This window comes from Actinokineospora fastidiosa (assembly GCF_014648415.1).
In the GTDB taxonomy this organism is placed as follows: Bacteria; Actinomycetota; Actinomycetes; order Mycobacteriales; family Pseudonocardiaceae; genus Actinokineospora; species Actinokineospora fastidiosa.
In genome coordinates, this window is sequence record NZ_BMRB01000002.1 from 57,672 (window position 1) to 113,745 (window position 56,074).

A 56,074-nucleotide genomic window follows, 5' to 3' on the forward strand; every position below is an offset into this window, starting at 1 on the left:
ACGTGCGCCCAGCCGGGGAAGCGGCGCCAGTCGGGTTCGACCAGTTCCCGTCGCTCGTACTCGTACGGCTGGTGCCCGGCCCGGTCCAGAGCCTCGGACACGCTGGTGACCGGGGTGTCCGGCCCGCCAGCAACTTCACGCAGCGCAGTCATATGTACTCCTCGCCGTTCGGGTGGCGTAAAGATATGCTGCCAGACGACACGCTGGACGTAAATTTTTCAGGAGGCGGTTGTGACGGTGTCTTCCGGGGTTCCCGCCGGGCCGTCTGCGCGGACAAGCTCGCCGTGGGGCCTGCACCGGGTGCAGGACCCGCCCGGCGTGCTGCCCCAGCAGGCCTGGCGGCTCGACCCCGACCCGACCCCGCACGCCGACGAGGTCGTCGTCGCCGTCGAACGCCTCAACCTCGACGCCGCCTCCTACCGCCAGCTGCGCGAACAGCACGGCGGCGGCGCGGCCGTGCGCGATGCGGTGCTCGGGATCGTCGCCGAGCGCGGCAAGATGCAGAACCCCGTGACCGGCTCCGGCGGCATGCTGCTGGGCACCGTCGCCGCCGTCGGCCCCGACTCCCCGCTCGGGCTGGCCGTCGGCGACCGCGTCGCCACCCTCGTCAGCCTCACCCTCACCCCGCTGCGCATCGACGACGGCCTCGCCGACTGGGACGGGGAGTCCGAGCAGGTCCCCTGCCGGGGCACCGCCGTGCTCTTCGGCCGCTCCATCGCCGCGCGGCTGCCCGCCGACCTGCCCGACACCCTCGCCCTCGCCGTGCTCGACGTGTGCGGCGCGCCCGCCCTCACCGACCGCGTCGTGCGCGACTACCGCGCCCCCTCCGTCGCCGTGCTCGGCGGCGGCGGCAAGTCCGGGTCGCTGTCGCTGGCCGCCGCCCGCCGCGCCGGGGCCCGCCGCCTCGTCGCCCTCGTCCCCACCGAGGCCGAGGCCGCCGCCGTGCGCCGCGCCGGGCTCGCCGACGAGGTCGTGCTCGCCGACGCCCGCGACCCGCTCGCCGTCGCCGCCGCCGTCGGCGAGCAGGTCGACGTCACCGTGGTGTGCGTGGACGTGCCCGGCTGCGAGCACGGCGCGATCCTGGCCACCGCCGACGGCGGCACCGTCGTCTTCTTCTCCATGGCCACCTCCTTCCCCGCCGCCGCCCTCGGCGCCGAGGGCCTGGCCGCCGACGTGCGCATGCTCATCGGCAACGGCTACGTCCCCGGCCACGCCGAGTTCGCCATGGACCTGCTGCGCGCCGCGCCCGGGGTCCGGGCACTGTTCGAGGCCCGCGCCCACTGACCCGCGAGACTGTCTGACCGTGACCACCACCTCCGCGACCGACACCCACGCGACCGGCGCCCCCGCGAGGACCACGCTGCTGACGGGCGGCCGGATCCACTCCCCGGCCGACCCGCACGCCACCGCCATGGCCGTGCAGGACGGCGTCGTCGTCTGGCTCGGCCAGGACTCCGTCGGCGCCACCCTCTACGCGAACGCCGAGGAGACCGTCGACCTCGACGGCGCGTTCGTCGCGCCCGCCTTCGTCGACGCCCACGTCCACGCCACCAGCGCGGGCCTGCTGCGCACCGGCGTCGACCTCACCTCGGCACCCACCATGGCCGCCGCGCTCGACGCCCTCGCCGCGCACGTGCGCCGCCACGGCCGCGCCCCCGTCTGGGGCCACGGCTGGGACGAGACCCGCTGGCCCGAGGGCCGCCCGCCCACCCGCGCCCAGCTCGACGCCGCCGCCGACGGCGCCCCGGTCTACCTCTCCCGCGTCGACGTGCACTCCGCGCTGGTCTCCACCGCCCTGCTCGACCGCGCCCCCGACGCCGCCCGCGCCGACGGCTGGCACCCCGAGGGCCCGCTCACCCGCGACGCCCACCACCACGCCCGCCGCGCCGCCCGCGACGCCCTCACCCCCGGCCAGCGCGACGACGCCCAGCGCGCCTTCCTGCGCCACGCCGCCGCCATGGGCGTGGCCAGCGTCCACGAGTGCGCCGGACCCGACATCTCCGGGGCCGCCGACCTCGCCGCCCTGCTCGCCCAGCCCGGCGACCTGCCCGAGGTCGTCGCCTACTGGGGACAGCCCGTCACCGCCGACGCGGGCGCGGTCGCGGCCACCCACCGCGTGCGCGGCCTGGCCGGGGACCTGTTCGTCGACGGCGCCCTCGGCTCGCGCACCGCCGCCCTGCACGCCCCCTACACCGACGCCCCCGACACCAGCGGCGCCCTCTACCTCGACCCCGCCGCCATCGGCGAGCACCTGCGCGCCTGCACCGAGGCAGGCATCCAGGCCGGGTTCCACGTCATCGGCGACGCCGCCGTCACCGCCGTCATCGAGGGCTTCGCCCGCGCCGAACAGCACCTCGGCCGCGTCGCCATCGCCGCCGCCGGGCACCGTCTCGAACACCTGGAGATGGTCACCCCCGGGCAGGCCCAGCAACTGGCCCACTGGGGCGTGATCGCCTCCGTGCAGCCGCTGTTCGACGCCCATTGGGGCGGCCCGCACGGCATGTACGCCCAGCGCCTCGGCGTCGAGCGCGGCACCGCGCTCAACCCCTTCGCCCAGCTCGCCGCCGCCGGGGTGGTCCTCGCCCTGGGCTCCGACGCCCCCGTCACCGCCGTCGACCCGTGGGCCGCGGTCCGCGCCGCCGTGCACCACCGCACCGACGGGCACGGGCTGTCCCCGCGCGCGGCGTTCACCGCCCACACCCGGGGCGGCTGGCGCGCCGCCGGGGTCGACGACGGCCTCACCGGCACCCTCGTGCCCGGCGCCCCCGCCACCTACGCCGTGTGGGACGTCGAGGACCTGGTGGTGGCGGCCCCCGACGCCCGGGTGCAGCGCTGGTCGACCGACCCGCGCTCGCGCGTGCCCGCCCTGCCCCGCCTCGACCCCGGCGCGGCACCGCCCGTCTGCGCGCGCACCGTCCTGCGCGGGCGCACGCTGTTCGACCGACAGGAGAACCATGCCCCTGCTTGACCTGGACCCCGAGGTCGTGGCCACCGCGCGGGCGCTGGCCGCCGAGGCCGCCGCCCCGGTGATCGACATCGCCCGCGCGCACACCACCGTCGCCGTCGAACGCGCCACGCTGCGCCTGGCCGGGATCACCGGCGCGGACACCACCCACCGCGCGGGCGACGTGCCGTGGGTCAACCGGGTCGTCGACACCGTGCGCGAGCACTGCGGCCTGGAGCACGGCGTCGCCCTGCCGGTCTTCCACGCGCTGCGCGAACACGACCTCGGCTCGCTCACCGAACTGGCCGAGGCCACCGCCGCGGGCCAGATCACCTACCGGCTGCCCGAAGGCCGCGACGCCACCCGCGCCGCCAAGGCCGCCCGCACCGCCGTCGCCCGCGGCCTGCGCACCGTCGACCGCAACCGCGCCCAGCGCGACCGGCTCGTCGCCAAACTCGGCGACCCGCCCCGACGGCCGTGGATCTACCTGATCGTGGCCACCGGCGACATCGACGAGGACGTCGTGCAGGCCGCCAACGCCGCCCGCGCCGGGGCCGACATCATCGCCGTCATCCGCTCCACCGGGCAGTCCCTGCTGGACTACGTGCCCGAGGGCGCCACCCACCACGGCTTCGCGGGCACCTACGCCACGCAGGAGAACTTCCGCATCATGCGCGCGGCGATGGACGAGGTGTCCAAGGAGGTCGGCCGCTACGTGCGCGTCACCAACTACGCCTCCGGGCTGTGCATGCCCGAGATCGCCGTGCTCGCCGGGCTGCAGCGGCTGGACATGATGCTCAACGACTCCATGTACGGCATCCTCTTCCGCGACATCAACCCGATCCGCACCTTCGTCGACCAGCGCTTCTCCCGCCAGGTCCACGCCCGCGCCGGCATCATCATCAACACCGGCGAGGACAACTACCTCACCACCGCCGACGCCGTCGACGCCGCCCACACCGTGACGGTCTCCCAGCTGCTCAACGAGCACTTCGCCCACGAGGCCGGGCTGCCCGACGAGCTGCTGGGCCTCGGCCACGCCTTCGAGATCAACCCGAGGGTGCCCGACTCCTTCCGCATGGAGCTGGCCCACGCGCTGCTGGCGCGCGAGCTGTTCCCGGACGCGCCGCTGAAGTGGATGCCGCCCACCAAGCACATGACCGGCAACGTCTTCGACGGCTACCTGCTCGACGGGTTCTTCAACCTCGCCGGTGTCCTCACCGGACAGTCCATCCTGCTCGTCGGCATGATGACCGAGGCCGTGGTCACCCCGTTCCTGTCCGACCGCGACCTCGCCCTGGCCAACGTGCGCTACGTGCTGGAGGCCGCCGGGAACCTGCGCGAGGACTTCCGCCCCGCCCCCGACGGGTTCATCGCCAAACGCGCCCACCAGGTCCTCGGCGAGGCCGTCGACCTGCTCGCCCGCATCGTCGACGAAGGACTCCTCGAGGCCATCGGCAAGGGCACCTTCGGCCTGATGAAACGCCCCGCCGACGGCGGCAAGGGCGCCGACGGCGTCATCGCCAAGGCCGACGGCTACACCAACCCCGCGAGCGAACTGCTGGAAGAGGGTGCCACCGCGTGAAGCGCCACCTCCGCCCCTACGGCGACACCACCGGCGACGGCATGGTCCAGCTGTCGTTCACCCTGCCCGTCCCGCACGGCCCCCGCGCCGACGGCGCCGCCCAGCAACTGGCCAACCGGATGGGCATCGACCCCGCGCTCGTCGTGCACTCCCACCCCATCGGCGAGGACTTCACCTTCTTCGTCGTCTACGGCTCGGTGTCCCACATCATCGACATGGACGCCGTCACCGTCGTCGAGCGCGAGTACCCGCTGCTGACCCCCGGCGAGATCAACACCGCCGTGAAGAAGGCGCTGCGCCGCAAACTCGTCGTCGTCGGCGCCTGCATCGGCACCGACGCCCACACCGTCGGCATCGACGCCATCCTCAACATCAAGGGCTTCGCCGGGGAGAAGGGCCTGGAGTACTACCGCGAACTGCGCGTGATCAACCTCGGCGCCCAGGTCACCGTCCCCGAACTGGTCAAACGCGCCCGCGCCGAGAAGGCCGACGCCGTGCTGGTCTCCCAGGTCGTCACCCAGCGCGACGCGCACATCCTCAACACCCAGGAGATGTCGGCGGCCTTCCGCGAGGCCATGGGCGAGCGCAAACCCCTCCTCGTCGCGGGCGGGCCCCGCTTCGACCCGCTCATGGCGGGCGAACTCGGCGTCGACCGCGTCTTCGGCCGCGGCACCACCCCCGGCGAGGTCGCCTCCTACCTCGTCCACGCCCTCACCACCCGGAAGGACACCGTCCCAGCATGAGCGCCCAGGTCGGCATGAGCGTCACCCACCGCCGCTACGTCCCCCACTCCCACGCCCACTACGGCGGCGACCTCGTCGACGGCGCCTACGGGCTGGGCATGTTCGGCGACGTCGCCACCGAACTGTGCGTGCGCACCGACGGCGACGAGGGCCTCTTCGCCGGGTACAGCGAGGTCACCTTCGCCGCGGCCGTCCAGGCCGGGGACGTCATCGAGGCCACCGCCACCCTCGTGCGGGTCGGCACCCGCTCCCGGGAGATGGAGTTCGAGGCGCGCGTGGTCTGCCGCGCCGCCCCCGATCGCGGCCCGTCCGCCGCCGACGTGCTCGACCCGCCGCTGGTCGTCACCCGCGCCCGCGGCACCGTCGTCGTCCCCGCCTGATCGGGGCATACCCCCCATCGGTGAGCACTCCTCGTCGAATTCCGCTGCGCCGAGCGAGTGATCTTGGCCCGTACTGGGCCGAACGGCGCAACCTGGCCTTGCCCCGGTCGGCCGTTCGCTGATAACAACCGGACCCACACCAACCGTCCGGGGCCGCCGCGGAGGACCATGCCCACCGAACTCGTCGAGGCCGACCACGTCCTGGACCACCCAGCGGCCCAGGTGTGGGAGCTGCTCGGCGATCCCGTGCTCTACCCCCGGTTCGTCCGCGAGATCGCCGCGTGCGACCCCGCGGGCGAGGGCGGGCCCTCCGGGCGCGGCGCCCGCTACCGCGTCCGCTACGCCCCCCACCGCGGCCAGGACCCCGTCCTGGACGAGCTGACCGTCCTGGTGCACCGGCCCGGCGAACACCTCGTGCTCGTCGGGCCCGCATGGCACGGCGGACACGTCAGCGTCCGGCTCACCGCCGAGACCCGCCGCCGCACCCGCGTGCAGGTCGTGGTCTCCCTGCCCGAGTCCCTCACCACCGGCACCCTGCTCACCGACGCCTGGCTGCGCAAACGCATCCGCCGCGCCCTCGACCTCGTCGACCACCACCTCGCCGGGCGCGCCGCCACCGTCTCGCCCACCCGCATCGACGCCACCGCCCGCGGCGCGGGCGCCGTCACCACCATGCGCGTGCTCGCCAGGGCCGGGGTCATCACCCCGGGGCGGCCCGACCGCATGGCCCGCCAACTGGCCACCGTCGCCAAGTGGGGCGCCACCCTCGTCGGCGGCTACCGCTCCGCGGCCATCGCCGCCCCCGACGCCCTCGCCGTCATCGACGAGAACGGCGAGCACACCTACGCCGACATCGACGCCCGCACCACCCGCCTGGCCAACGCCCTCGCCGACCGCGGCGTGCGCGCCGGGCGCCGCGTCGCGCTGATGTGCCGCAACCACGCCGGACTAGTCCAGGCCGCCGTCGCCTGCGGCAAACTCGGCGCCGACGTCCTCATGCTCAACACCGGCCTGTCCGCCGACCAGGTCGCCGACACCGTCGAGCGCCACCGCCCCGCCGCCCTGCTCGCCGACGACGAGTTCGCCCCGCTGTTCCACCACCTGCCGCCCGCCCTCGGCTACATCTCCACCTGGAGCGCCGCCCCCGCCGACCTCACCGTCGACAACCTCATCGCCACCGGTGCCGACACCCCGCCGCGCGCCCCCCGCACCCCCGGCCGCGTCATCGTCCTGACCTCCGGCACCACCGGCGCCCCCAAGGGCGCCCGCCGCCGCAACCCGACCGGCCTGTCCGCCGCCGCCTCCGTGCTCTCCCGCATCCCGCTGCGCGCAGGCGAACGCGCCCTCGTCGCCGCCCCCCTGTTCCACACCTGGGGCCTGGCCGCCATGCAACTGGCCACACCCCTGCACGCCACCCTCGTGCTGCAGCGCCGCTTCGACCCCGAGGCCACCCTCGCCGCCATCGCCGAACTGCGCTGCACCACCCTGATCGCGGTGCCGATCATGCTGCAGCGCATCCTCGCCCTGCCCGCGCGCGTGCGCGCCCGCTACGACACCGCCAGCCTGCGCGTCGTCGCCTCCAGCGGCGCCCCCCTGCCCGGCGCGCTCGTCACCGCCTTCATGGACACCTTCGGCGACATCCTCTACAACCTCTACGGCTCCACCGAGGTCTCCTGGGCCAGCATCGCCGACCCCACCGACCTGCGCGCCGCCCCCACCACCGCGGGCCGCTGCCCGGTCGGCACCAAGGTCGGCATCCTCGACGCCGACGGCCGCCCCCTGCCCCCCGGCATGGTCGGCCGCATCGCCGTGGGCAACGAGATGCTGTTCGAGGGCTACACCGACGGCGCCGACGTCGAGATGCACGGCGACCTCATGGTCACCGGCGACCGCGGCTACCTCGACGCCGACGGCCGCCTGTTCGTCTCCGGCCGCGACGACGACATGATCGTCTCCGGCGGCGAGAACGTCTTCCCCCGCCCGGTGGAGGAACTGCTGCTGAGCCTGGACCAGGTCGCCGACGCCGCCGTCGTCGGCGTGCCCGACCCCGACTACGGGCAGCGCTTCGCCGCGTTCGTCGCCCTCAAGCCCGGCGCCCGCCTGCACGCCACCGACATCCGCGACTACGTCCACGCCCACCTCGAACGCTATTCCGTCCCCCGCGACGTGGTGTTCGTGCCCAAGGTCCCCCGCAACGCCACCGGCAAGGTCGTCCGAGACCTACTCCTCGAACAGGTCTGACCACCACGCGACCCGGTCCCGCCACACCCCGGAATCCGTCCGCAGCCGCGACTCGGAAGCCTCCGCTGAGCTCCCGCACCGCGCGGCCTCCGCGCACTGCCCGGCGCCTGTGGACCCGCCATCGTCGCCGCCGGGCACGCCCGACCCGACCCGTGACTGCCCCTCTTCCGCACCATTCCCAATCCCCGCTCGCCCGACGTAAGGCCGCCCGGTCAGCCCTGCACAGGCGGCGCCAGCGGTCGGCTCGACGCCGCCCAGCAGCAAGGCCCAGCACGGACACCCCCTTGCCACCGCCGGCACGACCCGCCGCCCACAACCGACACCTCCCTCCCGCGCAGTCCGCCCCAGCCGCGCGCCTGCCCACCCGCCGCGCACCGGCCGTCGTCCCCTCGCTGGCAGCGAGGCTGCCCTGCCCAACCGGCCACTGAACGTCACTAGGTCCAGGCGTCCGCCGCGTGGACGTCCGACCTAGCTGCCGGGATGGCACTGGAGGTGCGGCACCTGCGCACGGTCGCGCTGATCGCCGCGGCGGCGGCCCGGCCGCCCGTGCGGCGTGGCGGGCCGGTGAACACGGCGTCACCGGGTCGGCCGTAGGCTTGCGCGGTGGCCGTCCCGACCGCCGTCCCCGCCGCCGACCAGCCCGCACCCGCGCCGCGCGCGCGGGTGCTCGTGATCGGCCGCACCGTCGCCGCGCTGGCGGGCGGGCTGGCTGTGTTCCTGGCGTTCCCGCCGCGGCCGACCTGGTGGCTGGCGCCGCTGGGGTTCGCCGTCCTCGGGCTGCTGCTGCGCACCGCGCGCGCCCGGGCCGGGTTCGGCTACGGGTTCGCGTTCGGGCTGGGCCTGATGGTGCCGCTGCTGGCCTGGACCGGCGAGTTCGTCGGCCTGATCGCCTGGCTGCCGCTGGCCGCCGTCGAGGCGCTGCTCGTGGCGCTGTCCACCGCGGCCATCGCCGTCGTCGGGCGGCTGCCGGGGTGGCCGCTGTGGGCGGCGCTGCTGTGGACGGCGGGGGAGACGCTGCGCGCGGTGTTCCCCTTCGGCGGGTTCCCGTGGGCCAAGGTCGCCTTCAGCCAGCCCGAGGGCTGGTACCTGCCGCTGGCCGCGCTCGGCGGCACCCCGCTCATCGCCTTCGCCGTCGCCCTCACCGGCTTCGGCCTGGCCGCCCTCGTCCACACGCGCAGGCCCGCGCTCGCGCTCGTCGCCGTCGCCCCGCTGCTGGCCGGGCTCGCCGCCACGCCCCTCGTCGGCACCGACGCGCAGGCGGGCGAGGTCACCGTCGCCGCCATCCAGGGCAACGTGCCGCGCGCCGGGCTGGACTTCAACGCCCAGCGCCGCGCCGTGCTGGACAACCACGTCGCCCGCACCGAGCAGCTCGCCGCCGACATCGCCGCGGGCCGCGCCCCGCGGCCGGACCTGGTGATCTGGCCGGAGAACGCCTCCGACATCGACCCCTACCGCAACCCCGACGCGCGCGCGGCCATCAACCGCGCCGCCGACGCCGTCGGCGTGCCCATCGCGGTCGGCTCGGTCCTGGTCGACCCCGACGGGCGCCCGCGCAACACCGTGATCCTGTGGACGCCGGAGCAGGGCCCGGTGGCCGAGTACACCAAGCGGCAGCTGCAGCCCTTCGGCGAGACGATGCCGATGCGCGACTTCTTCCGCCTGTTCACCGACTACGTCGACCGCGCCAACAACTTCCGCGCAGGCGAGGCGCCTGGCGTCTTCACCGTCGACGGCATCCGCCTGGCCGTGGCCACCTGCTACGAGGTCGCCTTCGACGACATCGTCCGCGAGAACGTCGCCCTGGGCGCCAACCTCATCGCCGTGCCCACCAACAACGCCACCTTCGGCCGCACGGAGATGACCTACCAGCAGCTGGCGATGGACCGCGTGCGCGCCGTCGAGCACGGCCGCGCCGTGGTGGTCGCGGCCACCAGCGGGGTGTCGGCGATCGTCGCCCCGGACGGCTCGATCACCCGATCGACGGGTCTGTTTACCCCGGATGCCCTGGTGGAGCGCGTCCCCCTGCGCACGGAGACTACGATGGCCCACCGACTGGGTGCCTGGCCCGAGTGGGTCATGGTCGTCGCGGGCCTGGCCGCGCTGGCGGCGGCCCTGGTCGCAGGCGGGCGCGCCCGCCGGACCGGCACCACCCCCTGACGCCGCCGAGAGGACATGCCCCTATGGCCGACCAGCTGCCCGACCACGGCCCGACCGACCCGGTGTTGGTGGTGATCCCCACCTACAACGAGCGCGAGAACCTCGGGCCCATCGTGGAGCGGCTGCACGCGGCCCTGCCCGCAACGCACGTGCTCGTCGTCGACGACGGCAGCCCCGACGGCACCGGCGACCTCGCCGACGCCATGGCCGCCGCCGACGAGCGCATCAGCGTGCTGCACCGCACCGAGAAGGCCGGGCTGGGCGCGGCCTACATCGCCGGGTTCACCTGGGCCCTGGAGCGCGACTACAACGTCGTCGTCGAGATGGACGCCGACGGCTCGCACGCCCCGGAGGACCTGCCGAGGCTGCTGGAGGCGCTCAAGTCCGCCGACCTGGCCCTGGGCTCGCGCTACACCCGCGGCGGCAAGACGGTGAACTGGCCGCTGAGCCGCCAGCTGCTCTCCCGGGGCGGCAACGTGTACTGCCAGCTGGCGCTGGGCACCCGGGTGCGCGACATCACCGGCGGCTACCGCGCCTTCCGCCGCCACGTGCTGGAGACGCTGAAGCTGCACAACGTGGCCTCGCAGGGCTACTGCTTCCAGGTGGACCTGGCGTGGCGCACGATCGAGGCCGGGTTCACCGTGGTGGAGGTGCCCATCACCTTCGTCGAGCGCGTGCGCGGCGAGTCGAAGATGAGCGGCAACATCGTGCGCGAGGCGCTGCTGCGGGTCACCAAGTGGGGCCTGCGCAGGCGCGGCACCCAGCTGAGGTCGCTGCTGCGCCGCTAGACCGCCGTACCGGTGCCCCGCTCCAGGTCCCGGACGCGGGGCACCGGTACGGCCCCGCTGTCACACCTTTGTCCGACTGTCACACCTTCCGCCGGTTCCCCGTCGAAGTGTCCGTAGGGAACGCGAGAAGGGAATCAGATGGCGCGAGGGCAGCGAGTGCACCCGTTCGTCGCGGCGGCCGTGGTGCTGCTGGCGTTGACGGCGCTGGTGGCGGGCTGGTGGGCGTGGCTGGACCCGGCGGGGTTCGCCCGGTTCACCAACTGGCCGAACCACGCGCACTTCCTGCACGACGCGGGGGTGTTCCAGATCGGCATCGGGCTGACGATGCTGTTGGCGCTGTGGTGGCGCGACGGGGTGGCGGTGGTGCTGACCGGGTTCGTGTTCACCAACACCTTCCACGCCTACAACCACGCCATGGACCTCGACCACGGCGGCCACGCCTACGACGCGTGGGCGCTGCTGGCGGTGTCGGTGGTCGGCGGGGTGGCGCTCGCGGTGCGGGTGCGCAGGCGCGAGCGGGCCTGAGCCGCGGAAAGGGGACGGCCGCCCGGCGGGGGGAGGTCCGGGCGGCCGTCGGTCCGAGGGGACGCGGGAGGGGCGGTCAGGCGGAGCGGCTGCGGCGGCCGCGCAGTTCGGCCAGCCGCTCGGTCAGCAGTTCCTCCAGCTCCGGGATGGAGCGGCGCTCCAGGAGCATGTCCCAGTGGGTGCGCGGCGGCTTCGCCTTCTTCGGCTCGGGGTCGCTGCCGTCGATCATCTTCGACTCCAGGCCGTGCAGGCGGCACTCCCACACGGGGGGCACCTCGGCGTCGTCGGAGAAGGGGACCTCGAAATCGTGGTCCTTCGGGCAGGCGTACCGGACGGTCCGGCGCGGGGCGAGGTCGTGATTGCGGTCAGTCTCGTAGCTGACCGCTCCCAGCCTGCTACCACGAAGCACACGGTCGGCCATGGCGCGTCCTTTCACTCGGCCCGATGTCAAACGGAGCCCGGGTCTTGCTCACCCTGTGCAACGACCGTAGCGGGTAAATGATTCCCGAGTACCCGTCACCATCGCTCAGGGTGACAAGTTTCACCCGTCAACAACAGCATCCACCCTAGGGATGCCACCGCGCCGGGCCCGTGACGCGTTCTCGGTCGAACAACCACGGGAGATCACCCTCACGGGGGACCTTACCAGCGCGCCCGCGTCGATCACGCGAACGACAATTGCCCCTGCACCCCCGGGTCCACCCCGAGGTCGCCGAGCCGAAAGTGACGCCGGCACAACACTTGATAACGCACCGTAGCTGACGGTGGGGTCTCGGGGAGGTCACGCTGAGTGTGCGTGGGAGCGGTGTCCGCGACGAGGACCGTGTCGCCCGCGCGCACGATGCGCCCGTCGACCACCCGGGCGTTGAACCGGGCCGGGAGCCCGCACCAGCACAGCACGTCCACCTGCACCGGCCGCAGCTCGTCGGCCAGCTCCACCAGCCGCGCCGCGCCCGGGAACAGGCGGCTGCGGAAGTCGGTGGCCAGCCCGAAGCAGTACACGTCGATCTGGGCGTCGTCGGCGAGCTCGGCGAGCTGGTCGACCTGGGCGGGCTCGAGGAACTGGGCCTCGTCGACGATCAGGTAGTCCACCCTGCCGCCCTCGGCCCAGCGGGCGCGCACGAGCGCGCGCAGGTCGGTGCCCGCGTCGAGCTCGACGGCCTGCCGGGCGATGCCGATGCGGCTGCTGATGCGCGGCTTGCCCGAGCGGTCCCGCGACACCAGCCGCAGCCCCTGGCGGCCCTGCCGCGACTGGTTGTGGTCGACCTGCAGCGCCAGCGTCGACTTCCCGCAGTCCATCGGCCCGTAGTAGAAGCGCAGGTGCCCGACGACCGGCAGCTCGCGCGGGGCCGGGGACAGCGCGTCGGTGGGGTCGGGGTCGGGGCTGGTGACGGTCACGGGCCACGACCTTAGATCACAGCCTGTTCGGCACGGGGTTGCCCACGGCCTCGATGGCCCGGCGCACCGGCACGAAGTACAGCAGGACGAACCCGATGGCGAAGAACGCGATCAGCGACAGGATCGCGTAGCGGTAGGAGCCGGTGGCCCCGGCGGTCACGGCGAACACCAGCGGGCCCAGCCACGACGTGGCGCGCTCGCCGACCTCGTAGATGGAGAAGTACTGGGCCTGCTTGCCCGCCGGGATCATCTGGCTGAACAGCGACCGCGACAGCGCGTTGGTGCCGCCCAGCACCAGCCCGATGCCCCCGGCCAGCGCGTAGAACTGCAGCTGCTCCCCGGCCTGGACGAAGTAGGCCAGGCACAGCACCACGACCCACACCGAGAGGCTGCCCATGATGGTCCGCTTGGTGCCGAACACCCGCGCCAGGCGCCCGTGCAGCACGCCGCCGAGGAACGCCACGAACTGCACGATGAGGATCGTGGTGATCAGCACCTGGTCGTCGAAGCGCAGCTCCTCGCTGCCGTACTGGGCCGAGAGGTTGGCCACCGAGGCGATGCCGTCGGTGTAGATCAGGTAGGTGCCCAGGAACGCCAGGGTCAGCGGGAAGCGCCGCGCGTCGCGCAGGGTCGCCCCCAGCTCCTTGAACCCGGCGGTGAGCACCGACCCGGCGCGCGGCTCGGCGATCGGCCGGTGGTCGCGCAGGGTGCGCAGCGGGATGAGGGTGAACAGCGCCCACCAGATGCCGGAGGTGAGGAACGCCAGCCGGGCCGCGGCGCCCTCGTCGACGCCGATGCTCTCGCCGAAGAGGACCAGCACCAGCTGCAGTCCCAGCGCGAGGCCGCCGCCGAGGTAGCCGAAGGCCCACCCGCGCGTGGACAGCGCGTCGCGCTCGTCGGCGGTGGCGATCTCGGGGATGAACGAGTAGTAGATCGCGATCGAGGTGCCGTAGCCGATGTTGCCCAGCACGAACAGGACCACGCCGAGTTCCCAGTTGGTGCCCGCCACCAGCGCGATCGCCATGGTGACCGCGGCGCCGCCGAAGGCGAACCCGGCGAGCATGGCCTTCTTGCGCGCCGAGCGGTCGGCGATCGCGCCGATCAGCGGCACCACCAGCACCTGGATGACGGTGGCGAAGGACAGCAGGTAGCCCCACAGGGACCCGGCGGCGAACTCCAGCCCGAACAGGCCGATGTCGCAGTTGACGAGCTTGTTGGCCGCCCCGTCGGGGCCGACGCACGGGGTGGGGCCGTTGCGGGCGGTGTCGGCCAGGGCGGCGTCCCCGGCGACGGCGGTGAGGTAGAGCGAGCCGAACACCGTGATCACCGAGGTGGGGAAGACGGAGTTGGCGAAGTCGTACCAGACCCAGCCGCGTTGCTCGCGGCGGCGCGTGGCCGGGTCGGCTGTCGGGCTGTCGTCCACCATGCTCACTGCCGCCTCCGCGCGGTCCCGCCTGCGCCGGAGATCACAACCGGCACGCCGGAGACTAGCGGCCGGGTTCGGCGGCCACGCCCGCCGAGTCCCAACCGTTGCGTCCCGGCCGCCCCCCAGTGCGGCCGGGACGCGGCCTCAGCGCACGGCGGCCAGCTCGGCCTCGTCCAGCTCCAGGCCCAGCTGCGCCAGCAGCGCGCCCATCTCCTCCGGGGCCACCGTGCGGGTCTCCACGCCGCCGTCAGCGTGCCGCACGGTCAGCTCGCGGCCGTGCAGCGTGGTCGCCATGCCCGGCTCCAGCCGCTTGACCAGCAGCTTCCTGACGAACGGCGAGTCGGGGTGGGTGGCGGTGTAGTGGTGGGCGACGTCGAGGTCGACCTGGCGCAGCGGCGGCCCCTCGGCGAACTCGTGCTCGGCGGTCCAGCCGTCGTCGCCGCGGCGGGTCAGCACCCAGCGCCCGTCGGGCAGCGCCACCAGCCGGGTGGGCCACCCGGCCTGGTCGACCTCGGCGCCGTCGATGAGCGGCACCGGCGCCCACATGCTCGCGCCGAACCCGACGTCGGCCAGCATCGTGCCCTCGTCGGTGTCGACCAGCAGCATCATGTGGGTGCTGGCGCCGGAGCCCTGCGGGTGCACCCGCGCCAGCCTGCGCCGGACGGGGTAGCCCAGGCGCTCCAGGACGGCGGCGAAGAGGGTGGCGTGCTCGAAGCAGTAGCCGCCGCGGCGGCGGGTGACGAGCTTGTCGGCCACCGCGGGCAGCCGCACGCCCGGATGCCGCCCGGTGATCACGTCGACGGTCTCGAACGGGATCGCGGCCACGTGCGCGGCGTGCAGCCCGCGCAGCGCCTCGGCGGTGGGGGCGGTGACGGCCGGGTGGTCGATCCGCGCCAGGTAGGCGGTCAGGTCCAGCTCCTCGACGCCCCAGTCGGTGGCGGCGTCGGGGTTGTAGTCCAATGCGATGCTCACGGCGGCAAGCCCATCACCTCCAGCGCGCTGGAGGTCAAGCCCGAGCCCACGCCCCGCGTTCGATGAGCACGTCCTTGAGCACCCGTGGCCGGTCGGTCATGAGCCCGTCGACGCCGAGGTCGAGCAGCCGGTGCATCTCCTCGGGCTCGTCGATGGTCCACACGTGCACCTCGCCGCCGCGGCGGCGGGCGGCGGCCACGAGGCGCCGGTCGACGACGGTGAGCGCGCCGTGGCGCACCGGCACCTGGGCCAGCGGCGGGCGGCCGGGGGAGCGGCCCAGCGGCAGCGCGGGCAGCCGCCCGGAGGCCCAGAACAGCGCCATCGCCCGCATGCCCATCGAGGTCAGCACCGACGGCCCGGCCAGCCTGCGCACCCGGGCCAGCCGCGCCTCGGAGAAGGAGGCCACGCACACCCGGTCGGCGGCGTTCGTGCGGCGCAGCACGTCCAGCAGCGGCTCGACGGCGGCGTCGGCCTTGACGTCGATGTTGAACAGCGCCTCGGGCAGCTCCTCCAGCACGTCCTCGAGCCGGGCGACGGGCTCGCGGCCGCCGATGCGCGCCTGTCTGACCGTCGACCAGGGCAGGGCGCCGACCTCGCCGGTGGCGTCGGTGGTGCGGTCCAGGCGCGGGTCGTGCTGCACGACGACGACGCCGTCGCTGGTGGCGTGCACGTCGGTCTCGATGTAGCGGTAGCCCTCGGCGACGGCGCGGCGGAAGGCCGCCAGGGAGTTCTCCATGCCGTGCATGTCGTCGCCGGGCACCGTGGAGTGCCAGCCGCGGTGGACGAAGGCCCTGGGGTGGGGGCCGGTGAGGAAGCCGTGTGTGGGCACGGTCCTGAGTCTGCCTCAGCGGCGTGGCGTTGTGGTGCACGACGGGTGTCGGGCTAGCGTCGCGGCCATGGTGAAGCTCTCCACCCGGCAGGCGCGGCACTGCGGCTGGTGCGGCGCGGGCCTGCCGGACGCGGCGGCGTCGGGCAGGCCGCGCCGCTATTGCGGGCAGGCGTGCAGGCAGCGGGCGTATGAGCGGCGCGGCGTGGTGCAGCGCGGCGGGCTGCCCGAGGACGCGGTGGTGCTGTCGGCCGCGGAGCTGGCCGACCTGCAGGATCGGCTGTTCGCGCTGCGCTGCGCCGCCGAGGACGTGGTGACCGCGGTCCAGGACGGGGCCAGCCCCGCGGAGCTGGCGGCGTTGGCCGCCGAGATCGGTTTCGCGGCGAAAGCGGCCGAGCGTCTACGCTGACGATCACCCGTCCACTACGCTACGTGCCCATGTCCCCACGGAAACGGGTGAGGGTGACCGGGTGACGGACGACTGGGCCGCCGCGGCGGCGATACTCACGGCCACCGACACCGCCTACGCGCTCACCGACCAGCAGGGCCGGGTGCTGTGGGTGAACCCGGCCATGGCCGGGCTGCTCGGGCTCGGCGTCGAGCGCTGCGCGGGCCGGTCGCTGACGGCGCTGCTGGCGGGCGCGCCCGACGAGCCGCACCCGGCGGGCGTCGAGGAGGGCACGGTCGTGCCGCTGCCGGGCCCGCACGGCTACCGGTGGCTGGAGATCCGCTGCACGGCGGTGGACGAGGACCGCCTGCTCTACCGGGCGGTGGACGTGACGCACTGGCGGGCCCGCGAGCTGGAGGCGGGCGGGCTGTCCAAGCGGCAGGACGAGCTGCTGCGGCTGGTGGACGAGGACCCGCTGACCGGGCTGCCCAACCGGCGGGCGCTGACCCGCGAGCTGGAGCGGCAGCTGTCGATGGGCGCGCGCGGGGCGTTCCTGCTGCTGGACCTCGACCACTTCAAGGACGTCAACGACCTGCACGGCCACCCGACCGGCGACAAGGTGATGTGCACGCTGGCCTCGCTGCTGCGCGACCGCATCGGCAGCCGCCAGGTGCTGGGCAGGCTCTCCGGCGACGAGTTCGCCGCGGTGCTGCCCGGCATCGACGAGCGCGCCGCGGTGGCCGTGGCCGACCGGCTGCGCAACGCCATCGCCGCGGTGCCGCTGACCGGGGTGGCCGGGACGGGCCGCATCACCGTCAGCATCGGCATCGCCCCGTTCGACTCGGGCGTGTCCTGGCAGGAGGTGCTGGCCAACGCCGACATGGCGCTGTACGCGTCCAAGGCGGCCGGGCGCAACCGGGCCACCGTCTACGAGCAGGGCCACTACAAGGACACCGCGCTGCGGGTGACGGTGATCGAGCGGGTGCGCGCGGCGCTGCGCGACGGCGGGTTCGTGCTGCACGCGATGCCGATGGTGAAGCTGGCCAGCGGCCGGGTGATCGGCCACGAGCTGCTGCTGCGGCTGGAGGACGGGCGGGAACCGGCGCTGGGGCCGGGGGAGTTCCTGCTGGCCGCCGAGCGCAGCGACCTGGTGTGCGAGATCGACCGGTGGGTCGCGGGCAAGGCCATCGAGACGCTGGTCGAGCACCCGTACCCGGGGCTGCGGTTCAACGTCAACGTCTCCGGCCGCACCCTGGAGGACGAGGACTTCGGCGACTTCGTGCTCGACCGGCTCACCGCGGCCGGGGTGGCGCCGGGCCGGTTGGGCTTCGAGATCACCGAGACCGCTGCGGTGACCAACCTCGACGCCGCCCGCAGCCTGGCCCAGCAGCTGCGCGCCTCGGGCTGCCGGATCACCCTGGACGACTTCGGCTCCGGGTTCGGCTCGTTCGTGCACCTCAAGGAGCTGCCGATCACCGGGCTGAAGATCGACGGGGAGTTCGTGCACGGCATCGACTACGGCAGCCGCGACACGGTGCTGGTGCAGGGGCTGGTGGAGATCGCCCGCGGCCTGGGCCTGTCGGTGGTGGCCGAGTGGGTGGAGCGGGCCAGCCAGGTCGAGGCGCTGTCCCGGCTGGGCGTGCGCGTCGCGCAGGGCTTCCACCTGGGCAAGCCGGAGCCGCTGGCGGCGCTGCTGGCCCGCCCGCACGGCACCTGGATGCGCCGCCCCACCCTGATGCAGGACCTGCAGACCCTGGAGTCCTGACCCCGGACACACGGCGGCCCCCGCCCGGGCGGGCGGGGGCCGATTGCGCGTTGCGGATCAGAGCGCGTTGCGCGCGCTCTCCCACTCGCGGTCGGTACGGACAGCCATGACACCATCCCCCATTCGTGTCTGCGCCGCGACACCCCCCTGGCATCCGGACCCGGCCGAGTGGCCTTTCCGGTGCGGCGCGTGACAATTCTACCGCGAAACGACCATGCGATGCCGCAATTAGAGTGAACCGCTGCGGCTGTTCGGGGGTCCGAGCACCTCGCCCACCAGATCCACCGCGCTGCGCTGCGGATCCCGCGCCGCGCTGTTGTAGACCTGCTCGGTGGTGTCGACGCTGCTGTGCCCCACATCCGCCTGCACGTGCACCAACTGCGCCCCCGCCTCCACCGCCGTGGTGACGTAGAAGTGCCGCAGCGCGTGCGGGTGCATCGCCGAGGCCACGTCCCGCAACACCGGCCCGCCCGCCTCCGCCAGTCGCCGCAGCAACTGCCACACCGCCTGCCGCTGGTACCGCGCCCCCGTGCGCGTGCGCAGCAGCGGACTGTCCACCAACGCCCGATCCCGCCGCGCGGGCAACGACCCCTCCGCGGCGTCCCGCGCGCGCAGGTAGTCGCTGATCGCCGACTCGGCCAGCGCGTGCAGGTACACCACCCGCGTCTTGCCGCCCTTGCCCCGCACCCGCAGCGCCCGCCGCCCCCGCGTGACGTGCAGGTCACCGCGGTCCAACCCGCAGATCTCCCCGACCCGCAGCCCCAGGGTGAACAACGCGACCACCGCCGCGGCCCGCGCGCTGTCCACCGGCCCGGCCCCCCGCCGGGGCGCGGCCGCGGTGTCGTAGAGCGCCCGCACCTGCGCCGTGGTCAACGTGACGGTGCCCGAGGCGGAGTCGGCGGGCACCGCCAACCCCAGCCGCCGCCGATCCAGCGCGGCCGGGTTGCCCGCGGCCAACCCCGTGTCGGCCAGGTGCGTGTAGAGCGCCTTCACGGTGGCCAACATCCGATCCCGCGTGGCCACCGCGGCCCGAGCCTGCTGCAGGTCCGCCAACCACACCTTGACCTCGGAGGACCGCGCCGCACAGGGGTCGATGCCGCGCGCGGCGCACCACCGAAACCAATGCAGCGCCCGCAACCTCCCCCGAGCAGCAGGCGGCGGCCCACCCCGCCCCGCTCCAGCCCCACGGCCATTCGCCCGGGAGGCCGAGGCGGCAGCGGACACACCGCCACCCGCCGAACCATCATCGCCCAACACACCGCCGCTCCCCAGCGAAAGACCGCCGCCCGACACACCGCCTCCGGCCGACCAATGTCCGCCACTCACCGCGCCGCCCCCGATCGCACCGCCGCGACCCGGGGAACCATCGCCGCCAAGTGCACCGACACCGAGCGAGCTGCCGCCGCCATCCAGCGAACCGCTGTCACCCGCCCAGCCGCCGCCGCCATCCAGCGAACCGCTGTCACCCGCCCAGCCGCCGCTGCCTTCCAGCGCACCGCTGCTGCCCGGCGAGGAATTGCCGCCCGCCCAGCCGCCGCTAGCGGGCGCACCACTGCCACCAGGTGCACCGCTGCCCGAACCATCAGCGGAGGCCGTTCCGTCGCAGGCATCCGCAGCGAACAGTTCCTCTGCGTGGCCTCCGGCTGCCCGCACGCGTGCCCCGGCCCCGGGCGCCTGAACCCTGTCCTGGTCCGGGCGGCCGGGCGCAGCGCCGCTGCCCGTCCCGCCACCCGCCGCGCCGTTGCTGCCTGTCGGGCCGCCGGTGTTCACCGCTGTGTGGTCGGCGGGTGGGGTGAGGCCGAGGGCTCGGGCGTAGCGGGCGAGGGCGGCGGTCCAGCCGGGTGGGTGGTCGGTGTGCCAGTCGCGCAGGTCGGCGACGGTGACCGGGAGGCCGAGGCCCTCGGCGTAGGTGCGGCGGGTGCCCGCGTTGCCGTACCCGGCCAGCCACTCGGCGATCTCGCCCAGCAGCCGCACCGGGTCGGCCACGCCGGGCCAGGGGCCGGGGGCGGGTCGCGGCGCTAGATCATCAGGCACGCCGCGACCCTACGGCCTAGTCGCCGAGCGGGTTGAGCAGGTCGGCCTTGCCCTCGAAGGCGAACAGCAGCAGGTCGGTCATGCGGAAGGTGGCCGCGTCCGGGCCGAGGGTGGGCCGCCAGTGCGGCTCGCGCACGATCGAGACCCGCGAGCCCTCCATGGCCCGGTGGAACACCTCGGCGACGATCCGCCCGCCGACCGCGCCGAGGCGGCCGCCGCCGAACTCGGCCTCGCGCAGCACGTAGAACCACAGCGGCGTGGCCTCGGCGACGGTGGCGCGCTGGGCGTCGGTCAGGCCAGCCAGGTCCGCCCCGCCGTTGCCGTCGAGGATCTGCTCGCGGGTCAGCGGCCGCACCCCGAACAGCCGCGCCATCTGCTGCCCGGTCGCCAGCTCGATCATCGACGCGCGGGTCAGGTTGCGGAAGGCGAGGTTGCGGGCGATCTCCGGGAACGCGGTGCCGCGCCCGGCGAACGTCCCGGCCGGGAGCTGCGCCAGCGGGTCGACCAGCAGCGTGTCGATCCGCTTGGTCACGTTGCCCCCGCCCGGCGGCGGCGCGAGGTCGGGGCGGTCGGCCTCGGTGAAGTCGTAGAGCCTGCGGAAGTCGGCGATCCAGTTCGTCGGCAGGCGGTCCACCGTGCCGGAGTTGGGGTCGTCCAGCTCGGCGACCCCGCCGCCGGAGAAGTTGCCGGACACCCCGGTGAAGGTGAACAGCAGCAACAGCGACGCCACCGGGCCGGGGCCCTCGGAGCGGAACACCCGGTTCCATTCGTACGCGCCGCGCACCATGCTGTGCCCCATGCGGTAGGCGGCGACGGCGAACTCGACGGGCATGGTCGGGCGCCGCCCGCGGTGCGGGGACTCGAAGAACCGCCGCCCCCGGGTGAACACGTCCTCGACGATCGCGGGGTCGACCACGCGCGGCAGGAAGTCGGTGCGCAGCATCCACTGGTAGTGCTTGACCACCTGCTCGCGCGCCGCCTCGAACAGCCTGCGCTCGGCGATCCCGGTCAACGCCAGGTGCTCGACGACCCGGTTGTGGAAGCGGATGAACGCCAGGTGCGTCTGCGCGATGGCCAGGTTCTCGTCGTTGCGCGGGTCCGGGATCAGCGGCAGCCGCCGGTCGGCCAGCGTGCCGCCGGTGCCGCCCACCCTCGGCAGGTCGAACCCGGCGAGGTCGACCGCGACCCGCTCGTCGGGGAACGCCGCGGCGACCGTGGTGCCCGTCTTGAGCCGCACCCGGTCCTCGGCGTAGAACTTGCCGTCGTTGGCGTCCTGCGGGCCGCGCCCGTAGACGGAGTCGAGGTCGAGCGCGGGGGAGCGGCCCTGGACGAGCTCGTCGAGGGTGACGTCGCTGCCCAGCTGGGTCGCGGTGCGGTCCATGGTCAGGTCGTGGTCGACGAACTGGCCCAGGTAGGTGAACCCGGCCGGGACGGTGTCGTCGGGGTGCACGGCCTCGGCGTCGGTGATCGCGGCGGCCAGCGCGGCGCGCAGCTCCTCGTCGGTGCGCGGCCCCTTGGGCCCCAGCCGGGAGAAGCGGAACCGCCGCAGCTCCTCGGCGGTGGACGGCGCGCGGGTGATCGGCGCGCCGGAGTCGTCGGTGTCCAGCACTCCCTCGCCCACGACGAAGAAGCTGTTTCGGGCATGGCGAATCATCGGAACTCCCCCAGGTGAATTTCTCGGGGACCGGTTGATTTCCTCCCCAGGAAACCGGATCCCCGCTGGTCCCGAGGCTACCGGAAACGCGTGGTCCGGGCGCGGGAGCTGAGCGGGTGTTCAGCTATTTCCGATTTGCCGCGCGATTCGCCGCTCGTATTCCGCGCGGGCGGCGCGGTCGACCCGCAACGCCCGCCGGTCGTCGGCCAGCGTCCGCAGCCACCGCATCACCGGCTCCGGCGCCAGCGCGGCGAGGACGTCCCACGCTGCGAGGTACCCGGGCACCGGGATCTCCGCCTTGCGCGTGCGGCAGCTGCCCACCACGGCCTCGGCGACGTCCTCCGGCTCCACCAGCGCCAACCCGCGCCCCACCGGAGCCCCGGACGACAGCTCGGTGCGCACCGCCGAGGGCAGCACAGCGCTGACACTGACCCCGCTGTCGGCGTACTCGCGCCGCACGGCCGCGGTCAGCCCCAGCGCGGCGTACTTGCTGGCGTTGTAGACCGCCATGCCCGGGATCGCGATCTTGCCCGCCATCGACGCGATCGTCACCACATGCCCCCGGCCGCGCGCGAGCATCCCGGGCAGCACCAGCCGCAACCCGTTGATCACGCCCCACACGTTGACGTCCATCGTCACCCGCGACAGCGCGTCCGGCTCCTCCAGGAACCCGCCCAGCGGCATCACACCCGCGTTGTTGACCAGCACGTCGATACGGCCGTGAGCGGCGAGGACATCGTCGACGAAGGCGGCGTAGGACTCGCGGGAGGTGACGTCCAGGCGGCGATCGGTCCCGTCCAGATCACCCGCGCAGACGGTGGCCCCGGCGGCGGCGAACGCCCGCGCCGTGGCCAGCCCGATCCCCCTGGCACCCCCGGTCACGACGACGACGGCGTCGGCCAGGTCGATCGCCGGATAACGCGCACGGAACACCGAAGCACCTCCCGAGACCCGCTCTGGACCCTAGCGCCACCCCGGCCCGCCGCCTCGACGGCCGGGTCGGCTGGTGTGCGGTCCCGGGCAGGCATCGCCACGGCGGGGACCGTGCCCGCGCACTTCGCCGGAGCAGCGCTCGGTCACCGACGGTCGACTAAGAGTGTGGCCGAGGCAGGCAACTCGTGGCATTCGCCAGCAGGTGGGCCGCGCTGCCAGCGCGCAGACAACGGGCGGCAGGCCACCTGCGGTGCGGCCCTTGTCCGGCCGTCCCGATGCCGACGTACGCCTGCTGTCGTGTTCCCGCCCCGGCACAAGGCTCCCGTTCCCGCCCTGGCGCACTGCCCGACACCTGCGGCGGGCCCGCCGGGCAGACCACCGCTGCCTGGCGTCGATCGTGTCCGCCTGCCACGGCGGTGCGGGGCGATCTTGTCGGTTGTTCCGGCTGCGCACTACCGTGCCGGAGTGGATCTGTTCTCCTCGTCGTGGTCGGCCCTGCGGGCTGCGGTCGCCGGGTTGGCCGAGGCGGACTTCGCCCGACCATCCGGGTGTGCGGGGTGGCTCGTCCGAGACCTGGTCTGCCACCTGGTCATCGACGCCCAGGACGTGCTGATCACCCTCGCCACCCCGACCGATCGGGAGCCGACGCGTGACGCGGTGACCTACTGGACCGTCACCGACACCCCGCCCACCGGTGAGGACCCGCTCGACGCGCTCATCGTCCGCCTCGCCGCCGCGTACGGGGATCCGGCCCTGTTGCAGTTCCACCTCGACGACGTCGGCTCCGCCGCGGGCCGGGCCGCCGCCCTCGCCGACCCCGCGACCCGGGTCGGCACCAGGGGAGAGGTCCTCACCACCGCCGACTACCTCTCCGCGTACGTCCTGGAGTGGACGCTGCACCACCTCGACCTCACCGCCCACCTCCCCGACGCGCCCCCGCCGCCGGGGGAGGGCCTGGCCCGCGCCCGCCGGATGCTGGAGACGATCGCGGGCAGGGCCTTCCCCGCCTCGTTCACCGACACCGACGTCCTCCTGGTCGGCACAGGCCGCCGTGCCCCCACCGACGGGGAGAAGGCCGCCCTAGGCGCGACGGCCGCCCGTCTGCCCTTCGTCCTCGGCTGAGCCAGCGCGGGCGAGCTCGGCCGGGTCGGTCACGACGGCGATGGCGACGATCCTCCCGCCGACGACGGTGAACACGAGGGCCGACAGCGGCGCGCCGTCCGCGCGCCAGGACACGATGCCCGGCCGCCCGTCGATGAGCACGACCCGTCCCCGCGCTGCCCCGGCGGCGGCCATCCGCGCGCCCGCGGCGACCTTGGTGGCGCCGAGCACCACGACCGCGCCGTCGGGGGTGTCGACGGTGAGCCGCACGTCGGGGGCGAGCACGCGCAGCAGGCCCGCGAAGTCGCCGTCGCGGGCGGCCGCCAGGAACGCCTGCACCACCTCGCGCTGTTCACGCCTGGTCGAGGTCGGCTCGCTCGCGCGCGCCTTGCGCCGGGCGCGGCTGGCGAGCATCTTCGTGGCGTCGGTTGACCTGCCGAGGATGCTGCCGATCTCGGCGAACGGCACCGCGAACAGGTCGTGGAGCACGAACGCCAGCCGCTCGTCGGGCCGCAGCGCGTCCAGGACGGCCTGGAGCGCGAGCCCGACCGCGTCGGCGAGCGCGGCGTGGTCGTCCGGGGCGGGGGCGTCGTCGACCGGCGCCGCCCAGTCGTCGTAGGCGGCCTCGGGTCGGGACTGCCGGGAGCGCAGCACGTCGAGGCTGATCCGGCCGACGACCGTGGTCAGCCAGCCCGCGAGGTTGTGGATGTCCGTGGTCTCCTGGCGGGCCATGCCTCCTGGACCACGTCCTCGGCGTCGGCGTGCGAGCCGAGCATGCGGTAGGCGACCGCGCGCAGCCGCTCCCGCTCGGCCTCGAACGCCTCGGCGACCGCTCCCGCCCGGACGATCACCCCTGCCCCCCGAACCGCTGCTGACGCAGCGAGATCCGGTTGCCGTCGGGGTCGACGGCCTCGACGCGCACCCCGAACGGGTAGTCCTGCGGCTCGTCCTCGACGAAGGCCACCCCGCGCCCGCGCAGCACCGTGAAGTCCTCCCTCAGGTCGTCGGACTCGATGACGAGCGGCCCGGGCGCCGCCCCCGGCTCGACGGGCTGCCCCGCCGCGGGCGCGTGCGGCCACAGGATGATCTTCACCGGGCTGTCGGCCACCCCCACGGCGAGGAAACGCCCGTCCGGCCCCGCGACGTCGATGTGCTTCACCAGCCCCAGCCCCTCGGTGTAGAACTCCAGCGCACGCTCCTGGTCGGTGACGTACACGGTCACGTACATGATGTCGGTCAGCACGGTGGCTCCCACTCTCTCTCGTTGGTCGCCGGTATGACGGGAGCCGAGAGCAAGAGGTAACGCGCCTCCCCACGATGGCTGACCCCCCAGGTTCACGGCATTGGCCGACGTTCTTCGACGGCCCATGCACCTCCCCACGCTCCTCCCATGCACCTCCCGACGCTCCTCCTCCTCCTCCTCCTCCTCCTCCTCCTCCTCCCGCCATCCCTGCTGTGCAGAGCCCCCGGCTGTGCAGAGCCCCTGCCGTGCAGAGCTCACGCAGCCACCCCAGTCCGTCCGCAGCTCCTCAATCCCCCTCGGCAGCCTCCGCTCCGCCACATCTGCCCCCGGGAAACACCTCCCGTTCACTCCGCTACAAAAGCTCTGTTCTGTAGCTGACCTAGGTTGGAGTTAAGTAACCATAATCTCCAGTTGTGGTTCATGAACTGAAACCATACGATGCGCGGGTGATCGACGCGCTGATCGAGAAGGCACCGCCGGGACTTTGTGGCTTCAGTCGTTGCCGGGCGCCGCTGCCCGGGCCGGGGCCGCGTGGAGGAAGGCCGCCGGAGTTCTGTCCCGAGCGGGAATGGCCGGGGGGACGCAGCTGTCGTCAGCTGGCCGCCGCGGAGGAGGCGCTGCGCGCGGTCATGGGGGAGCAGGCACTCGGCGGCGGAGGGCTCAGCGCGGGCGCCGCCGTGCTCGTCGACGCCGTCGACCGGGTGCTGGACCCACTGCGGGAACTGCTGCTGACCACGCAGGAGATCCGGGCCACCGCCACCACCGAACTCGCCGCCGCCGACGCACGCGTCGCCCAGGCCGAGGAGGCCGCTGCCACCGAACGCGGCCTACGCGAAGCCGCCGACCACCGCGCCGAGACCGCCCGCGCCGAGGCGACCCAGGCCCTCGAAGCCGCCCAACAGGCGCACGCCGAAGCCGAGACCGCCCGCCAGGACCGCGCCGACGCCCTCGACCGCCTCCGCGCCGCCGAGACCGCCCGCACCCGAGCCGAACGCGACAAGGCCGCCGCCCAAGCCACCGCCGCCGCCGAACACGACCACGCCCGCCACGCCCAACAGGAAGCCCGCACCGCCCACACCCGAGCCGAAACCCTCCGCGCCGACCTGGCCGCCGCCCACGCCCGCATCGACGCCCTCCAGGCCGAGCTCACCGCCGCCCAGACCCACGCCGAAACCACCACCGCCGAACTCGCCGAGTACCGCAGCCGCACCGAAGCCCTCACCGCGGACCTAGCCCACCACCGAGCCCGCACCGAGGCCCTGACCACCGAACTGGCCGACCACCGCGCCCACACCGACACCCTCACCACCGAACTCGCCCACCAACGCCACCGCGCCGACACCGCGACCGCCGACCTGGCCCACCACCGCGCCCGCGTCGACACCCTCATCGCCGAACTCGCTGAGACCCGCGCGCGCGGAGACGTCGAACTGCGGGCGCGGGTCGACGCCGCCGCCCTCCACCAAGCCCGCGCCGAGGACGCCCGTGCCGAGCGGGACGCCGCCGTTGAGGCCGGGCGGCTCCTGCGCGCCGACCTCGACCGGGCGCACGCCGACACCGACCGCCTCCGGGCGCAGCTCGACCACCTCGCCGCCGAACTCGCCGAGGTCCGCGAGCAGCGCGCCGGGTGGGTGCGGGCCGTCCGCGGCGTCCTGCGGGACAGCGATAGCGAGGCGGCCCGCAAGCGGCTGGCCGCGATCCTTCCGCCGGATCAGCACGACCCGGCCTAGCCGCCCCCCGGGCACGGCCCACCCCCCGGACACGACGCAGCCCCGCCGTCACACTCGACGACGGGGCCGCACCCAAAGAAGCGTCACGCCCGCTCGTACGACAGCACCACCATCCCGCTCGGCAGCGACTTCGTGCCCGTCAAGGTGAACGCGGTGGGGGAGAAGTCCGCGCTGAACAGCGGCACCCCGGAGCCCACCACCACCGGGTACACCTTGAGCACCAGCGCGTCGACCTCCGCCAGCAGCGCGCCCGCCAGGCGGCCGCCGCCCGCGAGGTAGATGTCGCGGCCCGGCTGCGCCTTCAGCTCCCGGATCCACTCCACCACACCCGACGACACGACCTCCACCGCCGGGTCCGGGCTCTCCCCGAGACTCTCCGACACCACCACCTGCCGCAGATGCGCGTACGGGCTGGTCACCCCGATCTCCAGCGCGGGCTCATACGTCACCCGCCCCTGCACGCACACGTCGAAGTTTGGGTTCGGCACGTCCACCCCCAGCTGCGCGCGCACGTGCGTGGGCAACGTGTCGGGGTAGTCGTCGCGGATGAAGCCGACCACGTCCTCCGTCACCGGGAAGAAGTCGACCTCCCCGGCGGGCCCGGCGATGAACCCGTCGATCGACATGCCGACGTAGTACACGAGCTTGCGCACACAGCCTCCACTACACTTGAACTACTCTCACTGTAGTACTCCAGATGTAGTGCTGTCAACGAGGAGACCCATGCGCCACAACCCCACCCGCCGCACCGCCCTGCTCGACGCCGCCATCGACGTCCTCGCCCGCGACGGCGCCCGCGGCCTCACCTTCCGCGCCGTCGACACCCACGCCGCCGTCCCCACCGGCACCGCCTCCAACTACTTCACCAACCGCGACGACCTCCTCACCCAGGTCGCCCACCGCGTCTACGAACGCCTCACCCCCGACGCCCCCACCATGGCCGCCGTCCACCACGGACCCCGCGACCACACCACCCTCACCCGACTCATGCACGAACTCGTCGACCGCGTCACCGCCTTCCCCAGCGGCCACCTCGCCCTCCTCGAACTCCGCCTCGAAGCCACCCGCCGCCCCCACCTGCGCGACCTCCTCACCACCCGCATCCGCGCCGACGTCGACGCCAACATCACCACCCACATCGACTCCGGCCTGCCCGGCGACGCCACCACCGTCGAACTGCTCTACCTCGCCCTCAACTGGCTCATCCTCGAACGCCTCACCCTCCCCGACGTCTTCCCCGACCCCCACCACCTCGTCACCGAACTCGTCCGCCGCCTCGCATGAGACGAAAACGGGGCGCGACCCGACCGGCCGCGCCCCGCCCCCGACACCCTCATCACATCCGCGACCGCCGCGGGCTCGCCACCAGCAGACCCAACGCGATCATGCCGACCGCCAACAGCAGGTGCAGCCAGTTGTCCGCGTTGTTCAACGGCACGAAGTTCGCCGCACTGTCATGCCCGATGAACAACCCATACAGCCACAGCAGCAGGTAGATCAGCCCACCGCCCAGCAAAAACGCCCGCGCACCCGACAACGTCCGCGCCATCGCCAGCCCCGCCACACCGAACAACAGGTGCACCAGGTTGTGCAGGATCGACACCTGGAACAACCCGAACAACAGCGCGCCGGACTCATGCCCGGCGAACTGCATCTCGTCGTAGTTCGTCGTCACCCCCGGGATGAACCCCAGGATCCCCACCAACAGGAACACCGCACCGACCGCCGCGGCCACCTGCTGACCGGGGTGTCGAGTACGCGTACCGGACATGTCGCCCATCACGACCTCCTCGAAGTGACCGTCACCCCGAAGAGGTACCCACCGATCACCCCGCCCACGCCGACAACGACAAACCCGACACAAACCGCCGCTCCACCCCCGACACCGGATCCCGGAACTCCACCGCCCGCGCCAACAACTGCAACGGCGCCGAGAAGTCATCCGGCGCCCGCTCCGCCACCACCGGATACAGGTCATCACCCACGATCGGCGCCCCTAACCCCGCCATGTGCACCCGCAGCTGATGCGTCCGACCCGTCTCCGGCACCAACCCGAACAACCCCACATCCCCCCGCCGCTCCACCGACACCACCCGCGTCACCGCGTTCACCGGACCCGCCACCTCCCGCGCCGCGTGCACCCCCCGCTCCTTCACGATCCGACTCCGCACCACCGTCCCCGGCGACGGCGCCACCCCCGACACCCGCCCCACCGCCTCATACTCCTTGCGCACCAACCGCCGCGCGAACAACTCCTGATACACACCCCGCAACTCCGGCCGCGCCACGAACACCACCACCCCCGCCGTCAACCGGTCCAACCGGTGCGCCGGACTCAACTCCGCGATCCCCGTCAACCGCCGCGCCCGCACCAACGCCGTCTCCCGCACATGCGACCCCCGGGGGATCGTCGCCAGGAAATGCGGCTTGTCCACCACCACCAGGTTCTCGTCCCGGAACAGCACCGACACCTCGAACGGCACCGGGACCTCCACCGGCAACTCCCGGTGGAACCACACCGACCCACCCCGCACGAACGGCGCGTCCACCCCCAACGGCCCCGACTCCGCCCACACCGCCCCCGCCGCGAACATCGCGTCCACCCGCGCCGCCGACACCGGCAACCGATCCACCAGGTGATCCCGCACCGTCGCCCACTCCGACGACACCGGCAGCCGCACCCGCACCGCGTCCACCCCGTCGACCTGGGGGAGCGGTGAGCGCACCTTCCGCCGCATCTACTCCTCCACCAACTCCGACAACACCCGGTACGTCCGGTTCGACGCCGCCGCCGCCCGCCGCTGCGCACCCGTCGCCTCAATGTAGTTCTGGCTCGTGTTCAACGACGCGTGCCCCAACAGCGCCATGATCTCCACCGCGTTCGCCCCGTCCTCGGCCAACCGCGTCGCGAACGTGTGCCGCAACGCGTGCAGGTTCGCCCCCGCGGGCACCCGGTCCCGCAACCCCGCCGCCTGGAAACACGACCGCACCAGGTAGTCCAAAGCGCCCCGCCCGATCCCCGCCCCGTCCGACCCCAGCACCAACGGCGACTCCGGCCCGAACGACACCCCCGGGAACCGCCGCCCACACGACTCCACATACGCCTCGATCACCCGCTCCAACGGCGCCTCGATCGGGATCGACCGCTCCCGGTTCGCCTTGCCCCGCACGAACAACCGCCGCTCACCCGGCCGCCCCACCACCGACGAGCGCCGCAGCGCCCGCAACTCCGCCGCCCGCAACCCGGCCACCAGCCCCAACGCCACCACCAGCAGATCCCGCTCCGGCCACGGCCTGCGCGCCCGCCGCGCCCCCGACGCCGTCGCCGCCAGCAGCTCCTCCGGCGTGCCCTCGCCGCGCAGCGGCTTGGGGGAGAGGGGAGCGGGCCTCGGCCTGCCCACCGCGCCCATCGGGTTGCCCGCCACCAGCCCGTCGGCCACGCAGAACTGGAAGAACTGGTTCCACGTCGACCAGGCCCGCGCCACCGAGCTGCGCGCGTGGTCGTCGGCGAAGGACCCGAACGCCGCCCGCAGCGCGGCCGCGTCCACCTGGTCGAGTTGGATCTCCTCGGCCGCCGTCCCCAGCTCGTCGACCAGCCGCCCGGTCACCCCGGCCAGATCCCGCCGGTAGGCCGCCGTCGTGTTGGGGGAGTCCTTGCGCGGCTTGCGCGCCACGAAGAACGCCGTCTGCGCGTCGATCAACTTCACGACATGTGGATACCGCGCCCCACCGACATCCCCGCCACCGGGCCCACCCCTGATCACCCGACTGAGCGTAACTGGTTACATGCATAATGGCGGTTATGCATGATTTACCGACGACCGATCACTCATGCCCGTTTCGTCACGGTGACGATTTGATGTGCCGAGCCCGTAGGTCGTAGCCGGGGATCGAAGCGTCACCGCGGGGCCCCATCCGGTGCTCTGGGCACTCGCGCATCAGTCGCGCCGAGGGCGGGTGTCGCGGGCCGTCGGTGTCGGCGTCATCGAACCGTCTTGATGAGTCGCGCGCTGTGAATCAGCGGAACGACTGCGGATCGACCCCTTCCGGCACGTTCTCGCAGGTCGCCCGAAGTTCGATAATCGACATTATGTTAAGTATGGCGTTCGTGGCCGCCCCCCGCCTCTGGTCACCGGCGCACCCGATAGCGCAGATGCAGCACTCGATCGCCCTGGATCACCACGTCGGGGTCCTCCAACAGGTGCTGCGCGTCGACGGACCCGAAGTAGCGTTTGCCAGACCCGAACACCACGGGTACGACGTCCATGCGCACCTCATCGACCAAACCCGCGGCGAACACCTGGCCTCCGACGTCGCCTGCGGCGACCTCGACCACGCGGTCACCCGCGAGCTCCCGCGCCTTGGCCACGGCCGCCTCGACCCCGTCGACGAAGTGGAACGGCGCCTCGAGGTCCCAGCCCTCGGGCTTCGGCCGGTGCGTCACGACGACCACGTGGTCGACCCCGCCCGGCGGCGTCCCGTCCCAGCCGTCCGTCAGGTCGAAGACGTGGCGGCCGACGATCGTCGCCCCGATCTGGTCCCAGTACGGCCGGGTGTGGTCGTAGGACGCCCGCGACACCTTCAGCACGCCGCTCTCGTCCAACGGGACGTCTCCGTTGGACAACCAGTCGAACAGCGGCCCGGGCTGGTCGTTCTCGTCCGCGACGAAACCGTCCACGGACACCGAGCTGTACATGACCACCTTGCCCACGGCCTCTCCTCTGCTTCGGGGTGCCCGAAACTAGCGCGTCGTGAGCTGTCGCTCTTGTAAGAAATCAATCGGCGGGCAGCGGCCAGCCGTCCAGCGCGTGGCCGGGATGGTCGCGCAGGAACCGTCGCCGGACCTCGAGGTACCGGGTCGGCGTGAGCCCGGTGAACTCCCGGAACTCGTGGCCGAAGTGGGCCTGGTCGAAGTAGCCCGCGCCATTGGCGAGGCCGCTCCAGTCGATCGGCTCGGCGGGGTTGATCGTGAACACGGCGGCGGCGAAGCGGTAGGTGCGGGCCAGCCGCTTCGGGGTGACGCCGATGAGCTCCTTGAACCGCTGTGCCAGATGGGTGCTGCTGACACCGGCTGCCGCGCTCAGGTCGCCGATCGCCACGGCCCCGCTGGTCGCCACGATGACACCGCTCGTGTGGCGGACCAGTCCCAGGGATGCGGTCTCGCTCAGCCGTCGCGTCAGCTCCTCCTCCAGCAGCGTCAGCATCTCGTGTGGTCCGGCCGCCGTGCCCAGCCGGTCTCGCAGCTCGGCGGTGGCGGGTCTGCCCCAGGCCTGCTCGACCGTCACCGGCCGGTCGCACAGTTCGGCCGCGGGCATCGGCAGGAACGGCGCCAGCCCCCATGGCTTGAAGTGCACGCCGACGGATCGGGTCCGGGGTGGGTAGCCGAACTCCAGTGCGCGGGTGGGTGTGGTGACCACGCAGCCGTCGGCGTACTCAGCCGTCTCGATGTCGGCGCCCGCGCGGATGCGGAACGGCGCCCCGAGGTTGACGATGAGCAACGCGGCGGGCATCGGCGGCAGCGTCAGCCGGGCGTACGGCGGGGTGCCCTCCAGGTAGTAGAGGTCGTCGATCAGCCCGTCCAGCGGCGGTCGCGGCACTCTGGACACGTACTCCACGCCCACAGCATCACCGAGGGCCCGCTGGTCTCGCGCGTCGGGGCGTCGATTGCGGTGTGTCCTGCGGGGCGGACGTTCTTTGTGCAGGTCAGCGAGCGCGAAAGGGCGTTGTTGTCAGCGCGCCACAGCTCCCCGAACTGATCATGGTGTCTGCCCGGTCCGCGAAGCTACTATCCGGTAACTCTGGAGGGAGCCGCCGTGGAGCCGGTAATCGACACGTTCAGCGGGATCAGCGCGAAGGCGCGGCGGTTCGCGCGGTTCATGCGGGTGGTGATCCGGCCGGTCTTCCGGTACAGCCCGCTGACGCCGGTGATGCTGCGGCTGGCGGTGGTGTTCGAGTGGGCGGCGTCGTTCGTCGTGCCGGTCACCCGGGACACCGAGGTCGAGCGGGTGGACTTCCCCGGCTTCCACGGCGAGTGGATCAGGCCGCCGGGCGCCGACCCGGACAAGGTGATGTTGTTCCTGCACGGCGGCGGGTTCTTCTGCTGTGGTCTGCGCACGCACCGGAGGCTGGCGGCGCGGATCGCGGAGCGGGCGGGGGTCACGGCGTTGTCGGTGGCGTACCGGCAGTTGCCCGCCTCTCCCCTGGCGGTCTCCATGGCCGACGCGCACCACGCCTACACGTGGTTGGTGGAGCAGGGTTTCACCGACATCGTGATCGCGGGTGACTCCGCGGGCGGGTTCCTGGCGCTGACGACGGCGTTGACGGCGCGGGACGAGGGTCAGCCGGGGCCCGCGGCGCTGGTGGCCCTCTCCCCCTTGGTCGAGTTGGATCACCTGGGCCGGGCTGAGCATCCGAACCTGAAGACGGACGCGTACCTGCCCGCGCACCGGCTGCCGAAGCTGCGGACGATGCTGTTGGCGGGGTTGGACGAGGACCCCTCCCCCGCGCGCCGGGACCTGTCGGGGCTGCCGCCGGTGTTGATCCAGGCCGGTGGCGCGGAGGCGCTGCTGTACGACGCGCACCTGTTGGCCGCGCGGTTGTGCGCGGCGGGTGTGCCGCATCGGCTGCAGGTGTGGGAGGGGCAGTTGCACGTGTTCCAGGCGTTCGCGGGCCCGATTCCGGAGGGGCATGCCGCGCTGGACGAGGTGGGGGCGTTCCTGCGGTCGGCGACCGGGAGTGGCCACGCGGCGGCGTAGTCCGCTGCGGCCGTCGGCGCGCTGGTGTTCGTGAGGGCTGGTCGTGCCGCTGAAGGGCCCGGCGTTGCAGGGCCCGGTGGCTAGTGGGTCAGGCCGGGCTGTGGCGGTTTAGGCGATGAGCCATTCGCTGTGGTTGTGGGCGGTGGCGGTGCGGGCGGTGGTGGTGGCCGGGGTGATGGTGAGGGTGTGGTCGAGGCGGGTGAGGCGCAGGCCGGTGAGGATGGCGCCGCCCGCGCGGACGACGAGGTGGCGGCCGCGGGCGGCGCAGGCGTGGTGGGCGCGGATGAGGGCGGCGGTGCTGGCCCAGCTGAGGTAGGTGACGTCGGTGAGGTCGACGACGAGGTGGGTGGTGCCGTCGGCGCTGGTGGCGGCGTCGATGAGGTGGTCGTGCCAGGGGGCGTCGGTGGCGAGGTCGATGTGGCCTTGGGCGGCGATGGTGTGGACGGGTCCGCTGCGGTGGCTGGTGACGGCGAGGTGGCGGGTGCGGGGTGGGGCGAAGCGCAGCGGCACGGTGGGCCTTCCGTGGGTGGTGATGTGTCACTCCCTTGATCTCGGTGGGGCGGGAAAGGTTGCCATGGGTTATTGATTTGAGTGTGGCGGGTGGGTGGGGGTACTGGTGTGGGGGTGCGGGATCTGGTGGCGTTGCCGAAGGCGCATCTTCACGTGCACCTGGAGAGTGCGGTGCGGGCGTCGACGTTGGCTGAGTTGGCGGCTCGGTACGGGGTGGTGGTGCCGGGGGTGCCGGAGGGCGGGTTCTCGGGGTTCCGGGAGTTCGCGGACCGGGGCTCGGTGGTGCGGTCGTGTCTGCGGGAGCCGGAGGATTTCGCGCGGGTGGCGCGGGAGTTCTGCGCGGACGCGGCGGCGGACGGGGTGCGGTACGCGGAGGTGACGTTCTCGGCGGGGTCGCATGGTGAGCGGTTGGGGTCCGGGGACGAGCCGTTGGCGGCGGTGGTGGCGGGGTTGGCGGAGGGGTCGGCCGAGCACGACGTGGTGACGCGGTTGATTCTGGATCATTCGCGGCGGCGGTCGGTGGGGCGGTTGGCGGCGATGGTGGAGTGGGCGTCGCGGTTCCCCGAGGTGGTGGCGGTGGGGGTGGCCGGGGATGAGGCGTTCCCGTTGGCGCCGTTCGCGTCGGTGTTGGCGCAGGCGCGGGCGGCGGGGTTGCGGATGGTGCACCACGCCGGGGAGATGGCGGGGCCGGAGTCGGTGGTGGAGGCGGTGCGGGTGGGGTTGGCGGATCGGATCGGGCACGGGATCAGGGCGGACGCGTCCGTGGTGGCGGAGTTGCGGGAGCGGGGTGTGGCGGTGGAGGTGTGTCCGTCGTCGAATGTGGTGTTGGGGTTGGTGGCGGGGTTGGGTGTGCATCCGTTGCCGGGGTTGATGGCGGCGGGGGTGGCGGTGTCGGTGAACCTGGATGTGCCGGATGTGGTGGGGACGTCGTTGAGTGGGGAGTTCGGGCGGTTGCGGGCGCGGTGGGGGTGGTCGGATGAGGTGGTGGCGGGGTTGTCGGTGGCGGCGGTGGAGGCGTCGTTCGCTCCGGTGGGGGTGAAGGAGCGGGTGCGTGGGGAGATCGCGGGGTGGTTGGCGTCGGGGTGAGCGGGATGTCAGTGGCCGCTGCTACACCTGCTTGTGACAGGCGTCACGAGACCGGGGGTGGTCGGGATGAAGGGTGTGGTGGAGGCGCTGGGGCATGTGGCCGCGGGGGCGGTGTTGTTCCATGCGGGCTGGTGGGGTGGCCCGGAGGGGTTCGTGTGGGCGGGTGCTGACGGTTCGGCGGCTGGTCGGGTGCCGGAGTGGGAGGCGGAGGTGTTGATGGTGGCCGAGCGGCGGGGGTTGGTGGCGATCGGTCGGGGTGTGGGGTCGCGGGATGTGCCGGTGGCGGTGACGGCGGCGGGGTTGGCGGTGTTGGGCGGGGTCGCGTGATCTCGGGTCGAGTCTCCCCCGGTTCGTGATGGTGCAGGTGGGGCGGTCGCTCCTGCGGTGGTGCTCGCGGTCGGCCACTCGGCGCGGTGATCGGCTGGTGCCGGTGCGGGGTTCAGGGTCGCTGAATAGCCGAACCCTGGTCGGGGCCGTCGACGGTCATTGGCAGGTTCGGGTGGTCCTGCTGCCGGAGTCCGGTGCAAGGACGCAAGGCCTGGTCCAGCCGGGGCGCGGTGAGGCTGGTGTCGGGGTCTAGACCTGGACGTCGTGGGTGCGGTCGGGGTCGGTGGCGGTGAGGAGGGCGTGGCCTTCGCGGGTGAGGTCGTCGCGGTCGGCGGGGCGCAGTGGGGTGAACGGGGTGACCGTGAGGGTGGCGGCGGTGCGGGTGCGGGTGATGCGCCAGGTCCCGGCGACGTGGCCGTCGATGAGGATGGTGGGGTGGACGATGCCGTTCTTGGTGATGACGGTGCGGCGGTGCTCGTCGCTGATGACGCGGGTGCGGTCGGCGTGGGAGAGCAGCAGGTTGTCGAAGTCGGTGAGGTAGCGGGCGGGTGCGGGGGTGTCGGCGGGTGGTCGGGGCGCGTCGGGGAGGTCGTGGAGGGTGCGGCCGTCGGTGTGGACGGTGCGCAGGGGTAGGCGGTCGAAGACCTCGCGGAGTCCGGTGAGGCCGGACCAGGCCTGGGCGTCGGCGGGGGTGGCGGGGCCGAAGGCGGCGAGGTAGCGCAGGACGAGGTCGTCGATGGTGGGCCGCTCCCCCGTGGGTTCGCCGAGCCAGGTGGTGGCGAGGGTGTGGGCGGCGGGTCCGGTGCGCTGCCAGAGGCCGCGGGGCGGGACCTGGACGAGGGGCAGGCGCAGGCGGGCGAGGGCGGCGAGGGCGCCGGGGTCGTGGTCGGGGAAGTCGGGGGCGAGGAGCTTGCCGAGTTCGACGGCGGTGAGTGGGCGCTGGTGGAGGTGGTGGCGGGCGGTGTCGAGGACGGCGGGGATGTCGGTGGCGGGGATGTCGGTGGGTGCGCGGTCGAGCACGGGTTGGACGAGGGGGCGCAGGCCGTGGGCGTCGCGGGCGGTGACGAGGTGGATGGTGCCGCGCATGAGGAGGATGCGGGTGAGGGTGCGGTCGGTGATGCGGTGGGCGAGGTCGTCGAAGGTGAAGTGGGTCAGCCGCGACCAGAGTCCGATGTAGGGCGGGTTGGGTGCTTGGGCCTGCATGCCGACGAGGTGCTCGATCAGGGTGGTGGGGTCGAGGTCGGCGCGGGTGAGCAGGTGTTGGCGGGCGAGCAGGGCGCGGTTGAGCGACATGCCGCGCAGGTTACGGGCGGTTGCGGACCGGTCCTGTCCGCAGGGGGTGGGATGCTGGGGGCATGTTGGAGACCTCGGCGCGGCTGTTGCGGTTGTTGTCGTTGCTGCAGACGCGGCGGGAGTGGTCGGGTGGGGAGTTGGCGGGCCGTCTTGGGGTGACGGACCGGACGGTGCGTCGGGATGTGGACAAGCTGCGGTCGTTGGGCTATCCGGTGGAGTCGGCGACGGGGACGGCGGGCGGGTACCGGTTGGGGGCGGGTGCGGCGTTGCCGCCGTTGTTGCTCGATGATGACGAGGCGGTGGCGGTGGCGGTGGGGTTGCGGACGGCGGCGGGTGGGTCGGTGTCGGGGATCGAGGAGACCTCGGTGCGGGCGTTGGCGAAGTTGGAGCAGGTGTTGCCGTCGCGGTTGCGGCATCGGGTGGCGGCGTTGCAGGCGGCGACGGTGGCGGTGCCGGGTCGGGGGCCGGTGGTGTCGGCGGAGACGTTGGCGGTGATCGCGGGGGCGTGCCGGGATCGGTGTCGGCTGCGGTTCGACTACCGGTCGCACGGGGGTGGGGTGTCGGTGCGGGAGGTGGAGCCGCTGAAGCTGGTGCACGCGGGTCGGCGCTGGTATCTGGTGGGGTTCGACGTGGAGCGGGATGACTGGCGCACGTTCCGGGTGGACCGGTTGTCGCCGAGGACGCCGTTGGGGCCGCGGTTCGCGGAGCGGACGCCGCCGGATGAGGACATCGCCGCGTACACCGCGTTCGGGGTGACCAATCGGGCGTACCGGTATCAGGCGGTGTTGCGGTTGTTGGTGCCGGTGGAGCGGGCGGCGGAGTTCGTGACGTGGCAGACCGGGGTGTTGGAGCCGGTGGACGGGGAGAGTTGTCTGCTGCGGATCGGGGCGAACGTGTTGGAGGAGTTGGCGGTGTGGGTGTGGTTCCTGGGGTGTGAGTTCGAGGTGGTGGAGCCGCCGGAGTTGGTGGCGCGGATGCGGGAGTTGGCGGAGCGGATTGTGCGGACCTGCGACCGCTCCTAGGGGGTGTCACTCGATCGGCGGTACCGGGCGTGAGAGTCTGGCGCTGATGACTGCGACTTGTTCGGCGGTGTCCGGGGCGGCGGGTGAGCGTCCTGCGGGGACGGCGGCCGTGGCGGCGACGTGGCTGTGTGTTGAGCAGCCGGGTCCGTGGGGTGCGGAGGCGCTGACGGCCTCGCACCTGGATCCGGGGTTGGGCGCGGAGTTGGCGGCCAGGGCGAAGGGGACTGGGGTGCGGGTGGTGTTGATCCGCCGCCCGGGCCGTCATCCCGATCGGCATCGGCCGCTCCCCCGCCGGGCTTATCTGGCGCACACGGCGCCGGGGCGGACGTTCCTGCGGTCGGCGACGCTCAATGACCCGAAGCAACTGCTGGACCTGGATTTCGCGGCGGCGGGGGCGGGCAGTGTGGCGGGGTTCGGGGCTCCGGCGGCGGGCCGGTTGCTGTTGGTGTGCACCAATGGGCGTCGGGATGTGTGCTGCGCGGTGTTGGGGCGTCCGGCGGCGGCGGAGTTGGCGGCCGCGCACGGGGATGTGGTGTGGGAGGCGACGCATCTGGGTGGGCACCGGTTCGCGCCGACGGCGTTGGTGTTGCCCACGGGGTACGCGTACGCGCGGGTGGATCGGGAGGTTGGGGAGGCGTTGGTGACGTCGCCGGGTGTGGTGTTGTCGAACTGTCGGGGCCGGTCGACGTGGGCGGCGCCTGCGCAGGCTGCGGAGTTGGCGGTGCGGGAGTTGACGAACACGCTGGATCCGGACGTGTTGGCGGTGCGGGAGCCGGAGCGGGTGGAGGGCGAGTGGCGGGTGGTGGTCGCGCATGACGACGGTCGGGCGTGGCGGGTGAGTGTGGCGGAGGTGCCGGGCGCGGCGCGGCCGGTGAGCTGTGGTGCGGCGGCGAAGGTGGTCTCCGAGCACGTGGTGACGCGGATCGACTAGTCCGGCAGACCCGCCGCCCACGGGCAGGTCGGGGAGTGCCTGCTCGGCGGCGGTGGACGCCTGGCCGTGAGATGGAATGGCGGCCGGGGTCGTCGTCGGCGCCGTGGTCGGTCGTCTCCGGACAGCGCGGGTGTCCGTCGTGGGGTCCGTTTGACTGAGGCTCGTGGCCCGTCCGGTGTCGGGGGGCGCGGTTACGGTCGGGGGATGGAGTTCAGTCGCGCCCAGGTCCTGGCCCACCGCGTCGCCCGGCACGGGTTGCGCCGCGAGACGGCGGTGGCGACCGGGCTGGGGGTGTTGGAGCTGGGGGTGCAGGACACGGCCGGGGCGGGCGCGCGGGTGGCGCTGGCGGCGCGGCTGCCCGATGGCGCCGAGCTGTCCCCTCCCGACCTGGTGCTGGTGTGGGCGCAGCGCGGGGCGCCGCATCTGCTGCGGCGGGCGGACGTCGCGGGCCTGGCGGCGTTGTTGTATCCGCGGGGTGATGCGGACGCGGCGGCGCGGTTGGGGACGGCGGCGGCGCGGTCGCTGCGGGCGGCCGGTGTCGGGGCGGCGGCGGGGTTCGCCGCGGGTGCGGCGGCGTTGCGGGCGGTGGTGTCGGAGGAGATGCCGCGGGCCCGGGCGAGCGCGGAGATGACGGCGATGCTGCCGCCCGCGTATTCCTATGACTGTCGCGCGTGCGCGAGCACGCACGTGTTCGGCAGCCTGTTCCAGCTGGTGGGGATCGCCGCCGGGGTGGAGGTGGTGGCCGAGACGCGGCCTGCCCGGTTGCGTCCGCTGCCCGATCGGCACGCGCTGCCGGAGGAGGCCGCGGACGCGGGGGCGCTGGTCGCGGCGTATCTGCGGGTGCACGGCCCGGCCTCTCCCGCCGATCTGGCCGCCTATCTGGACACCACGGTCGGGGTGGTGAAGGCGGTGTGGCCCGAGGGGCTGGTGCCGGTGCGGGTGGACGGGCGGCCCGCGGCGCTGCCGGAGTCGGATGTGGCGGCGGTGCGGTCGGCGCCGGACGCGCGGGGGCTGGTGCGGCTGCTGCCGCCCGCGGACCCGCTGCTGCAGGGCCGCGACCGGGAGGTGCTGGTGCCGGACGCGGCGCGGCGCAGGCAGGTGTGGCGGGTGATCGGCAGCCCGGGCGTGGTGCTCGCCGAGGGCGACATCGCCGGGGTGTGGCGCACGCGGGTGGCGGGTGCGCGGCTGGACGTGGCGGTGGCGTTGTTCTCCCCCGTGGGCAAGGCGGCGCGGGCGGGGATCGCCGACGAGGCACAGCGGGTGGCGCGGGCGCGGGGGCTGCGGGAGGCGCGGGTCACCCTCGACACCTAGATCTTGGACATGTAATGTCCAGGTTATGCGGATGAGCGAGGGCGTGGAGTGGGCGCTGCACACGTGCGCCAACCTCGCCTGGGTCGAGCCGGGCGACGCGGTGCCCGCGGCCCGGCTGGCCGCCGTGTTCGGCCTGCCCGCCGCCTACCTGAACAAGCAGCTGCAGGCCCTGGCCCGCGCCGGGATCCTCACCTCCACCTCCGGCCCGCGCGGCGGGTTCCGGCTGGCGCGGGCGCCGGAGGCGATCAGCGCGCTGGACGTGGTGGTGGCCATCGAGGGCGCCGAGGACGCCTTCCGCTGCGCCCGCATCCTGGCCGACTCCCCCTGGGGCGACCCGGCGGTGGACTACCGCGCCACGTGCGCGATCTCGCAGACGATGCGCCGCGCGGAGCTGGCCTGGCGGCGCGAGCTGGCCGGGCAGTCGATCGCCGACATCGTCGGCGCCGTCGAGCGGCGCAACCCCGGCACCGGCGAGCGGTTACGCCGGTGGCTGACCGCCGCGCGCGCCTGAGTTTTCCGCGAATCCTGGATATCGAACACCCTGAATGGAGAGATTGATGCAGCAGCGGATCGACGTCGCCGCCCACGCTCCCGAGGCCTATCGGGCGATGCTCGGTTTGGAGAAGTTCATGGCGGGCAGCTCGCTGCCCAAGAGCACCTACGAGCTGGTGAAGGTGCGCGCCAGCCAGATCAACGGCTGCGCCTACTGCGTCGACATGCACTGCCACGACGCCAAGGCGGCGGGCGAGACCGACGAGCGCCTCTACGCGGTGGCCGTGTGGCGGGAGACTCCGTTCTTCACCCCGGCCGAGCGCGCCGCCCTGGCCTTCGCCGAGGCCGCGACCCGGCTGCCCGACCACGGCCACGGCGTGCCGGACGAGGTGTGGGCCGAGGCCGCCGAGCACTACGACGAGCCGACGCTGGCCGCGTTGATCGTCGCGGTGGCCACGATCAACGCCTGGAACCGGATCGCGGTGTCCAGCCGCGCGATCCCCGGCTCGCACCGCAAGTGAGCCTCACGGCCGCGTGACCCCGGCGAGGACGGCGGCCACCATCGCGCGCACCGACTCCGGCCGCGCGCCGTCGCGGTCGGCGTAGGCCAGGTGCCCGCCGCCCAGCAGGGTCGGGGCGAGCACGTCGGGGTCGGCGTCGGCGGCGACGCGGCCCAGCTCGCGCTCGCGGGCGAGGTAGTCGGCGAGCATGGCCGCCGCCTCGGTCAGCAGGGGGATGCCGGTCGGGGTGTCCGCGCGCAGCCGGGCGCGCAGGTCGTCGCGGAAGATCAGGAGGCTGACGATGGCCGCGGCGACCGAGCCGAACAGCTCGGTCAGCGCGGCGGCGACGTTGTCGACCACGTCGCCGGTCCCGGCGCGGCGGGCCAGGGCGGCGCCCTGATCCTCGACGCGGGCGACGCGGTCGCGCACCAGGGCGGCGAGGAAGTCGTCGAAGTCGGCGAAGTGCCGGTGCAGCACGCCCTTGGCGCAGCCAGCCTCGTCGGTGACGGCGCGGCTGGTCAGCGCGCTGGGCCCGGAGCGCAGCAGGACGGCCTCGGCGGCGTCGAACAGCCGGGTGCGCGCGTCGGTGATGCGGACTCCGGTGGGCATGGCGCGGTCCTCGCGATAGTGGGCATGTGCCCACTAGGGTGGGCGCATGCCCACTCTATCCGGGGAGCCGCACCGGCAGCGCTCGATGGCCGAGTCGTTCGGCGTCGACGTCGAACGCTACGACCGCACCCGCCCGCCCTATCCCGACGCCCTCGTCGAGCGGGTCGTCGCGCACTCCCCCGGCCGCGCCGTGCTCGACGTCGGCTGCGGGACCGGGATCGCCACCCGCCAGTTCCGCGCCGCGGGCTGCGCGGTGCTCGGCGTCGACCCGGACGAGCGGATGGCCGCCTTCGCCCGGCGCGGCGGGATCGCGGTGGAGGTGGCCGCGTTCGAGGCGTGGGACCCGGCGGGCCGGGTGTTCGACGCGGTCGTGGCCGGGCAGTCCTGGCACTGGGTGGACCCGGTGGCGGGCGCGGCCGCCGCCGCCCGGACACTGCGCCCGGGCGGGCTGCTGGCGGTGTTCTGGCACGTGCCGCACACCCCGCCGGACATCACCGACGCGCTGGCCGCGGCGCTGCCCGACATGCCCCGGCCCGCCGAGGACGGCTACCGGACGCTGGACGCCCTCGCCGCCGACGGCATCAAGGCGAGCGGCGCGTTCACCGAACCGCGGCGGTGGACGTTCGACTGGCAGCGCGACTACACGCGCGCGCAGTGGCTGGACCAGCTGCCCACCAGCGGCCTGCTCACCCGGCTGCCGCCGCAGCGCCTGGCCGCCGCGCTGGACGGGGTGGGGGCCGCGATCGACGCCCTCGGCGGCGCGTTCACCCTGCCCTACACCACGGTCGCGGTCACGGCCGCCGTCCCCGGCGGGCAGACCCGGCCGCGGTGACGCCGATGCCCCCGCGCGAGCACCACGCGCGGGGGCATCGAGGGACGGTCAGAGCTGGTCGGGCTCGATCCGGGCGGGCGGGGCGCCCACCTCCGGCGCGGGCATCCCGGCAGCGGGCGTGGCGGGGCCGACCCGGGGCACGGCCAGCGGGCTCTCGACCTCCTTGCGCGCCACCTCCTCCGCGGCGCGCACCGCCTCGGCGACCTTCGGGTCCGTGGAGGTGTCGAACCAGCCGCTGACGGAGGCCTCGTCCTCCTCCGGGGCGGTCGCGGGGGCGTCGGCGGGCGGCTCGTAGCGGAACACGCCGTCCTCGCCCGGGGCGCCGAGCATGCGGGCGAAGCCCTCCAGCGCCTTGCCGTAGTCCGAGGGGATCAGCCACACCTTGTTCGCGTCGCCCTGGGCCATCGTCGGCAGCGTCTGCAGGTACTGGTAGGCCAGCACCTCCGGCGAGGGGCGGGCGGCCTTGACCTTCTCGATCGCCTTGGCCTGGCCCTGCGCCTGCAGGTAGCGGGCGGCGCGGTCGCCCTGGGCGCGCAGGATGCGCGACTGCCGCTCGGCCTCGGCGGCCAGGATCGCGGCCTGCTTGGCGCCCTCGGCGGCCAGGATCTGCGACTGCTTCTGGCCCTCCGCGGTCTTGATCGCCGACTCGCGCTGGCCCTCGGCGTTGAGGATCATGGCGCGCTTCTCCCGGTCGGCGCGCATCTGCTTCTCCATCGAGTCCTGGATGGACGGCGGCGGGTCGATCGCCTTGAGCTCCACGCGCGCCACCCGGATCCCCCACCGCCCGGTCTCCATGTCCAGCACGCCGCGCAGCTGCTGGTTGATGTTGTCGCGCGAGGTCAGCGTCTGCTCCAGGCTCATGCCGCCGACGACGTTGCGCAGCGTCGTGGTGGTCAGCTGCTCCACGGCGACGATGTAGTTGGAGATCTCGTAGACCGCCGACCGCGAGTCGGTGACCTGGAAGTACACGACCGTGTCGATGCGCACGGTCAGGTTGTCCTGGGTGATCACCGGCTGCGGCGGGAACGACACCACCTGCTCGCGCATGTCGATGCGGGCGCGCACCTTGTCCAGGAACGGCACCAGGAAGTTCAGCCCCGGCTGGGCGACCACCTTGAACCGGCCGAGGCGCTCGATCACCGCCGTCTGCGCCTGCGGGATCACCAGGACCGCCTTCACCAGCACGATCACCACGAACAGGGCCGCCACGATCGCGACGATCAGCCCGACATCCACTCGTCCGTCCTCCCAACCCGGGGGCGCTCAGCCGCCGTGGGCGTACACCACGGCGGTGGCCCCCTCGATCTCCACCACGGTCACCGTCGTACCGGGCTCCAGCACCTGCCGGTCGTCCAGGGCGCGCGCCGACCAGTCTCCGCCGCGCAGCCGCACCGTGCCGCCGGTGGCGTCCACCGTGGCGGTCACCACGGCGGTCTCGCCGATCAGCCCGGCCACGTTGTCGGCGGTCAACCGGCCCTGCCAGCGCCGCTTGAGCGAGGGCCGCACCCCCGCCAGCAGGCCCAGCGCGGTCGCGGCGAACACCGCCGCGGAGACCACCGGCAGCCCGAACAGCGCCTCGGCGCCCGCCCCGGCCAGCGCCGCGACCCCGAGCATCACGAGCACGAACTCGCCGGAGAGCACCTCGGCGACGACCAGCACGACCCCGACGATCAGCCAGATCAGCGCCATGACCCCATCCTCGCAGAAACCGGACACCCGCAGCGGACGAACCGCGCAGGTCACGCCTCGGTCACGAAGTCGATCAGCCGCTCGACCGCGCCCACCAGCGGCGCCTCCAGGTCCCGGAACCCGGTCACCGCCGCACGCACCCGCCGCCACCCCTGCGCCGGGTCGCCCCAGCCCAGCGCCGCGCACACCCCGTCCTTCCACGCCACCCCGCGCGGCACCGACGGCCACGCCGGGATCCCCAGCACCGACGGCTTGACCGCCTGCCAGATGTCGACGTACGGGTGCCCGGTCACCAGCACGTGCTCGCCCGCCACCCCGGCGGCCGCCCGCGACTCCTTGCTGCCCGCCACCAGGTGGTCCACCAGCACCCCCAGCCGCCTGCCCGGGCCCGGCCCGAACCCCGCCACCGCCTCGGCCAGGTGGTCCACCCCGTCCAGCGGCTCCACCACCACGCCCTCCACCCGCAGGTCGTGCCCCCACACCAGCTCCACCAGCTCCGCGTCGTGCACGCCCTCCACCCAGATGCGGCTGGCCGCCGCCGTGCGCGCCCGCAGCCCCTCCACCCGCACCGACCCCGACGCCGACACCCGCCGCGCCGGGGCGGGCGTGGCCACCGGCCGCACCAGCGTCACCGGCCGCCCGTCCAGCAGGAACCCGGCGGGCGCCATCGGGAACACCCGCTGCCTGCCGTGCCGGTCCTCCAGCACCACCGCGTCGTGGCGGGCCGTGCCGCGCTCCACCCGCACCACCGCGCCGCAGAACCCCGACCCGGGCTCCTCCACCACCACCCCGGCCTCGGCTGCCACCTCCGGCGCCACCCGCCGCGCCCGCCCGCCCAACACGTCCCCGTACTCCTGTGATCGCACCCGGCCACGCTAGCCGGCCCCGCCGCCGAGGCCGACCCGCCACGCCGGGGTGAAAAAGTCGCCGCCGGGGCGTCGGAGCACGGCCCGCCCGCACGACTATGGGGTGTGAGCCCGCACCCCCGGGCGCGCCCGGACCCGGCCGTGGCGCTGCTCGACCTCTACGACCACGCGCTGCCGCACGTCTACGGCTACCTGCTGGCCCGCGTCGGCGACACCGCCCTGGCCGAGGACCTCACCGCCGAGACGTTCCTGGCCGCCGTCGCCGCCGCCCGCCGACCCGGGGCCGACACCCCGTCGGTGCCGTGGCTGATCGGCGTGGCCCGGCACAAGCTCGCCGACCACTGGCGCCGCGTCGCCCGCGAACGGCTGCGCGTGGTGGAGGACCCCGGCGTCGAGGACCCGTGGGAGGTGCGCCTGGACGCCATCCTCGCCCGCCAGACCCTCGCCGCGCTCGGCCCGCACCACCGCGCCGCGCTCACCCTGCGCTACCTCGACGGGCTCCCCGTGCCCGAGGTCGCCGCCCACCTGGGCCGCACCGTGCACGCCACCGAGGCGCTGCTGGTGCGCGCCCGCGCCGCGTTCCGTCGCGCCTACCCCGAGGGAGGGCAGCCGTGAGCGACCCGTTCGACGCCCTCCGCGTCCCCGACACCCCCGAGCACCCGGACCCCGGGTTCGCCGCCGACCTGCGCGAGCGCCTCCGCCGCGCGGTCCTGACCTGGAAGGACGACACCACCATGACCACCAGCACCCAGACCCAGGCGGGGGCCGGTCCCGCGATCAGCCCCTACATCGTCGTCGCCGACGCCGCCGCGGCCATCGACTGGTACGTCGAGGCGCTCAACGCCCACCGGCGCGGCGAGCCGGTCGTCATGCCCGACGGGGCGATCGGCCACGCCGAGCTGACCATCGGCGACGCGGTGCTGATGCTGGCCGACGCCGCCGCGGCGGGCGACACCCCCGTCGCCGCGCCCGAGCAGGGCCGCCCGGCCTCGCACACCCTGCACCTGCGGGTGCCCGACGTCGACGCCGCCTTCGCCCGCGCCGTCGACCGCGGCGCGCGCCCCGAGCGCGACCCCGCCGACTACCCCTACGGCCGACTGGCGGTGCTGGTCGACCCGTTCGGGCACCGCTGGATGCTGGCCGAGGACGAGACCGCGCCCCGCCCCGGCGACATCGGCTACGCCACGGTGGTCGTCGCCGACGCCGATGCCGCCCGCGCCTTCTACGGGGCGGTGCTCGGCTGGTCGTTCAGCCCCGGCTCGGTGCCGGGCGGCTGGCAGGTGAACGGCCGCCAGGTCGGGCTGTGGGGCGGCGGCGGGTCGCCGAGGGTGGACCTGTGCTACCGGGTCGCCGACATCCGCGCCGCGGTCGACGCGGTGCGCGCGCACGGCGGCACCGCCGGGGAGATCGACACCAAGCCCTACGGCCGGTACGTGGAGTGCGCCGACCCCGAGGGCACGGCCTTCCAGCTCTGGCAGCCCTAGAACGCGGGCCAGGGGATCGGGCGGCCCGCGGCGTCGGGCACCGGGAACACCGGGGCGGCCAGCAGCCGCGCCACCCGGGTGCGCAGCGCCTTGACCTCGCGGACCGTCAGGTGCTCGCCCACCTCGTCGGCGAAGTCGCCGTCCAGGGCGGACCTGAGCCGGGCGAGGTGGTCGAGCACGTCGGCGGGCAGCGGCTCCCCCGCCCACCCCCACAGCACAGTGCGCAGCTTCGGCTCGTGGTGCAGGCAGATGCCGTGGTCCACCCCGTACACGCCGCCGTCGGTGCCGTGCAGGACGTGCCCGCCCTTGCGGTCGGCGTTGTTGAGCACCACGTCCAGCGCGGCCAGCCGGGCGACGGCAACGTCGCCGGAGTGGATGAGCGCCGCCGGGTCGCCGTGGCGGTCCAGGGCGTGCAGCACGGTGCGCCAGCCGGGCGGCACCTCGTCGGGGGTGACCAGGTCGACGAGGTCGTCGCCCTCCTTGGTGTCCACCCACAGCTGCACCATGCCGGGCCCGACCGGGCCGTCGCGCAGCACCGTCGGCGGGATCAGCGCCAGCCCGGCGGCGCGGGCGACGAGGTAGGCGGCGACCTCCCGACCGGCCAGCGTGCCGTCGGGGAAGTCCCACAGCGGCCGCTCGCCGCGCACCGGCTTGTAGACGCAGCGCGCGCTCACCCCGTCGAGGGTGATGCCGCAGAACAGGGTGATGTTGGAGGCGTCGACCAGGCGGCCCTCGATGTCCAGCTCGCCCTCGCGCAGGAACGCCTCGGCGTGCGGGTCGGTCGGTAACACCGGCGGGTCAGTCGTCGTCGCCGCGGCGGTAGCCGTTCTGGCGCGGGCACACGTGCCCGCCGGGGTCCAGCGGCTCCCCGCACAGCGGGCACGGCTTGCGTCCGGCCTTGAGGACGCGGTCGGCGCGCTCGGCGAAGGCGCGCGCCATCACCGGGGTGAGGAACACGCGCACCGCGTCCGGGCCCTCCTCGGTGTCGTCGAGCACCACCGACTCGTCGACCTCGCCCTCGGTGATCGCCAGCAGCTCGATGACCACCGCGCGGGACTCCGCGTCCCAGCCCAGGCCCATGGTGCCGACGCGGAACTCCTCCTCCACCGGCACGGTCAGCGGCTCGGAGTCCACGTCGGTCTCGTCGACGTCGTCGGGCACCTCGGCGCCGAAGCGGCGGTGCACCTCCTCCAGCAGCGACCCGATGCGCTCGGCGAGCACCTGCACCTGCTGTTTCTCGATGGTCACCGACACCGTCTTGGCCGACTCCACCGCCTGCAGGTAGAACGTGCGGTCGCCGGGCTGCCCGACGGTGCCCGCGACGAAGCGGTCGGGTTGGCGGAAGACGTGGATGACGCGAGCCATGGCACCTCGACCTTATTGCACGACGCGGGGACGGGCAGGTCCCGCCCCCACCGGACAGCGTTGACGCGTCCACCGTATCGGGCGGTCGGTAGGGTCGTCTCGTGGTCCACATCGCCCCGCACGGCGGCTGGGAGTCGCCCCTGACCGCCGCCGACGTCGCCCGCTCCGCGGCCGCCCCGACCTGGGTGCTGCCGCACGGGGGCGCGGTGTGGTGGACGCGGTCGCTGCCGGAGGAGGGCGGGCGGCAGGCGCTGCTGCGCTCCGGGCCGGACGGGCCGCTGGAGGTGCTGGGCGCGCCGTGGAGCGCGCGCAACCGCGTCCACGAGTACGGCGGGCGCCCGTTCACCGTCGTCGACGGGCGGGTGGTGTTCACCGAGTGGGGCGACCAGCGCGTCTACGCCGTCACCGACGACGGCCCCGTGCCGCTGACCGGGGCGCCCGACCGCGAGCACGGATGGCGCTACAGCGACCTCACCCCCGGGCCCGGCGGCGAGGTGTGGTGCGTGCGCGAGACCGTCACCGGCGACGCGCCCACCGACGTCGTCCGCGACCTGGTGGCGGTGTCGCTGGCGAGCGGGGTGCGGGTGTTGGGCCGCTCGCACCACTTCATGACTGCCCCGCAGCCCTCCCCGGACGGGCGACACGCTGCCTGGATCGGCTGGTCGCACCCCGACATGCCGTGGGACGCCAGCGAGCTGTGCGTGGCCGCCGTCGGCGCCGACGGCGTGTTCGGCCCGCACCGGGTGGTCGCGGGCGGGCCCGGGGTGTCGGTGTGCCAGGTGTGCTGGGAGGCGCCGGACTCGCTGCTGGCCATGGCCGACCCGCGCGGCTGGTGGAACCTGCACCGCATCGGCCTCGACGGGGCCATGGTGGCGCTGGCCCCCGGCGATCACGAGCTGGGCGGGCCGCTGTGGCAGCTGGGGCGGCGCTGGTTCGCGCCGCTGGGCCGCGGCCGCCACGCGGTGCTGCGCGCGGGCGCGCTGGCCGTCCTGGACGAGCGCAGCGGCACCGTGACCGACGTCGACACCGACTTCGCCGTGTTCGCCCCCGACCTGCACGCCGCCGACGGGGTGGTCACCACGTGCGCGGCGGGACCGCGCACCCCGTGGACGGTGATCAGCCTGGACCTGTCCACCGGCGTCCACACCGAACACACCCGCCCCGACGCGCCGGACCCCCGCTACCTGCCCGAGCCGGTGGCGCGCACCGTCGACGCCGACGGGCACGCGGTGCCGGTGCTGGTGTACCCGCCGACCAATCCGGACTTCGCGGGCCCCGAGGGCGAGTCGCCGCCCTACCTGCTGTACCCGCACAGCGGCCCCACCACCGCCTTCAGCAGGGCGCTGGACCTCGACATCGCGTTCTTCACCAGCCGAGGGTTCGGCGTGGCGGCCGTGGACTACGCCGGGTCCACCGGGCACGGCCGCGCATTCCGGGAGCTGCTGCACGGCCGGTGGGGCGTGGTCGACGTCGCCGACACGATCGCCGCCGCGGCCGCCCTGGTCGCCGACGGCACCGCCGACCCGACGCGGCTGGCGGTGCGTGGCGGCAGCGCGGGCGGCTTCACCGCCGCCGCGGCCATGACCGGCGGCACCGTGTTCGCCTGCGCCACGCTGATGTTCCCGCTGCTGGACCTGTCCCCGTGGGCCGACGGGCGCGTCGAGACCCACGACTTCGAGTCCCGCTACGTCGAGCGGCTCGTCGGCGCGCTGCCCGAGCACGCCGACCGCTACCGCGAGCGCTCCCCCGTCGGCGCCGCCGACCGGGTGCGCGGCCCGGTGCTGGTGCTGCAGGGCGCCGAGGACCCCGTGTGCCCGCCGGAGCAGGTCAAGCGGTTCGTCGACGCGCTGCGCGTCCCGCACGCCTACCTCAGCTTCGACGGCGAGCGGCACGGGTTCCGCCGCGCGGAGACCATCGCCGCCGCCTACGCCGCCGAACTGTCCTTCTACGGCCGGGTGTTCGGGTTCACCCCGCCCGGCGTGCCCGAACTGGAGCTGACGCCATGACCAGGATGCGCCCGCCGAGGCTGCGCGAGGGGTCCCTGGTCGCGGTCGTCGCCCCGGCCGGGCCGGTGGAGCGGGCGCGGCTGGCCGAGGGGGTCGCGGCGCTGGAGTCGTGGGGGCTGCGGGTGCGGGTGGGCGAGCACGTGCTCGACCGCCACCCCCGCCTGCCCTACCTGGCCGGGACCGACGCCGACCGGGCCGCCGACCTGCAGGACGCCTGGTGCGACCCGGCGGTGGAGGCGGTGGTGTGCGCGCGCGGCGGCTACGGCTGCCAGCGGCTGGTGGACCTGCTGGACTGGGCGGCGCTGGCCGCCGCGGGCCCGAAGGTGCTCGCCGGGTCCAGCGACGTGACCGCCCTGCACGCGGCCTTCGGCGCGAACCTGGACCTGGTGACGCTGTTCTCCCCGATGGTGGCCGGGAAGCTGTTCGACGCGGGAGCGCGCGAGCACCTGCGGGCGACGCTGTTCGACCCGGAGTCCACGGTGGTGCTGACCGGGCCGAGGGTGTCCACCGCCGAGCACGGGGTCGCCGAGGGCGTCACCTGCGGCGGCACGCTGAGCCTGCTGGCCGCCGACGTCGGCTCGCTGGACGCCGCGCCCCCGCCGGACGAGTCGATCCTGCTGCTGGAGGACGTCGGCGAGGACCCCTACCGGGTGGACCGGCTGCTCACCCAGCTGCTGCGCGCGGGCTGGTTCACCGGGGTCACCGGGGTCGCGCTGGGCTCGTGGGCGGAGTGCGGCGAGCCGCGCGAGGTGTACGCGGTGGTGGCCGACCTGCTGGGCGGGCTCGGCGTGCCGATGGTGTGGGAGCTGGGCTTCGGGCACTGCCCGGAGCAGCTCACCGTGCCGTTGGGCGTCTCCGCCCGGCTCGACGCCGACGACGGGACGCTGACGCTGGCCGAGCCCGCCCTCGCCTAGAGGTCGGCGGCCGCGGTGCGCAGCGCGGCCGAGGCCCCGGCCAGCACCGGGTCGCCGTGGCCGAAGCAGGCGATCTCGACCCCGTCGAGCGCGGCCTGGCGGCGGAAGGACTCCACGGCCAGCGCGGGGTCGCTGTTGAACACCCCCAGCATGATCCGGCCCTCGTGCTCGGCGATGGTGTCGCCGGTGAACAGCACCCCGTCCTCCGGCAGGTGCAGGGCGACGCTGCCCGGCGTGTGCCCGGGCACCCCGATCACGCGGGCGCCGAAGTCGAGGACCTCGCCGCCGCGCAGGACGACGTCGACCGGGCAGGGCGCCGCGGGCGGCACACCGGGCACGATCGCGGCGAACAGCTCCCGCTCCCAGTCGGCGGTGAGCACCGGCTCCGGCGGCGGCCGCTCGCCCTGCACGAGCGCGACGTCGGCGTGGTGGGCGTGCACGGGCGCGCCGTGCCAGGCGCGCACCTCGGCGGCGGCCCCGGCGTGGTCGTTGTGGCCGTGGGTGAGCACGATCCGCCGGATCGCCGCGGTGTCCATGCCCAGCCCGGCGACCGCGGCGGCGATCGCGGGCCCGGACCCGGCCGGGCCGGTGTCGATCAGGGTGAGGTCGTCGCCGTCGCGCCACAGGTAGGCCTGGCCGACGGCGAAGCGCAGCATGGTGAGCCGCTCGGTGATCCGCATGCCCGCGAGGCTATGCCGATCACCGCCGCCGCGGTGTCGGGTTTCGCCCACGGCAGTACGGTGGGGATCATGACGGTGGTGGTGCGGGCGTCGGTGTCGCTGGACGGCTACTGCGCGGGCCCGGGGGTGAGCGTGGCCGAGGGCATGGGCCGCGACGGGGAGCTGCTGCACGCCTGGCAGTTCGCCGACGACCCGGCCCCGGCCGACCGGGCGGCGGTGGAGCGGATGCGCGCCGAGGTCGGGGCGACCGTGCTCGGCAGGCGCACCTACGACGTGGGCGTCGGGCACTGGAACGACGTGCCGTTCGCCGGGGCGGCGTTCGTGCTCACCCACCGGCCCGGCCCGGACGTGCCGATGGCCTCGGGCACCTTCCACTTCACCGACGCCGGGATCGCCGCCGCCGTCGAGCGCGCCACCGCCGCGGCGGGCGGGCGCACGGTCAACGTCATGGGCGGGGAGACGGTGCGCCAGGCGCTGGCCGCCGGGCTGGTCGACGAGCTGGACCTGCAGGTGGTGCCGATCCTGCTCGGCGACGGCGTGCGGCTGCTGGACGGGGCGCGCGCGGACCTGGAGTGCGTGTCGGTCACCCCGTCGCCGCGCGCGACCCACGTCCACTACCGGGTGCGCCGCTAGGAGATCCGCCTCTCCAGCGCCTCGATGCGCTCCACGAGCGGCTTGAGCGCCGCGGCGATCACCCCCGCCGACATCTCGCCGGTCTGGGCGCGCAGGTGCACGTACCCGGCGAGGGCGGCGGTGACGGCGGCGCGCAGCGCGCGGGGCTCGGCGCCCGCGGCGCGCAGGGCGGCCGAGCCGGGCCCGTCGGGCTCGGTGGCCAGGCCGAGCAGCAGGTGCTCGCAGCCGATGTAGTTGTGGCCGAGCGCGACGGCCTCGGTGACGGCCAGTTCCAGGGCGTTGGCGGCGTCGGAGCTGAAGCGGGTGGCCTCCCCGCCGCCCCGGGGGGACTCGATGGCGCGGCGGACGCGGTCGGGGCTGATGTCGAGGGCGGCGAGCACGCGCAGGGCGAGGTTGTCGCCCTCGTCGAGCATGCCGCGCAGCAGGTGTCCGGTGTCGACCTCGGGGGCGTTGTCGGCGCGGGCGGCGTCGATGCCCATGCGCACGGCGGTGCGGGCGCGGTCGGTGAAGTTGGGCAGCTCGTGCTCGGCGTCGCCGCCGAGGACGACGGCGCGGATGGCGCTGACGCGGCGCGCGGACTGCTCCAGCGCGCGCTGGCACACCGCGGAGACGGGCACCCCGGAGGCGCGGACCTCCTCGGCGAGGTCGTCGGGCAGGTACACGTTGATCTTCGGCATGACCCCACCGTAACCCCAGAAGGGGTTATACGTCTACCCCCAAGATGGGGTTATACGTGGGCGAGTTCGTCGTGGTCGCGGAACAGGCGCAGCGGGTCCGGCCGCAGCAGCGAGATCCCGGCCAGCACCGACACCGCCACCGCGCAGGCGATGAACGGCCAGTTGTAGAGCAGGTCCTCCCCGGCCGGGGAGTAGGTGAGCACCAGGAACACCGCGCCCGCCACCACCAGCGCCAGCTGCCGCTGCTGCCAGGCCAGCGCCGCGGCGATCGCGAAGCCCCAGGTCAGGTACCAGGGCAGCATGGTCGGCGACAGCACGGCGATGGCGATGAACACCAGCGCCATGCGGCGCACCGCGTCCGGGCCGCCCTCCCGCGCCCGCCACCACTGCTTGACCGCGATGTAGAGGAACACCAGCGCGCCGAGCACGCGCACGATGTTGACGAACCAGCTCTTGTTGGCCTCGACGAACAGGCTCACCAGCGAGTGGATCACCTCGCCGATCGCGGTGGGCAGCGACAGCCAGTTGACGATCATCGTGGGGGCGTTGACCGAGTTGAGCCAACCCAGGTCGAACGCGCCCAGCGACAGGAACGTCACCCCCACGAACGTGACGGCGAACGTGGTCACCGCGGCGCAGAACGCGCGCACGAAGTTGCGCAGCGGAGTGGAGTCCAGGTGCCCGGCCCACACCCACACCAGGAACGGCAGCGCGATCAGCGAGGTCGCCTTCACCGCCGCGCCCAGGGTCACCAGCACCACGCCGAGCACGTGGCGGCGGTCCAGCACGCACAGCGCCCCGGCCGCCAGGAACCCCACCATCAGCAGGTCGTTGTGCGGGCCGCCCACCAGGTGCACCACGGTCATCGGCCCGGCCACCGCCAGCCACAGCGCCACCGACAGCTTCCCGCCCAGGTGCCGCACCAGCCCCGGCAGCGCCCACAGCAGCAGCCCCAGCCCGATCAGCAGCACCAGCCGGGTCAGGATCACCCCGACGATGACGTTGCTGCCCGCCACCGCCGCCACCCCCTTGGCCAGCAGGATGAACAGCGGCCCGTAGGGGGCGGGGGTCGACACCCAGAACGGGTGCACGTTCTGCACCAGCTCCGGCACCCCGAGCATGATCGGCCCCACCTCGTAGGGGTCCATGCCGTGCAGCGGCAGCGCCCCCTGCGCCAGGTAGGAGAACACGTCGCGGGTGAACACCGGCGGCGCGATCAGCAGCGGCGCCGTCCACGCCGCCGCGGCGATGAGCACCGGGCGCGAGGCGACCCGGTCGGCCAGCACGTGCCTGCCCAGCCGCACCCACGCCCACACCATCATCAGGAACCCGACGTAGAGCACCATCGTGGCCAGCATCTGGCCGTGCCCGTACCGGATCCACGACAGCGGCCCGTGCCCGAGCACCGGGTCGCGGGCCAGGATCCCCGCCGCCCCGAACGACCCCAGCAGGACCAGCACGCTGCCCGCGGCGCCCAGGGCGATCGTCCGCACCGGCAGCGGCCCCCTCGGGGACGCGGGCGCGGTCGCGGCGGCGGGCTCGGCGTTGTCTGCGACCAAGGGTGCGTCCGTGTCTGGGGAGGGGCCTGCGGTGGTGGTCATCGGAAGCTGAGCCTACACAGGGCACACCGACCCGGTTCGCGCAATGCGGGAACCGGCGGCCGGTCGCGCCGCCGAACGGCTCACGTGGGGCGGCTCGCCCACCGCGCCCGCGGGATCGCCGCGAGCAGGGACCGAGTGTAGGCCTGCGCCGGGTCGGTCAGCACGCGCTCGACCGGACCGGACTCCACCACCCGCCCCGCGCGCAGCACCACCACCCGGTCGGCCACCGTCCACGCCACCCCCAGGTCGTGGGTGATGACCAGCGCCGCCAGCCCCAGCCGGGCGCGCAGGCGCAGCAGCAGCGCCAGGATCTCCCCGCGCACCGACGCGTCGAGGGAGGCCACCGGCTCGTCGGCCACCAGCAGCCGCGGCGCCAGCGCCAGCGCCGCGGCGATCACCACGCGCTGGCGCTGCCCGCCGGAGAGCTCGTGCGGCAGCGCCGGCAGGTACCGCTCGGGCGGGCGCAGTTCGGCCTCGGCCAGCGCCGCGGCGGCGAGCGCGGCGTGGTCGCCGGGCACCCGGTGCACGCGCAGCCCCTCGGCGACGGCGTCGGCGACGCGGTGGCGGGGGTTGAGCGCGCTGGTGGGGTCCTGCGGCACCCACTGCACCTGCCTGCGGTGCTCGCGCAGCCCGCGGCCGCGGGCGGGCACGGCCCGCCCGTCGAGCAGGACCCGCCCGCCGTCGGGGCGGACCAGGCCGAGCACGGCGCGGGCGAGGGTCGTCTTGCCGGACCCGGACTGCCCGACCAGGGCGACGATCTCCCCGGCGCGCACGTCGAGGTCGGCGCCGTCGACGGCCACCGTGTCGCCGAAGCGCACCCGCAGCCCCTCCACGCGCAGCAGCTCGCCGCCGACGCGGTCGACGCCCGCGGGGGCGGGCTCGCCGGTGGTCGCGGGGGCGCGGCGGTGGCGGGGCTCGCCGACGGCGGGGAAGGCGGCCACCAGCGCCCGGGTGCGCGGGTGCGCGGGCTCGGCGACGACCCGCCCGGTCGGTCCGCTCTCCACCACGCGCCCGGCGTCCATGACGGCCAGCCGCCCGCACACCCGCGCCAGCACCGCCAGGTCGTGGCTGATCAGCAGCATGCCGATGCCGCGCTCGGCGACCACCCCGGAGAGCAGGTCCAGCACCTGGGCCTGCACGACGACGTCGAGGGCGGTGGTCGGCTCGTCGGCCACGATCAGCCGGGGCCCGCAGGCCAGCGCCATGGCGATCATGACCCGCTGCTTCTGCCCGCCGGAGAGCTCGTGCGGGTAGGCGCGGGCGCGCTCGGCGGGCAGCTCGACCTGGGCGAGCAGGTCGGCCACGCGGGCGCGCGCCTGCGCGGCGGTGACCGTCGGGTCGTGCAGGCGGATGGGCTCGGCGATCTGCTCGCCGACGCGGCGCACCGGGTTGAGCGCGTGCATCGCGCCCTGGAACACCACCGAGGCCCGCGCCCACCGCAGCGCGCGCAGCCGCCCCCAGTTCAGGGTGGTGACGTCCTCGCCGTCGACGCTGATCTCGCCGCTGACCGCCGCGGTGCGGGGCAGCAGCCGCAGCAGCGACAGCGCCACGGTCGACTTGCCGCACCCGGACTCGCCCGCCAGCCCGAGCGTCTCCCCGGCCTCGACGTCGAGGTCCACCCCGCGCACGGCGTGCTCGGACGGGTAGCGCACGTGCAG

At 74.1% G+C, this 56,074-nt stretch carries 56 protein-coding genes and 1 pseudogene (2 of these 57 only partly in view); 28 read left to right on the plus strand and 29 right to left on the minus strand.

Annotation, left to right across the window (positions count from 1 at the left end):
• Positions 1 to 152, minus strand: the 5' end (the start) of a protein-coding gene (locus IEY98_RS10310) for a KamA family radical SAM protein (protein ID WP_229786782.1). It extends 1,300 nt beyond the left edge of the window; the window shows 152 of its 1,452 coding nt (coding positions 1–152); the start codon lies at positions 150 to 152; the stop codon falls past the left edge of the window.
• Between the two features lie 79 nt (positions 153 to 231).
• Here IEY98_RS10310 and kdd point away from each other — a divergent pair, with 79 nt between their 5' ends.
• The 9 genes from kdd to IEY98_RS10355 all read left to right on the plus strand — a co-directional run bounded on the left by kdd (position 232) and on the right by IEY98_RS10355 (position 11,363).
• A complete protein-coding gene (kdd, locus tag IEY98_RS10315) occupies positions 232 to 1,284 on the plus strand; it encodes an L-erythro-3,5-diaminohexanoate dehydrogenase (RefSeq protein WP_229786783.1) in 1,053 nt (350 codons plus the stop codon).
• 19 nt (positions 1,285 to 1,303) lie between these two features.
• Complete coding sequence (locus IEY98_RS10320; RefSeq protein WP_229786784.1) at positions 1,304 to 2,968, plus strand: amidohydrolase; 1,665 nt, start codon at positions 1,304 to 1,306, stop codon at positions 2,966 to 2,968.
• The gene (gene kamD / locus IEY98_RS10325) at positions 2,955 to 4,529 is read left to right on the plus strand and encodes a lysine 5,6-aminomutase subunit alpha (RefSeq protein WP_189210220.1); all 1,575 of its coding nucleotides are present in this window, start codon (positions 2,955 to 2,957) and stop codon (positions 4,527 to 4,529) included. Before IEY98_RS10320 ends, kamD begins: the two co-directional genes overlap by 14 nt.
• Complete coding sequence (gene kamE, locus IEY98_RS10330; RefSeq protein WP_189210221.1) at positions 4,526 to 5,272, plus strand: lysine 5,6-aminomutase subunit beta; 747 nt, start codon at positions 4,526 to 4,528, stop codon at positions 5,270 to 5,272. The genes kamD and kamE overlap by 4 nt, the downstream gene beginning before the upstream one ends.
• Positions 5,269 to 5,652 (plus strand): 3-aminobutyryl-CoA ammonia lyase, encoded by a 384-nt coding sequence (gene kal, locus IEY98_RS10335; protein ID WP_189210222.1) that lies wholly within the window; start codon positions 5,269 to 5,271, stop codon positions 5,650 to 5,652. The genes kamE and kal overlap by 4 nt, the downstream gene beginning before the upstream one ends.
• A 168-nt stretch (positions 5,653 to 5,820) precedes the next feature.
• Positions 5,821 to 7,893, plus strand: coding sequence for an AMP-binding protein (locus IEY98_RS10340; RefSeq protein ID WP_189210223.1), 2,073 nt, complete (start codon positions 5,821 to 5,823; stop codon positions 7,891 to 7,893).
• Positions 7,894 to 8,496: 603 nt separating this feature from the next.
• Positions 8,497 to 10,050 carry an apolipoprotein N-acyltransferase gene (lnt, locus tag IEY98_RS10345; RefSeq protein WP_189210224.1) on the plus strand — a complete coding sequence of 518 codons (1,554 nt, stop codon included), beginning with the start codon at positions 8,497 to 8,499 and terminating at the stop codon, positions 10,048 to 10,050.
• Between the two features lie 23 nt (positions 10,051 to 10,073).
• On the plus strand, positions 10,074 to 10,838 hold the full coding sequence (locus IEY98_RS10350) for a polyprenol monophosphomannose synthase (RefSeq protein ID WP_189210225.1): 765 nt from the start codon (positions 10,074 to 10,076) through the stop codon (positions 10,836 to 10,838).
• Between the two features lie 138 nt (positions 10,839 to 10,976).
• A complete protein-coding gene (locus IEY98_RS10355; RefSeq protein ID WP_189210226.1) occupies positions 10,977 to 11,363 on the plus strand; it encodes a hypothetical protein in 387 nt (128 codons plus the stop codon).
• 76 nt (positions 11,364 to 11,439) lie between these two features.
• On the opposite strand, the gene IEY98_RS10360 is transcribed toward IEY98_RS10355, so the two are convergent.
• From IEY98_RS10360 to IEY98_RS10380, 5 genes are all read right to left on the minus strand, one after another.
• Positions 11,440 to 11,784, minus strand: a complete 345-nt coding sequence (locus tag IEY98_RS10360) for an RNA polymerase-binding protein RbpA (RefSeq protein ID WP_189210227.1) — start codon at positions 11,782 to 11,784, stop codon at positions 11,440 to 11,442.
• Between the two features lie 242 nt (positions 11,785 to 12,026).
• Positions 12,027 to 12,761: a thymidine kinase gene (locus IEY98_RS10365; protein WP_189210228.1), complete on the minus strand. Its 735-nt coding sequence runs from the start codon at positions 12,759 to 12,761 to the stop codon at positions 12,027 to 12,029.
• A gap of 16 nt (positions 12,762 to 12,777) precedes the next feature.
• Positions 12,778 to 14,187: an MFS transporter gene (locus IEY98_RS10370; protein ID WP_189211703.1), complete on the minus strand. Its 1,410-nt coding sequence runs from the start codon at positions 14,185 to 14,187 to the stop codon at positions 12,778 to 12,780.
• 144 nt (positions 14,188 to 14,331) lie between these two features.
• A complete protein-coding gene (locus IEY98_RS10375) occupies positions 14,332 to 15,159 on the minus strand; it encodes an arylamine N-acetyltransferase family protein (protein WP_229786785.1) in 828 nt (275 codons plus the stop codon).
• A gap of 34 nt (positions 15,160 to 15,193) precedes the next feature.
• Positions 15,194 to 15,988, minus strand: coding sequence for a glycerophosphodiester phosphodiesterase family protein (locus IEY98_RS10380; protein ID WP_189210229.1), 795 nt, complete (start codon positions 15,986 to 15,988; stop codon positions 15,194 to 15,196).
• Between the two features lie 67 nt (positions 15,989 to 16,055).
• Here IEY98_RS10380 and IEY98_RS10385 point away from each other — a divergent pair, with 67 nt between their 5' ends.
• Together IEY98_RS10385 and IEY98_RS10390 are read left to right on the plus strand one after the other, a co-directional pair.
• A complete protein-coding gene (locus IEY98_RS10385) occupies positions 16,056 to 16,394 on the plus strand; it encodes a hypothetical protein (RefSeq protein ID WP_189210230.1) in 339 nt (112 codons plus the stop codon).
• Between the two features lie 61 nt (positions 16,395 to 16,455).
• Complete coding sequence (locus IEY98_RS10390) at positions 16,456 to 18,138, plus strand: putative bifunctional diguanylate cyclase/phosphodiesterase (protein WP_229786786.1); 1,683 nt, start codon at positions 16,456 to 16,458, stop codon at positions 18,136 to 18,138.
• 228 nt (positions 18,139 to 18,366) lie between these two features.
• Here IEY98_RS10390 and IEY98_RS10395 read toward each other — a convergent pair whose 3' ends face one another.
• The 3 genes from IEY98_RS10395 to IEY98_RS10405 form a co-directional block, all read right to left on the minus strand.
• On the minus strand, positions 18,367 to 19,143 hold the full coding sequence (locus IEY98_RS10395; protein ID WP_229786787.1) for a tyrosine-type recombinase/integrase: 777 nt from the start codon (positions 19,141 to 19,143) through the stop codon (positions 18,367 to 18,369).
• Positions 19,144 to 20,188: 1,045 nt separating this feature from the next.
• On the minus strand, positions 20,189 to 21,826 hold the full coding sequence (locus tag IEY98_RS10400; RefSeq protein ID WP_189210231.1) for a peroxidase family protein: 1,638 nt from the start codon (positions 21,824 to 21,826) through the stop codon (positions 20,189 to 20,191).
• 120 nt (positions 21,827 to 21,946) lie between these two features.
• Entirely contained in the window at positions 21,947 to 22,759 is an 813-nt protein-coding gene (locus IEY98_RS10405; protein ID WP_189210232.1) for an SDR family oxidoreductase, read from the minus strand.
• A gap of 465 nt (positions 22,760 to 23,224) precedes the next feature.
• Here IEY98_RS10405 and IEY98_RS10410 point away from each other — a divergent pair, with 465 nt between their 5' ends.
• On the plus strand, positions 23,225 to 23,881 hold the full coding sequence (locus IEY98_RS10410; protein WP_189210233.1) for a maleylpyruvate isomerase N-terminal domain-containing protein: 657 nt from the start codon (positions 23,225 to 23,227) through the stop codon (positions 23,879 to 23,881).
• On the opposite strand, the pseudogene IEY98_RS10415 reads toward IEY98_RS10410, so the two are convergent.
• Both IEY98_RS10415 and IEY98_RS10420 read right to left on the minus strand, forming a co-directional pair.
• A pseudogene (locus tag IEY98_RS10415) lies at positions 23,840 to 24,708 on the minus strand (sigma-70 family RNA polymerase sigma factor). The gene IEY98_RS10410 and the pseudogene IEY98_RS10415 overlap by 42 nt on opposite strands.
• A complete protein-coding gene (locus IEY98_RS10420; RefSeq protein WP_229786788.1) occupies positions 24,708 to 25,115 on the minus strand; it encodes a VOC family protein in 408 nt (135 codons plus the stop codon). Before IEY98_RS10420 ends, IEY98_RS10415 begins: the two are co-directional and overlap by 1 nt.
• A 617-nt stretch (positions 25,116 to 25,732) precedes the next feature.
• On the opposite strand from IEY98_RS10420, the gene IEY98_RS33075 reads away from it, so the two are divergent.
• Positions 25,733 to 26,833 carry a coiled-coil domain-containing protein gene (locus tag IEY98_RS33075; RefSeq protein ID WP_189210234.1) on the plus strand — a complete coding sequence of 367 codons (1,101 nt, stop codon included), beginning with the start codon at positions 25,733 to 25,735 and terminating at the stop codon, positions 26,831 to 26,833.
• A gap of 83 nt (positions 26,834 to 26,916) precedes the next feature.
• Here the strand turns inward: IEY98_RS33075 and IEY98_RS10430 are convergent, their stop codons facing one another.
• The gene (locus IEY98_RS10430; RefSeq protein ID WP_189210235.1) at positions 26,917 to 27,486 is read right to left on the minus strand and encodes a dihydrofolate reductase family protein; all 570 of its coding nucleotides are present in this window, start codon (positions 27,484 to 27,486) and stop codon (positions 26,917 to 26,919) included.
• A 70-nt stretch (positions 27,487 to 27,556) separates the two neighbouring features.
• On the opposite strand from IEY98_RS10430, the gene IEY98_RS10435 reads away from it, so the two are divergent.
• A complete protein-coding gene (locus IEY98_RS10435; RefSeq protein WP_189210236.1) occupies positions 27,557 to 28,117 on the plus strand; it encodes a TetR/AcrR family transcriptional regulator in 561 nt (186 codons plus the stop codon).
• A gap of 52 nt (positions 28,118 to 28,169) precedes the next feature.
• On the opposite strand, the gene IEY98_RS10440 is transcribed toward IEY98_RS10435, so the two are convergent.
• From IEY98_RS10440 to IEY98_RS10460, 5 genes are all read right to left on the minus strand, one after another.
• Positions 28,170 to 28,613, minus strand: a complete 444-nt coding sequence (locus IEY98_RS10440; RefSeq protein ID WP_189210237.1) for a DUF4383 domain-containing protein — start codon at positions 28,611 to 28,613, stop codon at positions 28,170 to 28,172.
• Positions 28,614 to 28,659: 46 nt separating this feature from the next.
• Positions 28,660 to 29,316, minus strand: a complete 657-nt coding sequence (locus IEY98_RS10445; RefSeq protein WP_308425871.1) for a pseudouridine synthase — start codon at positions 29,314 to 29,316, stop codon at positions 28,660 to 28,662.
• Between the two features lie 255 nt (positions 29,317 to 29,571).
• On the minus strand, positions 29,572 to 30,540 hold the full coding sequence (locus tag IEY98_RS10450; protein ID WP_189210239.1) for a tyrosine-type recombinase/integrase: 969 nt from the start codon (positions 30,538 to 30,540) through the stop codon (positions 29,572 to 29,574).
• 422 nt (positions 30,541 to 30,962) lie between these two features.
• The gene (locus IEY98_RS10455) at positions 30,963 to 31,544 is read right to left on the minus strand and encodes a dihydrofolate reductase family protein (RefSeq protein WP_189210240.1); all 582 of its coding nucleotides are present in this window, start codon (positions 31,542 to 31,544) and stop codon (positions 30,963 to 30,965) included.
• A 64-nt stretch (positions 31,545 to 31,608) separates the two neighbouring features.
• Entirely contained in the window at positions 31,609 to 32,430 is an 822-nt protein-coding gene (locus IEY98_RS10460) for a helix-turn-helix domain-containing protein (protein ID WP_189211708.1), read from the minus strand.
• 216 nt (positions 32,431 to 32,646) lie between these two features.
• Here IEY98_RS10460 and IEY98_RS10465 point away from each other — a divergent pair, with 216 nt between their 5' ends.
• Positions 32,647 to 33,588: an alpha/beta hydrolase gene (locus tag IEY98_RS10465; protein ID WP_189210241.1), complete on the plus strand. Its 942-nt coding sequence runs from the start codon at positions 32,647 to 32,649 to the stop codon at positions 33,586 to 33,588.
• A 108-nt stretch (positions 33,589 to 33,696) separates the two neighbouring features.
• Here the strand turns inward: IEY98_RS10465 and IEY98_RS33080 are convergent, their stop codons facing one another.
• Complete coding sequence (locus tag IEY98_RS33080; RefSeq protein ID WP_189210242.1) at positions 33,697 to 34,098, minus strand: STAS domain-containing protein; 402 nt, start codon at positions 34,096 to 34,098, stop codon at positions 33,697 to 33,699.
• Positions 34,099 to 34,212: 114 nt separating this feature from the next.
• Between IEY98_RS33080 and add the strand changes: the two genes are divergently transcribed.
• Complete coding sequence (gene add, locus IEY98_RS10475) at positions 34,213 to 35,184, plus strand: adenosine deaminase (protein WP_189210243.1); 972 nt, start codon at positions 34,213 to 34,215, stop codon at positions 35,182 to 35,184.
• A 66-nt stretch (positions 35,185 to 35,250) separates the two neighbouring features.
• Positions 35,251 to 35,511 carry a hypothetical protein gene (locus IEY98_RS10480; protein WP_189210244.1) on the plus strand — a complete coding sequence of 87 codons (261 nt, stop codon included), beginning with the start codon at positions 35,251 to 35,253 and terminating at the stop codon, positions 35,509 to 35,511.
• Positions 35,512 to 35,760: 249 nt separating this feature from the next.
• On the opposite strand, the gene IEY98_RS10485 is transcribed toward IEY98_RS10480, so the two are convergent.
• On the minus strand, positions 35,761 to 36,804 hold the full coding sequence (locus IEY98_RS10485; RefSeq protein ID WP_189210245.1) for a winged helix DNA-binding domain-containing protein: 1,044 nt from the start codon (positions 36,802 to 36,804) through the stop codon (positions 35,761 to 35,763).
• 62 nt (positions 36,805 to 36,866) lie between these two features.
• Here IEY98_RS10485 and IEY98_RS10490 point away from each other — a divergent pair, with 62 nt between their 5' ends.
• From IEY98_RS10490 to IEY98_RS10510, 5 genes are all read left to right on the plus strand, one after another.
• Positions 36,867 to 37,826 (plus strand): helix-turn-helix transcriptional regulator, encoded by a 960-nt coding sequence (locus IEY98_RS10490; protein WP_189210246.1) that lies wholly within the window; start codon positions 36,867 to 36,869, stop codon positions 37,824 to 37,826.
• A 46-nt stretch (positions 37,827 to 37,872) separates the two neighbouring features.
• Positions 37,873 to 38,757: a ferredoxin family protein gene (locus IEY98_RS33085; protein ID WP_189210247.1), complete on the plus strand. Its 885-nt coding sequence runs from the start codon at positions 37,873 to 37,875 to the stop codon at positions 38,755 to 38,757.
• 204 nt (positions 38,758 to 38,961) lie between these two features.
• On the plus strand, positions 38,962 to 40,068 hold the full coding sequence (locus tag IEY98_RS10500; RefSeq protein WP_189210248.1) for a DNA glycosylase AlkZ-like family protein: 1,107 nt from the start codon (positions 38,962 to 38,964) through the stop codon (positions 40,066 to 40,068).
• Positions 40,069 to 40,093: 25 nt separating this feature from the next.
• Positions 40,094 to 40,579: an RrF2 family transcriptional regulator gene (locus IEY98_RS10505; protein WP_189210249.1), complete on the plus strand. Its 486-nt coding sequence runs from the start codon at positions 40,094 to 40,096 to the stop codon at positions 40,577 to 40,579.
• Between the two features lie 46 nt (positions 40,580 to 40,625).
• Entirely contained in the window at positions 40,626 to 41,081 is a 456-nt protein-coding gene (locus IEY98_RS10510; protein ID WP_189210250.1) for a carboxymuconolactone decarboxylase family protein, read from the plus strand.
• A gap of 3 nt (positions 41,082 to 41,084) precedes the next feature.
• On the opposite strand, the gene IEY98_RS10515 is transcribed toward IEY98_RS10510, so the two are convergent.
• Positions 41,085 to 41,669 (minus strand): TetR/AcrR family transcriptional regulator, encoded by a 585-nt coding sequence (locus IEY98_RS10515; protein ID WP_189210251.1) that lies wholly within the window; start codon positions 41,667 to 41,669, stop codon positions 41,085 to 41,087.
• Between the two features lie 85 nt (positions 41,670 to 41,754).
• Here IEY98_RS10515 and IEY98_RS10520 point away from each other — a divergent pair, with 85 nt between their 5' ends.
• Positions 41,755 to 42,501, plus strand: a complete 747-nt coding sequence (locus tag IEY98_RS10520) for a class I SAM-dependent methyltransferase (RefSeq protein WP_229787029.1) — start codon at positions 41,755 to 41,757, stop codon at positions 42,499 to 42,501.
• A gap of 48 nt (positions 42,502 to 42,549) precedes the next feature.
• On the opposite strand, the gene IEY98_RS10525 is transcribed toward IEY98_RS10520, so the two are convergent.
• From IEY98_RS10525 to IEY98_RS10535, 3 genes are read right to left on the minus strand one after another with little or no spacing between them, the layout of a single operon-like run.
• A complete protein-coding gene (locus tag IEY98_RS10525; RefSeq protein ID WP_189210253.1) occupies positions 42,550 to 43,737 on the minus strand; it encodes an SPFH domain-containing protein in 1,188 nt (395 codons plus the stop codon).
• 27 nt (positions 43,738 to 43,764) lie between these two features.
• Positions 43,765 to 44,190: an NfeD family protein gene (locus IEY98_RS10530; RefSeq protein ID WP_189210254.1), complete on the minus strand. Its 426-nt coding sequence runs from the start codon at positions 44,188 to 44,190 to the stop codon at positions 43,765 to 43,767.
• Between the two features lie 50 nt (positions 44,191 to 44,240).
• Positions 44,241 to 45,056 (minus strand): DUF3097 domain-containing protein, encoded by an 816-nt coding sequence (locus IEY98_RS10535; protein ID WP_189210255.1) that lies wholly within the window; start codon positions 45,054 to 45,056, stop codon positions 44,241 to 44,243.
• Between the two features lie 105 nt (positions 45,057 to 45,161).
• Here IEY98_RS10535 and IEY98_RS10540 point away from each other — a divergent pair, with 105 nt between their 5' ends.
• Positions 45,162 to 45,671 carry an RNA polymerase sigma factor gene (locus tag IEY98_RS10540; protein ID WP_189210256.1) on the plus strand — a complete coding sequence of 170 codons (510 nt, stop codon included), beginning with the start codon at positions 45,162 to 45,164 and terminating at the stop codon, positions 45,669 to 45,671.
• Positions 45,668 to 46,540, plus strand: a complete 873-nt coding sequence (locus tag IEY98_RS10545; RefSeq protein ID WP_189210257.1) for a VOC family protein — start codon at positions 45,668 to 45,670, stop codon at positions 46,538 to 46,540. The genes IEY98_RS10540 and IEY98_RS10545 overlap by 4 nt, the downstream gene beginning before the upstream one ends.
• Here IEY98_RS10545 and IEY98_RS10550 read toward each other — a convergent pair.
• The gene (locus IEY98_RS10550) at positions 46,537 to 47,331 is read right to left on the minus strand and encodes an SCO1664 family protein (protein WP_189210258.1); all 795 of its coding nucleotides are present in this window, start codon (positions 47,329 to 47,331) and stop codon (positions 46,537 to 46,539) included. The two genes, IEY98_RS10545 and IEY98_RS10550, sit on opposite strands and share 4 nt — an antisense overlap.
• A gap of 7 nt (positions 47,332 to 47,338) precedes the next feature.
• On the minus strand, positions 47,339 to 47,905 hold the full coding sequence (locus tag IEY98_RS10555; RefSeq protein WP_189210259.1) for a DUF3090 domain-containing protein: 567 nt from the start codon (positions 47,903 to 47,905) through the stop codon (positions 47,339 to 47,341).
• A gap of 101 nt (positions 47,906 to 48,006) precedes the next feature.
• Between IEY98_RS10555 and IEY98_RS10560 the strand changes: the two genes are divergently transcribed.
• On the plus strand, positions 48,007 to 49,911 hold the full coding sequence (locus tag IEY98_RS10560; protein ID WP_189210260.1) for a S9 family peptidase: 1,905 nt from the start codon (positions 48,007 to 48,009) through the stop codon (positions 49,909 to 49,911).
• On the plus strand, positions 49,908 to 50,825 hold the full coding sequence (locus IEY98_RS10565) for a S66 peptidase family protein (RefSeq protein ID WP_189210261.1): 918 nt from the start codon (positions 49,908 to 49,910) through the stop codon (positions 50,823 to 50,825). Before IEY98_RS10560 ends, IEY98_RS10565 begins: the two co-directional genes overlap by 4 nt.
• On the opposite strand, the gene IEY98_RS10570 is transcribed toward IEY98_RS10565, so the two are convergent.
• Positions 50,822 to 51,505: an MBL fold metallo-hydrolase gene (locus tag IEY98_RS10570; protein ID WP_229786789.1), complete on the minus strand. Its 684-nt coding sequence runs from the start codon at positions 51,503 to 51,505 to the stop codon at positions 50,822 to 50,824. The genes IEY98_RS10565 and IEY98_RS10570 overlap by 4 nt on opposite strands.
• A gap of 69 nt (positions 51,506 to 51,574) precedes the next feature.
• Between IEY98_RS10570 and IEY98_RS10575 the strand changes: the two genes are divergently transcribed.
• Entirely contained in the window at positions 51,575 to 52,138 is a 564-nt protein-coding gene (locus IEY98_RS10575) for a dihydrofolate reductase family protein (RefSeq protein ID WP_189210262.1), read from the plus strand.
• On the opposite strand, the gene IEY98_RS10580 is transcribed toward IEY98_RS10575, so the two are convergent.
• The 3 genes from IEY98_RS10580 to nikE all read right to left on the minus strand — a co-directional run.
• Positions 52,135 to 52,815, minus strand: a complete 681-nt coding sequence (locus IEY98_RS10580; RefSeq protein ID WP_189210263.1) for a Clp protease N-terminal domain-containing protein — start codon at positions 52,813 to 52,815, stop codon at positions 52,135 to 52,137. The genes IEY98_RS10575 and IEY98_RS10580 overlap by 4 nt on opposite strands.
• Before the next feature lie 50 nt (positions 52,816 to 52,865).
• Positions 52,866 to 54,374, minus strand: coding sequence for a polyprenol phosphomannose-dependent alpha 1,6 mannosyltransferase MptB (mptB, locus tag IEY98_RS10585; protein WP_229786790.1), 1,509 nt, complete (start codon positions 54,372 to 54,374; stop codon positions 52,866 to 52,868).
• A gap of 122 nt (positions 54,375 to 54,496) precedes the next feature.
• Positions 54,497 to 56,074, minus strand: partial view of a nickel ABC transporter ATP-binding protein NikE gene (gene nikE / locus IEY98_RS10590; RefSeq protein ID WP_189210265.1) — the 3' portion only. Its footprint extends 24 nt past the window's final position; 1,578 of the gene's 1,602 nt are visible here — the last part of the coding sequence; its start codon lies beyond the right edge, outside the window — the gene reads right to left on this strand; it ends in the stop codon at positions 54,497 to 54,499.

Excerpts from the sequence above, each read along its gene's own strand:
- kamD (WP_189210220.1), top strand. The coding sequence starts at position 2,955 with ATGCCCCTGCTTGACCTGGACCCCGAGGTCGTGGCCACCGCGCGGGCG.
- kal (WP_189210222.1), top strand. The coding sequence starts at position 5,269 with ATGAGCGCCCAGGTCGGCATGAGCGTCACCCACCGCCGCTACGTCCCC.
- IEY98_RS10340 (WP_189210223.1), top strand. The coding sequence starts at position 5,821 with ATGCCCACCGAACTCGTCGAGGCCGACCACGTCCTGGACCACCCAGCG.
- IEY98_RS10350 (WP_189210225.1), top strand. The coding sequence starts at position 10,074 with ATGGCCGACCAGCTGCCCGACCACGGCCCGACCGACCCGGTGTTGGTG.
- IEY98_RS10355 (WP_189210226.1), top strand. The coding sequence starts at position 10,977 with ATGGCGCGAGGGCAGCGAGTGCACCCGTTCGTCGCGGCGGCCGTGGTG.
- IEY98_RS10360 (WP_189210227.1), bottom strand. The coding sequence starts at position 11,784 with ATGGCCGACCGTGTGCTTCGTGGTAGCAGGCTGGGAGCGGTCAGCTAC.
- IEY98_RS10370 (WP_189211703.1), bottom strand. The coding sequence starts at position 14,187 with ATGGTGGACGACAGCCCGACAGCCGACCCGGCCACGCGCCGCCGCGAG.
- IEY98_RS10385 (WP_189210230.1), top strand. The coding sequence starts at position 16,056 with ATGGTGAAGCTCTCCACCCGGCAGGCGCGGCACTGCGGCTGGTGCGGC.
- IEY98_RS10395 (WP_229786787.1), bottom strand. The coding sequence starts at position 19,143 with ATGTTGGCCACCGTGAAGGCGCTCTACACGCACCTGGCCGACACGGGG.
- IEY98_RS10400 (WP_189210231.1), bottom strand. The coding sequence starts at position 21,826 with ATGATTCGCCATGCCCGAAACAGCTTCTTCGTCGTGGGCGAGGGAGTG.
- IEY98_RS33075 (WP_189210234.1), top strand. The coding sequence starts at position 25,733 with ATGGGGGAGCAGGCACTCGGCGGCGGAGGGCTCAGCGCGGGCGCCGCC.
- IEY98_RS10435 (WP_189210236.1), top strand. The coding sequence starts at position 27,557 with ATGCGCCACAACCCCACCCGCCGCACCGCCCTGCTCGACGCCGCCATC.
- IEY98_RS10440 (WP_189210237.1), bottom strand. The coding sequence starts at position 28,613 with ATGGGCGACATGTCCGGTACGCGTACTCGACACCCCGGTCAGCAGGTG.
- IEY98_RS10480 (WP_189210244.1), top strand. The coding sequence starts at position 35,251 with ATGAAGGGTGTGGTGGAGGCGCTGGGGCATGTGGCCGCGGGGGCGGTG.
- IEY98_RS10485 (WP_189210245.1), bottom strand. The coding sequence starts at position 36,804 with ATGTCGCTCAACCGCGCCCTGCTCGCCCGCCAACACCTGCTCACCCGC.
- IEY98_RS10490 (WP_189210246.1), top strand. The coding sequence starts at position 36,867 with ATGTTGGAGACCTCGGCGCGGCTGTTGCGGTTGTTGTCGTTGCTGCAG.
- IEY98_RS33085 (WP_189210247.1), top strand. The coding sequence starts at position 37,873 with ATGACTGCGACTTGTTCGGCGGTGTCCGGGGCGGCGGGTGAGCGTCCT.
- IEY98_RS10500 (WP_189210248.1), top strand. The coding sequence starts at position 38,962 with ATGGAGTTCAGTCGCGCCCAGGTCCTGGCCCACCGCGTCGCCCGGCAC.
- IEY98_RS10505 (WP_189210249.1), top strand. The coding sequence starts at position 40,094 with ATGCGGATGAGCGAGGGCGTGGAGTGGGCGCTGCACACGTGCGCCAAC.
- IEY98_RS10510 (WP_189210250.1), top strand. The coding sequence starts at position 40,626 with ATGCAGCAGCGGATCGACGTCGCCGCCCACGCTCCCGAGGCCTATCGG.
- IEY98_RS10515 (WP_189210251.1), bottom strand. The coding sequence starts at position 41,669 with ATGCCCACCGGAGTCCGCATCACCGACGCGCGCACCCGGCTGTTCGAC.
- IEY98_RS10520 (WP_229787029.1), top strand. The coding sequence starts at position 41,755 with ATGGCCGAGTCGTTCGGCGTCGACGTCGAACGCTACGACCGCACCCGC.
- IEY98_RS10530 (WP_189210254.1), bottom strand. The coding sequence starts at position 44,190 with ATGGCGCTGATCTGGCTGATCGTCGGGGTCGTGCTGGTCGTCGCCGAG.
- IEY98_RS10555 (WP_189210259.1), bottom strand. The coding sequence starts at position 47,905 with ATGGCTCGCGTCATCCACGTCTTCCGCCAACCCGACCGCTTCGTCGCG.
- IEY98_RS10565 (WP_189210261.1), top strand. The coding sequence starts at position 49,908 with ATGACCAGGATGCGCCCGCCGAGGCTGCGCGAGGGGTCCCTGGTCGCG.
- IEY98_RS10570 (WP_229786789.1), bottom strand. The coding sequence starts at position 51,505 with ATGCGGATCACCGAGCGGCTCACCATGCTGCGCTTCGCCGTCGGCCAG.
- IEY98_RS10575 (WP_189210262.1), top strand. The coding sequence starts at position 51,575 with ATGACGGTGGTGGTGCGGGCGTCGGTGTCGCTGGACGGCTACTGCGCG.
- IEY98_RS10580 (WP_189210263.1), bottom strand. The coding sequence starts at position 52,815 with ATGCCGAAGATCAACGTGTACCTGCCCGACGACCTCGCCGAGGAGGTC.